The following is a 56408-nucleotide window of genomic DNA, read 5'->3' on the forward strand; positions in this document are numbered from 1 at the left end:
GATCAGCGAGGTCAAATCCGGGGTTTCACCCCAGCGCAGCCAGGCAATCAGCCCAGCAAACACAATCGCCAGGTAGGCGAAGGGGCCAATCAGCCCTGGTGGTGCCAGGCCATAGGCTTTGGACATGATGATCTGACTGGCGGTGGCCAGCAGGCCGATCACTAGGAGCAAGCCCAGCTCATGCTGGGTCATCGGTTGCCAGGCCCAGGACAGCGGGATGGCCGAGATCAGTGCACTGAACAGGGAAAAGTAGAAGACGATGCGAAATGCTGGCTCGGTGTCGCTCATTTCGCGGATCGAGACAAAGGCGAATGCAGCCAGCACACTGGCTGCGAGTCCGATCAGGGCCTGACTGTCGAGCAGTGCAGCCGAAGGTTTGGCCACCAACAGCACGCCAACCAGGCCGATGCCAGTGGTTAGCAACATGCGTTTACTGAGCGGCTCTTTCAGCCACCACCAGGCGATCAGCGGGGTGAATACCGGCGCCGAGTAGGTGAACAGCATCGCGTCGGCCAGTGGCAGGTGGGCAATGGCGTAGAAGAAGCAGTACATCGCCGCCAGGCCATAGGTGGTGCGCCACAGGTGAGACTTCAAGCGGGTGGTCTTGAGCGGGCCCACCCCCTTGAGCAAGACCAGCGGCATAAAGAACAACACGCCAACCAGGTTGCGAAAGAACACCACCGACTCGTTGTTGACGCTGACCGACACTTCGCGAATGCCCACACCCATCAGGGAAAACAGCAAAGCGGAAAGTGCCAGCAAGGCAGCGCCCTGCAGCGGCTTGACCGAGCGCGTGCTCATGCGCTCAAGACCGCAGCAGCGGGTAAAGTTCCTTGAGCAGCTTGCTACGACTGAACACCATCTGCCAGCGATGGCCGCCCAGTTGGCGCCACAGGCGCGCCGAGCGAATTCCGGCAAGCAGTAGCGCACGGATCTTCGCGGCATTGTTGGTCTGTTGCAGGTGGCGCATATCGCCTTGCACCTGAATGCGCTGGCGGAAGGTGCTGATGGTGTCCTGATACAGGCTGGCGCAGTTGGATATCACGTTTTCATGGGTCGGGCCGAAGTGCTCAACCTGCTGCTGTACTTGATCAAGGCGGCTGCCCATGACTTGCAGCATATCGCCGCGCTTATCCAGCTGACGCTCCAGGGCCAGCAGCGCCAAGGCATAACGCAGTGGATCACGTTGCAGGCTGGCCGGATCGCGCTCCAGGGCGCTGACCAGGGCGCGGTAACCATCACGCAGGTTGAGGTCATCGCCGCCATAAACGTCCAGCGTGTCTCTCGGGTCGCGTACCAACAAGCTGTTGATCATGCAGGCTACGGCGGGCTCGCCGATCTGGCCGGTACGCGCCAGCTTGTCGACCAATACGGCTGATTCGAATACCGCGCCGAGGGCGATCAGTTGCTCGCGGATTGGATTCACGCCGTTTGCTCCCGCGCAGTCCAGGGCTCGGCGGTTTCAATCACGCCGCCACCGAGGCAGATTTCACCGTCGTAAAACACCACGGATTGCCCCGGGGTCACGGCGCGCTGCGGCTCGTTGAAGACGGCGCGATAGCCGCTGGCGGTTTTCTCCAAGGTGCAGGCTTGATCGCTCTGGCGATAGCGCACCTTGGCCGTCAGCTCACGCGGTGAGCTCAGATCAATCGGGTTGACCCAGTAAATTTCCGAGGCGAGCAGGGCGCGGCTAAACAGCCAGGGGTGTTCATTACCCTGGCCAACCACCAGTACATTGCGTGTCAGGTCCTTGTGCAGGACGTACCAGGGCTCGTCACTGGCGTCTTTCAAACCGCCAATGCCCAGTCCCTGACGCTGACCAATGGTGTGGTACATCAGGCCGTGATGACGGCCAATGATTTCGCTTTCAGTGGTTTCGATATTGCCAGGCTGGGCTGGCAGGTACTGCTTAAGGAAGTCGCTGAAACGACGCTCGCCGATAAAGCAGATGCCGGTGGAATCCTTCTTCTTCGCAGTGGCCAGCGCGTATTTCTCGGCGATGGCACGTACCGCTGGCTTCTCCAGCTCGCCGACCGGGAATAGCGTTTTGGCGATCTGCTCACCGCCCACCGCATGTAGGAAGTAGCTCTGATCCTTATTCGGATCGAGGCCCTTGAGCAGCTCGGTGCGCCCATCGATATCACGGCGACGCACATAATGGCCGGTGGCGATCAGATCAGCACCGAGCATCAGGGCGTAGTCGAGGAAGGCTTTGAACTTGATCTCGCGGTTGCACAGGATGTCCGGGTTCGGCGTGCGCCCGGCCTTGTATTCGGCGAGGAAGTGCTCGAACACGTTGTCCCAGTATTCGGCGGCAAAGTTGGCGGTGTGCAGCTTGATGCCGATCTTGTCGCACACGGCCTGGGCGTCGGCCAGATCGTCCATGGCGGTGCAGTATTCGGTGCCGTCGTCTTCGTCCCAGTTCTTCATAAACAGGCCTTCGACCTGATACCCCTGCTCAAGCAGCAGCAGGGCGGAAACGGAGGAGTCGACGCCGCCGGACATACCGACGATTACGCGCTGAGTAGTTGGATCTGGCATGGGAATACTGGGCACGGGCTTAAAAAGAGGGCGATTCTAGCAGGCGTAGAGGTTTGGCCGTTAATCGCGGATCAGGCTGAGTGAAAAGCACTGGCCATTCAGGTAGTCATCAATGCAGCGCAGCACCAATTCGCTGCGCCAGCGCTCTGGTTGCGCAGCCAGCTCGTCACGGGTCAGCCAGAGGGGGCCGATAATGCCGTCATCCAGCGGGTAATTGGGCCGCTGCTGCAGCGGCTTGGCGGCAAAGCACACGCGCTGGTAGGTGATGCCGTTACTGGGTGCGGTATACAGGTAAATGCCGGTCACACCGGTCAGTTCGATATCCCAGCCGGTCTCTTCGAGGGTTTCGCGCAGGGCGGCCTGCAGCAGGCTTTCGTCGGCTTCCAGGTGGCCGGCAGGCTGGTTGAATACGGCGCGGCCTTCGGCCATTTCTTCGACTAACAGAAAACGGCCCTGGTCTTCGATGACCGTGGCCACGGTGATGTGTGGCTGCCACTGCATGAACGTGCTACCTGTTATGAGAAAAGGCGATCTTATCCTGATTCTCTCTGCCCTGAATGCGCAAACCCCGGCACGTGGCCGGGGTTTGCGGTATTGCAGCACCCAAAGGCGCAGGGCGTTATGCCTTAGTTCAGAGCAGCGAGCGCAGCATTGAAGGTCGCGCTTGGACGCATAACCTGGCTGGTCAGCTGCGGGTTGGAGCGGTAGTAGCCGCCAATGTCCACGGGCTTGCCCTGTACGGCGCTGAGTTCGGCAACGATAGTTGCTTCATTCTCGCTAAGGGTTTTGGCCAATGGCGCGAACTGCGCTTTCAACTCGGCATCATCGTTCTGCGCGGCCAGTTCCTGAGCCCAGTACAGCGCCAGGTAGAAATGGCTGCCACGGTTGTCCAGCTCGCCGGTTTTGCGCGATGGCGACTTGTTGTTGTCCAGCAGCTTGCCGGTGGCCGCGTCGAGGGTGGTGCCCAGCAGTTTGGCTTTCGGGTTGTTGGTCTTGATCCCGGTTTCTTCCAGGGAAACCGCCAGGGCCAGGAATTCGCCCAGCGAGTCCCAGCGCAGGTGGTTTTCTTCGATCAGCTGCTGCACATGCTTGGGAGCCGAGCCGCCAGCGCCGGTTTCGTACATGCCGCCGCCGGCCATCAGCGGCACGATGGAGAGCATCTTGGCCGAGGTACCCAGTTCCATGATCGGGAACAGGTCGGTCAGGTAGTCGCGCAGCACGTTGCCGGTCACCGAAATGGTGTCCTGCCCACGAATCAAGCGCTCCATGCTTACGCGGATGGCCTGGTTGTAGTCCATCAGGCGGATGTCCAAGCCATTCAGGTCGTGTTCCTGCAGATAGGCTTCGACCTTCTTCTGCAGTTCGCGGTCGTGGGCGCGCTCCGGGTCCAGCCAGAAGATTGCCGGGGTGTTGGACTGGCGAGCGCGGGTCACGGCCAGCTTGACCCAGTCGCGGATCGGCGCATCTTTGGTCTGGCAGGCACGCCAGATGTCGCCGGCTTCAACTTCATGCTGCATCAGCACAGTGCCGTCGGCTGCTACGACACGCATGATGCCGCCTTCGGTCAATTCGAAGGTCTTGTCATGGGAGCCATATTCTTCGGCCTTCTGCGCCATCAGGCCGACGTTTGGAACGCTGCCCATGGTGGCCGGGTCGAACGCGCCATTGGTTTTGCAGAAGTTGATCATTTCCTGGTAGATGCGGGCGTAGGTGCTTTCCGGCATCACCGCTTTGGTGTCTTTGAGCTTTCCGTCCTTGCCCCACATCTGCCCGGAGCTGCGAATCATCGCTGGCATCGAAGCGTCGACGATTACGTCGCTCGGGATGTGCAGGTTGGTGACGCCTTTGACTGAGTCGACCATGGCCATTTCCGGGCGATGGCTGTAGCAGGCGTGGATGTCGTCGAGAATTTCTTCTTGGCGCGAGGCGGGCAGGGATTTGATCTTGTCGTAGACGCTGCTGATGCCGTTGTTCGGGTTGACGCCCAGCTCTTTGAACAGCTCGCCGTATTTGTCGAATACATCTTTGTAGTAGACGCTGACGGCGTGGCCGAAGACGATCGGGTGGGAGACCTTCATCATGGTCGCTTTGACGTGCAGGGACCACATCACGCCGGTTTCCTTGCAGTCCTGCAGGGTCTTCTCGAAGAACTCACGCAGCTTGCGGCAGCTCATAAACATGCTGTCGAAGACTTCGCCTTCCTGCAGGGCGAGCTGCTTCTTGACCACGACCTGACCGTTCTTGCTGACAAACTCGATGCGTACATCACCCGCCTTGGCCATGGTGATCGACTGTTCGCTCGAGAAAAAATCGCCACCGCGCATGTAATCAGCATGGGATTGCGAGGCCATGCTCCACTTGCCCATGGAGTGTGGGTGCTTACGTACGAAGGCTTTGACTGCGGCAGGTGCGCGGCGGTCGGAGTTGCCTTCACGCAGCACGGGGTTTACCGCACTGCCAAGTACCTTGCTATAGCGGGCACTGGCGTCTTTCTCGGCGTCAGTTTGCGGGTCTTCCGGGAAGTTCGGGACGTTATAGCCCTGGGCTTGCAGCTCGGCGATTGCGCCTTTGAGCTGCGGCACCGAGGCGCTGATGTTCGGTAATTTGATGATGTTGGCATCTGGCGAGGTGGCCAGTACAGCCAGCTTGGCGAGGTCGTCGGCGATTTGCTTGTCAGCATCCAACTGGTCGGCAAAGCTTGCGAGGATACGCCCTGCAAGAGAGATGTCGCGTGTTTCGACGGCAATCTCAGCAGAGGCTGCGAAGGCTTCTACAATAGGCAGAAGCGAATAGGTCGCAAGGGCTGGGGCTTCGTCGGTGAAGGTGTAGATGATCTTCGAGGGGGTGGACATTCTGAGTGAACTCTCTTCTTTGCTGAGCGTGCAAAGCCACTCGATATGCGCAGGTAAGCGCTGAGACTCAAATGGATGAGCCAGAAGTCGAGGACTTGCCGCGGTGATGTTGGATGCACCAGTAGAGTGTTGAACGTTTCGAGCCGTTGAAGCGCTGTAGCAGTTCGACGGTTTCAAGAGGCGGACAACCTGTTTAAACGATCCGCGCCTTATGACCTGTGAGTCATCTGCGAAGTATACCACCGCGCTAACGCGTCGCAGAATGCCTTGGCGCATAAGACCAACGAACATATGGTTTCGCCCGATTCAAGTGGGTTACTCTGGGGCGATCTGACTGTTTTAACCACAAGACGGAGTCCAGCATGGGATACCAAAAGATCCAGGTGCCTGCCACCGGTGACAAAATCACCGTCAATGCCGATACATCCCTGAACGTACCGAACAATCCAATCATCCCTTTTATCGAAGGTGATGGTATCGGTGTCGATATCAGCCCGGTGATGATCAAAGTCGTTGATGCTGCCGTACAGAAAGCCTACGGCGGTGAACGCAAGATCTCCTGGATGGAAGTTTACGCAGGCGAGAAAGCCACTCAGGTTTACGACCAGGACACTTGGTTGCCTCAGGAAACCCTGGATGCAGTCAAAGACTACGTCGTCTCCATCAAGGGTCCGCTGACCACACCAGTCGGTGGCGGCATCCGCTCGCTCAACGTTGCGCTGCGTCAGCAGCTCGACCTTTACGTCTGCCTGCGCCCAGTACGCTGGTTCGAAGGCGTGCCAAGCCCGGTGAAGAAGCCTGGCGATGTCGACATGACGATCTTCCGCGAGAACTCGGAAGACATCTACGCGGGTATCGAGTGGAAAGCTGGCTCGCCAGAAGCGACTAAGGTGATCAAGTTCCTCAAAGAGGAAATGGGTGTAACCAAAATTCGCTTCGACCAGGACTGCGGTATCGGCGTTAAGCCGGTTTCCAAAGAAGGCACCAAGCGTCTGGCACGTAAAGCGCTGCAGTACGTAGTCGATAACGACCGCGACTCGCTGACCATCGTGCACAAAGGCAACATCATGAAGTTCACCGAAGGTGCCTTCAAAGAGTGGGCCTACGAAATTGCCGCTGAAGAATTCGGCGCAACCCTGCTCGATGGCGGACCTTGGATGCAGTTCAAGAACCCAAAAACCGGCAAGAACGTCATCGTTAAAGACGCCATCGCCGACGCCATGCTGCAACAGATCCTGCTGCGCCCGGCCGAGTACGATGTAATCGCCACCCTCAACCTTAACGGTGACTACCTGTCCGACGCGTTGGCGGCTGAAGTCGGTGGTATCGGTATCGCTCCAGGTGCCAACCTGTCCGACACCGTTGCGATGTTCGAAGCTACCCACGGTACTGCACCGAAGTACGCTGGCAAGGACCAGGTGAACCCAGGCTCACTGATCCTCTCAGCCGAAATGATGCTTCGCCACATGGGCTGGACCGAAGCTGCTGATCTGATCATCAAGGGTACAAATGGCGCCATCGGTGCCAAAACCGTGACCTACGACTTCGAGCGCCTGATGGACGGTGCCAAGCTGCTGTCCTGCTCGGCATTCGGTGATGCACTTATTTCGCACATGTAAGCAAATCAGTCACATAAAGAAAGGCCGGTCATATGACCGGCCTTTTTTGTGGGCGATTAACTGCCCAAATAACTCTAATCAGACTTCAACCGTTGAGCCCTGGTGTTGCTTGACAGCGACGGGCGCTTCACTGGCGGCAGTGGCCGCACTGATGTTTACGGCGTGGAGTCCTTTTGGACCTTGAATAATATCGAAGCTTACCGGCTGGCCAGCTTTCAGCGTTTTATAGCCGTCCATCTGGATTGCCGAGTAGTGGGCGAACAGGTCCTCATCTCGACCATCGGCCAGGATGAACCCATAGCCTTTGGCGTTGTTGAACCACTTGACCTTACCGCTAACCATGCTGATATCCCTCTGCAAAGGACTCCATCACTGGAGTATCATCCACTTCAATTTCACGCTTGGCCTGACGTAAGCCAGTAAAGCTGTGAAACCCCTTAATACCCACAGTGGGTATTCATTGTTTGTAACACCGTTTTGCCGATAGTCAAGGCAATGCTGTAACTGGCTGAGAAGCCGTTCAAACTCTGTCTAGCACAGACTATTCGCCCATCAACGAAGCTATTCAGCATGCATGCACGTAGCCAGATTCGACTAACATTCAATCAGGATCGCCCCGCAGAGCATGAGGACGATTCCTTCGGCTTAGCCGTTCAGGAATCCAAGCCCGCCCTGCAGGCGCCTCCTATGTATAAAGTGATTTTGTTTAACGACGACTACACGCCCATGGATTTCGTGGTCGAGATTCTCGAAGTGTTTTTCAACCTGAATCGAGAGATGGCGACCAAAATCATGCTGACCGTCCATACAGAGGGGCGGGCAGTGTGTGGAGTGTTTACCCGCGATATTGCTGAAACCAAAGCGACACAGGTGAATCAATATGCGAGAGAGAGCCAGCATCCGCTACTCTGTGAAATAGAGAAGGACGGTTAACGCCGGCCACTTGGGCATGAGGTGAAGCTATGTTAAATCGAGAGCTCGAAGTCACCCTCAATCTGGCTTTCAAGGAGGCTCGTACCAAGCGTCATGAATTTATGACGGTTGAGCACTTGCTGCTGGCCCTCCTGGATAACGAGGCCGCTGCCAGCGTGCTGCGCGCGTGTGGGGCCAACCTGGACAAGCTGCGGCATGATCTGCAGGAATTTATCGACTCCACCACGCCGCTAATCCCACAACACGATGAAGAGCGCGAAACGCAGCCTACGCTGGGTTTCCAGCGCGTTCTGCAGCGCGCGGTGTTCCACGTACAGAGTTCCGGCAAGCGTGAAGTGACCGGTGCCAATGTACTGGTAGCAATCTTCAGCGAGCAGGAAAGTCAGGCGGTATTTTTACTTAAGCAGCAGAGCGTCGCGCGTATCGATGTGGTCAATTTTATTGCCCATGGCATCTCCAAGGTACCAGGTCATGGTGGTCATTCGGAAACCGAACAGGAAATGCAGGACGACGAGGGCGGCGAGTCCTCCAGCTCGAGCAATCCGCTGGATGCTTATGCCAGTAACCTGAATGAACTCGCTCGCCAGGGTCGCATTGATCCGCTTGTCGGTCGCGAGTCAGAAGTCGAACGTGTGGCGCAGATTCTCGCGCGTCGGCGTAAGAACAATCCGCTATTGGTGGGTGAGGCTGGCGTGGGTAAAACTGCCATCGCCGAAGGCCTGGCCAAGCGCATTGTCGATAACCAGGTGCCTGATCTGCTAGCGGATAGCGTGGTCTACTCGCTGGACCTTGGTGCACTGCTGGCCGGCACCAAGTACCGTGGTGATTTTGAGAAGCGCCTTAAGGCGCTGCTGAATGAGCTGCGCAAGCGCCCACATGCCATTCTGTTTATTGATGAAATCCACACCATCATTGGTGCGGGCGCCGCTTCTGGCGGGGTAATGGATGCGTCCAACCTGCTCAAGCCTATGTTGTCCTCGGGTGAGATCCGCTGCATCGGCTCTACGACCTTCCAGGAGTTTCGTGGGATTTTCGAGAAAGATCGTGCCCTCGCCCGGCGCTTCCAGAAAGTCGACGTGGTTGAGCCTTCGGTGGAAGACACCATCGGCATCCTGCGTGGTCTGAAAGGTCGCTTCGAGCAGCATCACAGTATCGAGTACAGTGATGAAGCGCTGCGTGCCGCGGCTGAACTGGCCTCGCGCTATATCAATGACCGGCATATGCCGGACAAGGCGATTGATGTAATTGATGAGGCCGGCGCCTATCAGCGCTTGCAGCCGCTAGATAAACGCCTGACACGTATTGATGTGGCCCAGGTCGAAGACATCGTGGCGAAAATTGCCCGTATTCCGCCGAAGCATGTCAGCAGCTCGGACAAAGAACTGCTGCGCAACCTTGAGCGCGACCTGAAACTCACTGTGTTTGGTCAGGACGCTGCGATTGACTCGCTGTCGACCGCGATCAAGCTGTCGCGGGCAGGGCTCAAGGCGCCTGACAAGCCGGTAGGCTCCTTCCTGTTTGCTGGCCCTACTGGTGTTGGCAAAACCGAAGCCGCTCGCCAGCTGGCGAAGGCCATGGGCGTTGAGCTAGTTCGTTTCGACATGTCCGAGTATATGGAGCGTCATACGGTGTCGCGTCTGATCGGCGCACCGCCGGGCTATGTCGGCTTTGATCAGGGCGGTCTGCTCACTGAGGCCATTACCAAAACGCCGCACTGCGTATTGCTGCTCGATGAGATCGAAAAGGCTCACCCGGAAGTCTTTAACCTGCTGCTGCAGGTCATGGACCACGGCACCTTGACTGATAACAACGGCCGCAAGGCGGACTTCCGCAACGTGATCGTGATCATGACCACTAACGCCGGTGCCGAAACAGCGGCGCGAGCATCTATTGGCTTCACCCATCAGGACCACTCGTCTGATGCCATGGAAGTGATCAAGAAGAGCTTCACGCCAGAGTTCCGCAATCGTCTGGATACCATTATCCAGTTCGGCCGCTTGACTCACGAAGTAATCAAAAGCATCGTCGACAAGTTCCTTACCGAGCTGCAGGCGCAACTGGAGGACAAGCGCGTCACGCTGGAAGTCAGCGATGCCGCTCGTAGCTGGTTGGCAGAAAGTGGTTATGACGTGCAGATGGGCGCTCGGCCGATGGCGCGCCTGATCCAGGACAAGATCAAGCGTCCACTGGCGGAAGAGATCCTGTTTGGTGAGCTGGCAGAGCACGGTGGTGTGGTGCATATCGATATTGAAGGTGGTGAGCTGACCTTCGATTTCGAAACCACGGCGGAAATGGTCTAGGCACTAGACGTAGTTTTCTTACGCGCACAAAAACGCCCGGCTTTGCCGGGCGTTTTTACTGGAGCTTGGTGTAACAGATGCCGGAAAACTGAGTTTTCGCTGGCCTGTTAACGGGCGCGGTAAGTAATGCGGCCTTTGCTCAAGTCATAAGGCGTAAGTTCAACGCGAACTTTGTCGCCAGTCAGAATGCGGATGTAATTTTTGCGCATCTTTCCGGAGATGTGCGCAGTAACGACGTGCCCATTTTCCAACTCCACACGGAACATGGTGTTGGGCAGGGTGTCGACGACAGTGCCTTCCATTTCGAAGCTGTCTTCTTTCGACATGCAGTAAAGCCCTCGGTATCCAATGAATGGCCCGGTGCAACTGGCGCCAGGCAAAAGCGGCGTGCATTGTGCCCGAAATTTGGGGTTTGCGCCAAGGGCTTCAGTTAAGACTGACCCAGCGTTGATTGACGAACAGCTCAATCGGCCGGTATTGGGTCTTGTAACTCATCTTGCGGCAGTTCTTGATCCAGTAGCCCAGATTGACCGCATGCAGTCCCAAACGCGCCGCTTCGGCAATTTGCCAGAGGATGGCAAAGCGCCCGAGGCTGCGTCGTTCCTCGCCTGGCTCGTAAAAGGTATAAACCGCCGACAACCCATTGGGCAGTACATCGGTTACGGCAATTGCCAGTAGGCGGTTGTCATGGCGGAATTCATAGAAACGCGAAAAAGCCAGATCACGCACCAGAAAGGTCGAAAATTGCTCGCGGTTGGGCGGGTACATATCGCCATCGGCGTGCCGCTGCTCAATGTAGCGCACGTACAGCGCGTAATACTCTTCGGTAAATGCCGGGCGCACCAGGCGAACCTGAATGTCCTGATTACGCTTAAAAATGCGCCGTTGCTGGCGATTCGGGCTGAACTGCGCGGCAGGGATGCGCGCTGGGACGCAGGCGGTGCAGCGTTGGCAGTGCGGGCGATAGAGGTGGTCGCCGCTGCGACGAAAGCCCATTTCCGAAAGCTCAGCATAAACATCCGCATCCATGGGCTGGCTGGGGTCGAGGAACAGGGTTGTCGCCTGCTCATCGGGCAGATAGCTGCAGGGGTGCGGTTGAGTGGCATAAAACTTCAGGCGGGCCAGCTCAGTCATGATCGACTCTCGGGATCGGTCTTGAATTAAGTGTAAGCCAGGCTGGCAAACTCGCCTAGGCGACCCAGTCGGCCTGGCTGGATTGATCAAGATGGTCGCTCAGGTAGCCGGCAAACTCGGTACGGGAAATCGTCTGAGCGCCGAGACTGAGCAGATGCTCGGTTGGCATCTGGCAGTCGATCAGCACAAAGCCCCAGTTCTTCAAGTGTTCAACCAACGTGACGAAGCCCACTTTTGAAGCGTTGTCCGCGCGACTGAACATCGACTCGCCAAAGAACAGCTGGCCCATGGCCAGGCCATAGAGCCCGCCAACCAGCTCGTTATCGCGCCAGACCTCAACCGAATGAGCGATACCGCGCCTGTGCAGTTCCAGGTAGGCGTCCTGCATAGGGCTGGTGATCCAAGTTTCAGTCGCATAGCTGCGCGGTGCGGCGCAAGCGCGGATGACGGCGGCGAAAGCCTGATCGAAGGTCACCCGATAACGGCCCTGACGCAGCACCTTGGCGAGGCTGCGCGAGACATGCAGTTTGTCAGGCAGCAGCACGGTGCGCGGGTCGGGCGACCACCAGAGAATCGGTTGGCCATCCTGAAACCAAGGGAAGCAACCGTGGCGATAAGCCTGGATCAAACGCGCGGGGCGCAGATCGCCACCCGCCGCCAACAGCCCGTTGGGCTCGCGCAGGGCTTTATTGAGGGGCGGGAAATCCAGTGAGTCGCGTTGCAGCCACGTCAGCATGTGCAGGGCCGAAATTGGACAGAGGAGGGCAGGGCGGAGTGTGCGTCCGCCCTGAGTGGATCAATTGTCGTCGAGGAATTTCTCGACATCCAGCGCGGCCATGCAGCCAGCACCGGCAGAAGTAATGGCCTGGCGGTAAACGTGGTCAGCCACGTCGCCCGCCGCAAACACACCTTCAATGCTGGTAGCGGTGGCATTGCCTTCATTGCCACCCTTGATCAGCAGATAGCCGTCGCGCATTTCCAGCTGACCGTGGAACAGCTCGGTATTAGGCTTATGACCGATGGCGATAAACACGCCGGCTAGAGGCAAATCTTTGCTCACTCCGCTCTGCGTATCTTTCAGGCGGGCACCGGTAACGCCGGTGTTGTCGCCCAACACTTCTTCAAGAGAGTGATTCCAGTGCAGCACCACGTTGCCGTTGGCCGCTTTGTCGAACAGCTTGTCCTGAAGAATCTTCTCGGAACGCAGCTTGTCGCGGCGATGCACCAGGTGCACTTCCTTGGCGATATTCGACAGGTACAGCGCCTCTTCGACTGCGGTATTGCCGCCGCCTATCACCGCGACCACCTGATTGCGATAGAAGAAGCCATCGCAGGTCGCGCACGCCGATACGCCTTTGCCAGAAAACGCCTCTTCGGACGGCAGGCCCAAGTACTGAGCCGATGCCCCTGTGGCGATAATCAGTGCGTCACAGGTGTAGGTACCGCTGTCGCCTTTCAAGGTGAAAGGGCGCGATTGCAACTCAGCAGTGTGGATGTGGTCGTAGACGATCTCGGTTTCAAAGCGCTCGGCATGCTTTTGCATGCGCTCCATCAACGCTGGGCCGGTCAGGCCTTCAACATCACCAGGCCAGTTGTCCACTTCGGTAGTAGTGGTCAGCTGACCACCGGGCTGAATGCCAGTAATGATCACAGGCTTGAGGTTGGCGCGGGCAGCGTAAACGGCAGCGCTATAACCGGCAGGGCCGGAGCCCAGGATGATCAAGCGTGAATGCTTGACTTCGCTCATAAAAACACCTCATAAGCCTTTGTCACAAAAGAGAATGCATGCTCCAATTGAGCCGCACGGAAGATATTGGCAGATATGCTACACCGAAGCGGGCGAAGAGCGGGAGTCAACCGCCATAGCTGTTTATGCATACAGCTCGGTCTGGTATCGTGCGGTTAAACCCGTACAATCGCTTCATATATTGCCGTTAACCAATTATTCGGCGCCTCTGGCGCAGGAACAGATGCGTTTTGAAGAAATCTAGCCCAACCGCACAAGCCCCTCTCTGGCGTCAGCAGCTGCCTTATCGACTCAAAGAAGGCGCGCTGATTGGCCTGGGCGCACTTTGCCTTTATCTATGGATGGCTCTGCTGACGTACGATGCGGCCGATCCGGGCTGGACCCACACCAGCAATGTTGAGCAGGTACAGAACGCCGCCGGCCGCGCCGGTGCATGGTTTGCCGACATTCTGTTTATGGCGCTGGGCTATTTCGCCTATCTATTCCCGCTGCTGTTGGCAGTAAAAACCCTGCAGGTGTTCCGCGCCCGCCATCAGCCGTGGCAGTGGAGCGGCTGGCTTTTTTCCTGGCGGCTGATTGGCCTGGTTTTTCTGGTGTTGTCCGGTGCCGCGCTGGCGTATATCCATTTTCACGCTAGCTCAAGCATGCCGGCCTCCGCAGGTGGAGCGCTGGGTGAAAGCCTCGGAGCGCTGGCGATCAATGCGCTGAATGTGCAAGGCAGTACGCTGCTGCTGATTGCGCTGTTTCTGTTCGGTCTAACGGTGTTTACCGATCTGTCCTGGTTCAAAGTGATGGACCTGACCGGCAAGATCACCCTTGATCTGATCGAGCTGATCCAGAGTCTGGCCAACCGCTGGTGGAGTGCGCGGGTTGAGCGCAAGCAGCTGGTGGCGCAATTGCGTGAAGTCGACGAGCGCGTCAGTGAAGTCTCCGCGCCAATCGTGCTGGATCGCCGCGAACAGGCCAAGGTCAAAGAGCGCCTGATTGAGCGCGAAGAGTCGCTGAATAAGCACATGAGTGAACGGGTCAACCGCCCAGCACCGGTGATCACGCCGCCGGCCGCGCCGAAAGCGCCTGAGCCGAGCAAACGCGTGCTGAAAGAGAAGCAGGTCAACCTGTTTGAAGACAGCGCTCTGGCCGGCAGTCTGCCGCCGATTTCGATCCTCGATGTGGCCGAGAAAGTTCAGAAGAAATATTCTCCCGAATACCTGGAAGCCATGTCGCGCCTGCTTGAGATCAAGCTCAAGGAGTTTGGCGTCGAGGTTATCGTCGAGTCGGTGCATCCGGGTCCGGTGATTACCCGTTTTGAGATCCAGCCCGCAGCTGGGGTCAAGGTCAGCCGGATTTCCGGTTTGGCCAAGGATCTGGCGCGCTCGATGGCGATCATCAGCGTACGCGTGGTGGAAGTAATTCCGGGAAAGACCACCGTCGGTATCGAAATCCCCAACGAAGACCGGCAGATCGTGCGCTTCTCCGAAGTGCTGTCGTCGCCCGAGTACGACGAAGCTAAGTCGCCGGTTACCCTGGCTCTGGGCCATGACATCGGCGGCAAGCCAGTGATCACCGACCTGGCGAAGATGCCCCACCTGCTGGTGGCCGGTACCACCGGCTCGGGTAAATCGGTCGGGGTCAACGCAATGATTCTGTCGATTCTGTTCAAGTCCACGCCGGAAGAGGCGCGCTTAATCATGATCGACCCGAAAATGCTCGAACTGTCGATCTACGAAGGCATTCCGCACCTGCTGTGCCCGGTGGTGACCGACATGAAGGAAGCCGCCAACGCCCTGCGCTGGTCGGTGGCCGAGATGGAGCGTCGCTACAAGCTGATGTCGAAGATGGGCGTGCGCAACCTGGCCGGCTTCAACCGCAAGGTCAAAGACGCCGAAGAGGCGGGCGAGCCGCTGAGTGATCCGCTGTACAAGCGCGAAAGCATGCACGACGAAGCGCCGCTGCTGAAAACCTTGCCGACCATCGTGGTGGTGGTCGACGAGTTCGCCGACATGATGATGATCGTCGGCAAGAAGGTTGAAGAGCTGATCGCCCGTATCGCGCAGAAAGCCCGTGCCGCGGGGATTCACCTGATTCTCGCGACCCAGCGCCCCTCGGTGGATGTGATCACCGGTCTGATCAAGGCCAACATCCCGACCCGTATGGCGTTCCAGGTATCGAGCAAGATCGACTCGCGCACCATCCTCGACCAAGGCGGCGCCGAACAGCTACTGGGCCACGGTGACATGCTCTATATGCCGCCGGGCACCGGCTTACCGATTCGCGTGCACGGCGCTTTCGTCTCCGACGAGGAAGTACACCGCGTGGTTGAGGCTTGGAAGCAGCGCGGCACGCCTGACTATATCGATGACATCCTGGCCGGCGCTGAAGAGTCCGGTAGCGGCTTTGAGGGTGGCAGCGGCGAAGGCAGTGAAGGCAGCGAGTCCGATCCGCTTTACGACGAAGCAGTCAATTTCGTTTTGGAAAGCCGCCGTGCCTCTATTTCTGCGGTGCAGCGCAAGCTGAAGATCGGCTACAACCGAGCCGCACGGATGATCGAGGCCATGGAAATGGCCGGCGTCGTCACCTCAATGAACACCAATGGCTCTCGCGAGGTCATAGCACCAAGCCCCGTTCGCGATTAACGCCTAGCCCGATCTGATAAGGAGTCCCATGCGCCTAATTCGCATGTTGTTGCTGACCGTACTGAGTTTTACCAGCGTTGCCACCATGGCCGACGATGAAGTTGCAGTGCAGCGTTTGACCGAGCTGCTTAACCAGGCGCAGACCATCAACGCACGCTTTTCCCAGCTGACCCTAGACGGCAGTGGTACCCAGCTGCAGGAAACTGCTGGCCAGCTCGCGCTGAAACGTCCGGGCCTGTTCCGCTGGCACACCGATGCGCCGATGGAGCAGCTGCTGGTTTCCAACGGCGAGAAGGTCTGGCTGTATGACCCGGACCTGCAACAGGTGACCATTCAGACCCTCGATCAGCGCCTGACCCACACCCCGGCGCTGCTGCTGTCCGGCGATGTGTCGAAGATCCGTGAGAACTTCGAGATCAGCCACAAAGAAGGTGGCAACGTGGTCGACTTTATTCTCAAGCCAAAATCCAAGGACACCCTGTTCGACAGCCTGCGTCTGTCGTTCCGCAACAAGGTGCTCAACGATATGCAGCTGATCGACAGCATCGGCCAGCGCACCAACATTCTTTTCCTCAATGTGAAAATGAATGAGCCACAGGACGATGCGCAGTTCACCTTCGAGATTCCGGCCGGCGCGGACGTGATTCAAGAGTAGAAAGCTCAAAGCAGAGGCGTTAACCCGCAGTCATGGATCTGTTTCGCAAGGCTCCCGTTGCTCAACCCCTGGCTGCCCGTTTGCGTGCAGCCAGCCTGGATGAGTACGTCGGTCAGGAGCACTTGCTGGCTCGTGGCAAACCTTTGCGTGAAGCGCTGGAGCAGGGCGCGCTGCACTCGATGATCTTCTGGGGCCCGCCAGGCGTCGGCAAGACCACCCTGGCGCGGCTGCTGGCGCAGGTTTCCGATGCGCATTTCGAGACGATTTCTGCGGTACTTTCCGGGGTCAAGGAGATTCGTCAGGCAGTGGAAGTCGCGCAGCAGCATGCCGCGCAATATGGCCGTCAGACCATCCTGTTTGTCGATGAAGTGCACCGCTTCAACAAGTCGCAGCAGGATGCCTTCCTGCCTTACGTGGAAGACGGCACGCTGATCTTTATCGGCGCCACCACGGAAAACCCGTCATTCGAGTTGAACAACGCCTTGCTCTCACGCGCCCGCGTGTATGTGCTGAAAAGCCTGGATGAAAGCGCGCTGCGCAAACTGGTCGATCGCGCCTTGAGCGACCCAAAGGGCCTGGGCGAGCGCAAACTTAGCCTTCCAGAAGAAAGCTTCCAGATTCTCCAAGCCGCCGCCGATGGTGATGGCCGGCGCTTGCTCAATTTTCTGGAAAACGCTGCGGATCTGGCCGAAGACGGCAGCGAGATCAGCAGCGAGTTGCTGCTCAATCTGCTTGGCGATACCCGTCGGCGCTTCGACAAGGGCGGCGAAGCCTTCTACGACCAGATATCGGCGCTACACAAATCCGTGCGTGGCTCCAACCCCGACGGCGCGCTGTACTGGTTTGCGCGCATGCTCGATGGAGGCTGTGATCCGCTGTATATCGCCCGGCGCGTGGTGCGCATGGCCAGCGAAGACATCGGCAACGCCGACCCACGGGCGCTGACCCTGTGCCTAAACGCCTGGGATGTACAAGAGCGCCTGGGCAGTCCCGAGGGCGAGCTGGCAGTGGCTCAGGCGATTGTCTACCTCGCCTGCGCGCCGAAAAGTAATGCGGTCTACAACGCCTTCAACGCCGCCAAGCGTGACGCTGCCGAGCATGGCTCGCAGGAAGTCCCACTGCACCTGCGTAATACGCCGACCAAACTTATGAAAGAGTTGGGCTATGGCGACGAATACCGCTACGCCCACGATGAACCCGATGCCTATGCGGCAGGCGAGGATTACTTTCCGGAAACCTTCGAGCCACGCGAGTATTACCAGCCAGTGCCACGTGGTCTTGAGTTGAAGATTCGCGACAAGCTGCAGCATTTGAAAAGCCAGGACCGCAATAGCCCTCGGCAGCGGAGAAAACCATGATCGGTGTAGTGGTTGCCGTAGCCCTAGGCGGTATGTTCGGCACGCTGCTGCGCTTCGCCACGGCCAACTGGGTCAGCGCAAACTGGCCGCAGCACTTCTACGGCGCGACCCTGGCGGTGAATATTCTCGGTTGCCTGCTGATCGGCTACCTGTATGGCCTGTTCCTGCTGCGCCCTGAGCTGCCGCCTGAGTTGCGCGCGGGGCTGATTGTTGGCTTTCTCGGCGGCCTGACCACCTTTTCATCTTTTTCCCTCGACACCGTGCGCCTGCTGGAGAGCGGTCAGCTACCGTTGGCTCTGGGCTATGCGGCAGTCAGCGTGTTGGGTAGCCTGCTAGCGACCTGGGCGGGACTTAGCTTGGCGCGTCTGTGTCAGTAACGGCGTTGTCGATTGGCACTTCCCCCCGCTAAAGCCTTAAACTGCGCGGCATTGCGCGGCATTGCGCGTCATGGCCATAGCCATGCAAACCCTTGTGAAGTGTTGAGACCAGAACATGCTTGATTCCAAACTCGTTCGTACCCAGCTCCATGAAGTGGCCGAGCGCCTGGCTGCCCGTGGCTTTGTCCTTGATGTTGCGCGTTTTGAAGCGTTAGAAGCCCAGCGCAAGACTCTTCAGACCCGCACCGAGCAGCTGCAGGCCGAGCGCAACAGTCGCTCTAAATCCATTGGCCAGGCCAAGCAGCGCGGTGAAGACATCGCGCCGCTGCTGGCGGAAGTGGACCAGATGGGCAGCGATCTGGAGCAGGGTAAACGTGACCTCGACAGCATCCAGACCGAGCTCGACAACCTGCTGCTGAATATCCCCAATCTGCCGCATGAGTCGGTGCCGGTTGGTGCAGACGAAGAGGGTAACGTTGAAGTCTCCCGCTGGGGCACGCCGCGCAGCTTCGACTTCCCGATTCAGGATCACGTTGCCCTCGGCGAGCAGCACGGCTGGCTGGATTTCGAAACCGCTGCCAAGCTGTCCGGCGCGCGCTTTGCCGTGCTGCGTGGCCCCATCGCCCGTATGCACCGCGCCCTGGCACAGTTCATGATTAACCTGCACACCGGCGAGCACGGCTACGAAGAAGCCTACACGCCGTATTTGGTACAGGCGCCGGCGCTGCAAGGCACCGGCCAGCTGCCGAAGTTCGAGGAAGACCTGTTCAAGATCAGCCGCGAAGGCGAAGCCGATCTTTACCTGATCCCGACTGCTGAAGTGTCGCTGACCAATATCGTTGCTGGCGAGATCCTTGACCCTAAGCAGCTGCCACTCAAGCTTGTTGCGCACACCCCGTGCTTCCGTAGCGAAGCCGGCGCATCGGGTCGTGATACCCGCGGGATGATTCGTCAGCACCAGTTCGACAAGGTTGAGATGGTGCAGGTCGTCGAGCCGAGCAAATCTTTCGAAGCGCTGGAAAGTCTGACCGCCAACGCTGAGCGCGTGCTGCAGCTGCTTGAGCTGCCATACCGCAAATTGGCGTTGTGTACCGGTGACATGGGCTTCGGTGCGGTGAAAACCTATGACCTGGAAGTCTGGGTGCCGAGCCAGGATAAGTACCGCGAGATTTCCTCGTGCTCTAACTGCGGCGACTTCCAGGCGCGTCGCATGCAGGCACGCTACCGCAACCCAGAAACTGGAAAACCCGAGCTGGTGCACACCCTCAACGGCTCAGGCCTGGCAGTAGGTCGCACCCTGGTTGCCGTGCTGGAGAACTACCAGCAGGCCGACGGCAGCATCCGCGTGCCGGACGTGCTGAAGCCCTATATGGGCGGTATCGAAATCATCGGTTAATCCGAATTTCAGTTACCTGCGACGGGGCGGCCAGTGCCGCCCCGTTTTGTTTATCCGATCGAGAGTGTGCGTCATGGATTTTCTGCCCCTGTTCCACAAACTGCAGGATCGCCTGGTACTGGTGGTCGGTGGCGGCGAAGTTGCCGTTCGCAAGGCGCGCTTGCTCAGTGATGCAGGTGCAACCTTGCGTGTGGTTGCGCCGGAGATTCGCGATGAGCTGCGTGAGATGGCCAGCGCTCGGCAAGGCGAGGTGCTGCTGCGTGATTACCAGTCGGCGGATCTTCACGGTGTGGCGCTGATTATTGCGGCCACCGATGACGAACCGCTGAATGCGCAAATCTCGGCTGAGGCACAGGCCCTGGGCATTCCGGTCAATGTGGTGGATGCGCCGAAACTGTGCAGCGTGATTTTCCCCGCCATTGTTGATCGCTCACCTTTGATTGTGGCGATTACCAGTGGCGGCGATGCTCCTGTATTGGCGCGGCTGATTCGCGCCAAGATCGAGACGTGGATTCCCGCGACCTATGGCCAGCTGGCTGGTCTGGCCAAACGTTTTCGTGCCCAGGTCAAAGGGCTCTTCCCCGATGTGCAGCAGCGCCGGGTGTTCTGGGAGGATGTGTTCCAGGGCCAGGTGGCCGAAAGCGTATTCGCCGGTAAGCTGCAGGAAGGTCAGCGTCTGCTGGAAGAGAAAATTGCCGGCATTGCCCCGCGCACCTTGGGCGAGGTGTATCTGGTTGGCGCAGGGCCGGGTGATCCTGATTTGCTGACCTTCCGCGCCTTGCGCCTGATGCAGCAAGCCGATGTTGTGTTGTATGACCGCCTGGTGGCACCTGCGATTATCGAACTGTGCCGCCGTGATGCCGAGCGCATTTATGTCGGCAAACGGCGTGCCGAGCATGCCGTACCGCAGGAGCAGATCAACCAGCGCTTGGTCAATCTGGCCAAAGAAGGTAAGCGGGTGCTACGTCTTAAAGGCGGAGATCCGTTCATCTTTGGCCGCGGCGGAGAGGAAATTGAAGAGCTGGCCGCCCACGGCATCCCCTTTCAGGTTGTTCCTGGCATTACCGCAGCCTCTGGCTGCGCCGCTTATGCTGGGATTCCGCTGACCCACCGAGACCATGCGCAGTCGGTGCGTTTTGTTACCGGTCACCTGAAAGATGGCAGCAGTGATTTACCCTGGAATGAACTCACCGCCAGCAGTCAAACTCTTGTGTTTTATATGGGGCTGGTGGGTTTGCCGATCATCTGTCAGCAGCTGATTGCCCATGGCCGCGCCGCGACAACCCCGGCAGCATTGATCCAGCAGGGCACCACGCAGAACCAGCGGGTGTTTACTGGCACCCTGGCCAATCTGGCGGAGCTGGTGGCGGAGCATGAGGTGCATGCGCCGACGTTGGTCATAGTCGGCGAAGTGGTGCAGCTGCGGGAGAAACTGGCCTGGTTCGAAGGGTCTCAGGCCAGCGTCTGATTGCGCGCCGCCCACATCTGGGCGGCGCGCTCCAGGGCTTGTTCACGCGGTTCGCCGAGGGCGCGCAAGGCCAGAGCCATGGTGCTGATTACGGCAAGCTGGCCGTAATCATCGGCCACTTCACCACGCCAGAACGCGGCCAGGTGAGCAGGCTGCAATGATTCCGGTTTGACGTGGCGCAGCGCCGACAGCGCCGGCCATTCCTCATCCCAGTTGTCGCCATTAGCCGTGCCATACAGGTGGCTGGTGGCGTCCGGGTTGATCTCGATTTCGCCGCCTTCACCTTTGATAACTACAGCGCTATCGCCGAGCAACTGGCTGGCTTCACGGTGTACTGCCTGATAACCCGGATGAAAGATGCTCTGCAGGCCGCAACGCGCGCCCAGCGGGTTGAGAATGCGCGCCAGGGAATGAATCGGTGAGCGCAGGCCGAGGATATTGCGCAGGTCGATCATGCGTTGCAGTTGCGGCATCCAGTCGCCCAGCGGGATAAACGCCAGGTGCTGGTGTGCCAATGCCTGCTCGACGCTATCCCAGTTGCGGCACAGTGGAATGTGCAGGGTTTCGAGCAGCTGTTCGCTGTACATCCGCCCGGCTGTGTGTGGGCCGCCGCCATGCAGCAGGATGCGAATACCGCTATTGGCCAGTGCTTTGGCGGCTAGCAGGAACCACGGTAGGTGGCGCTTCTTCCCGGCATAGCTCGGCCAATCCAGGTCCACCTGAATCGCTGGCGCCTGCAGGCGCGCGCGCACGGCTTCGGCAAAGCCGGCCATTTCCTCGGCGCTTTCTTCCTTGTGCCGCAACAGCATCAAAAAGGCACCCAACTGGGTGTCTTCGACCTTCCCCTCAAGCAGCATGTCCATGGCATCTCGGGCTTCCTCGCGAGTCAGGTTACGTGCGCCACGCTTGCCCTTACCTAGAATGCGTACAAATTGAGCGAAAGGATGTTCCGGCGGAGTAACAAGGTTCATAGGCAATTGGTCGGTTTGGGCAGGCCCGCCAGCTTGGCGGCGAGTTTGGCGGGAGCGCCATTGAACAGGCGATTGAGGTTCAGGCTATTGCCTTTCTCGGCGCCGATTTTCACGGCTATAAATTTGATCAGCGGACGGTTGGCCGGGGACAACTGAAATTCGTCGTAAAAGCTGCGCACCAGCCAAAGGATTTCCCAGTGCTCGGCACTCAGGCTGATGCCTTCACGTTGCGCCAGGGCGTGCGCGGTAGTTTCGGACCAATCCGCCAGGTCGAGCAGATAGCCGTCTTTGTCCAGAGCCAGGCTGCGACCCTCAACATTCAGCGTGGTCATAGCCAGGTGTTTACCTTGTCGTATTGGCAGCTCAGCGCAACGAAGCCAGGGTAATCGACCAGTGTGAGGCGGGCTGGGAACACAAGGCCGCGAGCCTGCACGTCTTCATCCAACGCATACAGCGCAATGCTTTCAGGCATCAATTCAAGCGCCTGACGCTGCGCGCTGCCGTCCTGCAAGGCGTATACGGCATTACCGCAGAGCAGCAGGGCATCCTGGCTGCCGAGAATGAGCAGGCAACTGCTCAGGCGGCTATCGGTAAAGGGCGAGTGCGAAAGTACGTGCAAGGTAGCCATCAGAGCGTAATCACCTGGTCGTAACGTTCAATCAAGGCGCTTATTGAGGAATCATCGAGGCGCTCGACATCGAGGCTGCTGGGTTGATCCTGCAGGCCACGTTCGGCCAGGCTGCGCTGCGAAACATACAGCGCCTCGACACCAAACATCGGCAGGGCCTGCAGGTTGGCGCTGAGGTCTTTCTGCTGCAGGGTGGCCGGTTGCTGCGCGCTGCTCAGCTGGAATACACCGTCATCGAGAAATAGCATGCCAATCGGCAAATCGAAGGCGCCGCCGGCCAGCGCGATATCCAGCGCTTCCCGCGCACTGGGGCCGGACCAAGGCGCTTGGCGGCTGATGATCAACAGCGACTTGCTCATTTCAAGGCCCTCCAAAGCACACTAGGCGATCCGCCAGCTGCGCCGCTTCGTGCAACTGGCCCAGGCCGGAAAGCTCCCAAGGAGCATCTAGGTTGGCAGCCGTACGCGAGTAGCGCTGGGCTTCATCGTCATTCAACACGCCACGGCGTAAGGCGGCGGCGATACACACCACGCCATCCAGTTGCTGCGCTTGCACAAATTCTCGCCATTCGAGGGGTAGGTCCACCTCATCCTGCGCGCAAACCACATTGCTCGAGGCGCTGTGTACGCCGTCCTGATAAAAGAACAGCCGCACGATCTCATGCCCGCCCGCCAATGCAGCCTGCGCAAAACGCAGCGCACGGCGCGAGGAGGGCGCATGGGGAGGAGAGAACAGTGCGATGGCGAACTTCATAGCAAACCTGGCGAGCCAATTTGGCGGAATGATAAAGCTTGGGCCGCCAAGATGCGCGCGGCAGGCATAAAAAATGACAGGGAGTCATTTTTAACGTCGCTAGCGACGGCCCGGAGGGGGCGAGCCATGGATGGCAAGCATAAAAAAGCCCGCCGGAGCGGGCTTTTCACAGCAATTTAAATCAGTCGTCGCTGCCCATGATGCCGAAAATCTGCAGCAGGCTGACGAACAGGTTGTAGATCGATACATACAGGCTGATGGTCGCCATGATGTAGTTGCGCTCACCGCCATGGATGATTGCGCTGGTCTGGAACAGGATGCAGGCCGAGGAGAACAGCACGAAACCTGCGCTGATAGCCAGTTGCAGACCGCTAATCTCGAAGAAGAAGCCAGCAACCATCGCGCCCAGCAGGACAAAGAAACCCGCAGTGATGAAGCCACTGAGGAAGCTCATGTCTTTACGAGTGGTCAGCACGTAAGCCGACAGGCCGCAGAACACCAGGGCCGTCATGGCGAAGGCCGAGCTCACAACTTCAGCACCGTTGGCCATGCCCATGTAGCGATTAAGGATTGGGCCGAGCGTGTAGCCCATAAAGCCGGTCAGAGCGAGGGTCGAAACCAGGCCCCAAGCCGAATTACGTAGTTTGGCGGTGAGGAAGAACAGACCATAGAAGCCGATCAGCACCACAAAGATATTCGGGTAAGGCACATTGGCGCGCTGCGCGATGTACGCCACCAAGCCGCTGAAGGCCAGGGTGATGGCTAGCATGCCATATGTGTTGCGCAGGACGCGGCTGACTTCTTGCTGCTCAACCTGCGTATGGTCAAGTGCATAATTGTGTTCGTTCATGGCGACACTCCTGAAATGGCTGATGGTTCCGTGACCAAAGTCAGACCCGATCATAGCAGAGGCGAATAAAGAGCCAACACGCAGAGTTTGACAGCGTGTTGCGTTCGGGTAAGATTGCCGCCCGCAAACGCCGGAAGCGTGGCAGAGCGGTTGAATGCAACGGTCTTGAAAACCGTCGAAGGGGAAACTCTTCCGTGAGTTCGAATCTCACCGCTTCCGCCATATTTTCTCTGGCCGTCATTTAGCGCTCACTTATTGGCGCTTGCCTTTTGACGGTTATGCGCCAAGCTGGTGGCCACTGGCACCAGACTTTCAACCCAGCAACTGCTCAACGCAGTTGATGTCGACCGGGGTGACGCTTGATCAGAGTTCTCGTTGTTGATGACCACGACCTGGTACGTACCGGCATTACTCGTATGCTGGCCGATATCGACGGTTTACAGGTGGTCGGCCAAGCCGAATCAGGCGAAGAGTCACTGAAAAAAGCCCGCGAGCTGAAACCTGACGTTGTTCTGATGGACATCAAAATGCCGGGTATCGGTGGTCTTGAAGCCACCCGTAAGCTGATTCGCAGCCATCCTGATCTTAAAGTTGTTGCCGTAACCGTATGTGAGGAAGACCCTTTCCCCACGCGCCTCCTGCAAGCTGGTGCCGCTGGCTATCTCACTAAGGGCGCTGCGCTGGAAGAAATGGTTCAGGCGATTCGCATGGTATTCAGCGGGCAACGCTATATCAGTCCGCAGATTGCCCAGCAGCTGGCACTCAAGTCATTTCAGCCACAGAGCAGTAACTCACCGTTCGACTTACTGTCCGAGCGCGAAATTCAGATCGCACTGATGATTGCAGGCTGCCAAAAGGTTCAGGCCATTTCCGATAAGCTTTGCCTGTCGCCGAAAACCGTGAATACCTACCGCTATCGCATCTTTGAAAAGCTCTCGATTACCAGTGATGTCGAACTGGCCCTGCTAGCCGTACGCCACGGCATGATTGATGCCAACACTTGATAACAGTCCTGCCGCTTTCGACTCCAGCGCATTCCTCTCCACCTGCAGCGGTCGCCCTGGCGTGTACCGCATGTTCGATGTGGACACCAAACTGCTGTATGTCGGCAAAGCCAAAAACCTGAAAAAGCGCCTGGCCAGCTACTTCCGCCAGAGCGGCTTAGCGCCAAAGACGGCCGCACTGGTCGGCCGAATCGCCCAGATCGAAACAACCATCACCGCCAACGAAACCGAAGCCCTGCTGCTTGAGCAGACGCTGATCAAAGAATGGCGCCCGCCTTACAATATTCTGCTGCGCGATGATAAGTCCTATCCCTATGTGCTGCTTTCCGACGGCGACTTCCCACGCCTGAGTATTCACCGCGGCGCGAAAAAGCAGAAAGGCAGGTACTTCGGCCCGTATCCCAGCGCAGGTGCCATTCGCGAAAGCCTTAACCTGCTGCAAAAAACTTTTCTGGTGCGCCAGTGCGAGGACAGTTTCTACAAGAATCGCACAAGACCCTGCCTGCAGTACCAGATCAAACGCTGCAAAGGCCCCTGTGTCGGCCTGGTAGAGCCCGCTGAATATGCTGATGACGTACGCCATTCGGTGATGTTTCTTGAGGGGCGCAGCAATGCCCTGACCGATGAGCTGTCCAGCGGCATGCAGGCTGCCGCCATGGCCCTCGACTTTGAGCGGGCTGCCGGATTACGCGACCAGATATCGCTGCTGCGCCGGGTTCAAGACCAGCAGAGTATGGAAGGTGGAACCGGTGATGTGGACGTGGTCGCGGCCATGGTCAATCCCGGTGGCGCATGCGTACATTTGATCAGCGTGCGTGGTGGCCGAGTGCTCGGCAGTAAAAACTTTTTTCCGCAGGTGGCGATTGAGGAGGAGGGCAGTGACGTACTGCTGGCCTTCCTCGCGCAGTATTACTTGAGCAGTCAGGAACGCGATCTGCCGAGCGAGCTTATCGTCAATGCGCAGCACGAAGACCTCCCCACATTGATCGCCGCCATCGATGAGCTGCGCGGTCGCGAACTGAGCATCAGCTACCGCGTTCGCGGTACCCGCGCGCGCTGGCAGCAGTTGGCTGTGACCAATGCGGAGCAGGCGCTGGCGGCGCGCCTAGCCAATCGACAGCACGTTGCCGCGCGCTTTGACGCCCTGGCCGAAGCGCTGGATATGGATGAAGTGCCGCAGCGCCTGGAGTGCTTTGACATCAGTCATTCCAGCGGCGAGGCGACCGTGGCCTCCTGTGTGGTATTCGGCCCCGAGGGGCCGCTGAAATCCGATTACCGCCGCTACAACATTGAGGGTGTGACGCCGGGTGACGATTATGCAGCCATGCATCAAGCGCTCACTCGGCGCTTCAGTAAGATCAAGGATGGCGAAGGCAAGCTGCCGGACATCCTCTTGGTCGATGGTGGCAAAGGGCAGCTGGCCATGGCCCGTGAAGTGCTCGAAGAGCTGTCGGTGCCAGACCTGATTCTGCTCGGCGTCGCCAAAGGCACCACGCGCAAACCGGGTTTGGAAACCCTCTACCTGAATGACGCCGCACATGAGTTCACCTTGCCGGGGAATTCACCAGCGTTGCATCTGATACAGCAAATCCGCGATGAATCGCACCGGTTTGCTATCACCGGACATCGTGCCCGTCGCGGTAAAACCCGTCGCACCTCAACACTGGAGGACGTCGCGGGCGTAGGGCCTAAGCGCCGGCGTGAGCTGCTTAATCATTTTGGTGGGCTGCAAGAGTTATCACGTGCCAGCATCGAAGAAATTGCCAAAGCACCTGGAATCAGCAAAAAACTCGCTGAGTTGATTTATGCGGCCCTGCACAGTGAGTAGAATGCCGACTCTCTTTACCGCCAAGTTGTGTCGATGAATATCCCCAACCTGCTTACTGTGCTCCGCGTATTACTGATACCGGTGTTTATTCTGCTGTTTTACCTTCCCTTCAGTTGGAGCTACTGGGCGGCGAGTGCAGTGTTTTCAATCGCGGCTGCAACCGACTGGCTGGATGGTTATTTGGCCCGTCGCTGGGAGCAGAGCACACCTTTTGGCGCATTTCTTGATCCCGTTGCTGACAAACTCATGGTGGCGGTGGCCCTGGTATTACTGGTGGCCGAACACGCCAACCTCTGGTTGACCCTGTCAGCATCAATCATCATCGGCCGTGAAATTGTTGTGTCTGCACTGCGTGAGTGGATGGCCGAATTGGGCGCCAGAGCGCATGTCGCGGTTTCAAAGCTTGCCAAATGGAAAACAGCCGCTCAGATGGTCGCTTTGGTGATTTTGCTGGCTAATCCGCCAACGTTTACTGCCTGGGTTGTACTAGGTTACGTCCTGTTGATCATTGCTGCCGTACTCACCCTGTGGTCGATGGCGCAGTACCTGTTGGCTGCATGGCCACACCTGCGAATCACCTCGGAAAAGAAATAAGCTTTTTTGAATCAAGGGGTTGACGGGCCGTTCTGAAGCTATAGAATGGCGGCCGTCAGCACGACAAGCGGGAATAGCTCAGTTGGTAGAGCACGACCTTGCCAAGGTCGGGGTCGCGAGTTCGAGTCTCGTTTCCCGCTCCATTTTCAACGGGCCGTTTTACACGGTCCGTTTAGTTTCAAGGCTGAGTAGCAGAGTGGTTATGCACCGGATTGCAAATCCGTGAACGCCGGTTCGATTCCGACCTCAGCCTCCAATTAGAAAAGCCTCGTAGATCAATGATTTACGAGGCTTTTTCATTTTAGTTTGAAACCTTGCTAGGCATCGAAGGGCTGTATATAGTCCAAGCCTTACAACGTAGCGCTACCGCCCGAATGGCGAAATCGGTAGACGCAAGGGACTTAAAATCCCTCGAGGGTAACCTCGTGCCGGTTCGATTCCGGCTTCGGGCACCATGTACATGTTTTCAGATGTTCCTGTATGAACCTGAAATCCACTAGAACCGGCCTTCGTAGCCGGTTTTTTTGTGCCTGAAATTTGTGCGCACGGCTTATCAAGTGCTGTCACCCGAGTGTCGTACTTATGTCATACGCATGCCATCTGCTTTAGCTGCAATCGCGGTAACTCAGTGAGGAGTGCAGGCGATGCGGATTTGTGTGATTGGCGCAGGATACGTGGGGCTGGTATCGGCAGCCTGTTTTGCCGAAATGGGCAATCGGGTGATCTGCATTGAGCGCGATGCGCAACGTGTGGCTCGGCTTGCCCATGGCCAGTCGCCGATTTACGAGCCTGGGCTGGAGGCCATGCTGCAGACCCACCTGAGTAGCGGTCAGCTGAGTTTTAGTCAGCACCTCAATGAAGGCATCACGAAGGCTGAGATCATCTTTATCGCGGTAGGCACGCCGAGCGGGGAGGACGGCTCCGCAGACTTGTCCCATGTCCTGGCCGTTGCCGATGAGCTAGGCGATTTGCTTGAGCAGAACTGCGTGGTGGTGAATAAATCAACGGTGCCGGTGGGTACGGCAGAGCGTGTTGCCCAGCGCATCAACAATCGATTAAGCAAACGCGGCAAACGCTTTGCGGTGACGCTGGCAAGTAACCCGGAATTTCTCAAGGAAGGCTCGGCGATTGACGACTTTATGCGGCCGGATCGCGTGATTGTCGGCTGTGATGAACCGCAGGGCCATGCGCTGTTACGCCGTCTGTATGCGCCGTTTCTGCGCAATCACGAGCGTTTACTCTGCATGGGGCTGCGGGCGGCAGAGTTCAGCAAATATGCCGCCAACGCTTTTTTGGCCACCAAAATTTCCTTTATCAACGAAATGGCCAGCCTCTGCTCGCGCCTGGATGTCGACATCGAGGATGTGCGGCGTGGCATTGGCAGCGACAAACGCATTGGCACTCACTTTATTTACGCCGGTTGCGGCTATGGTGGTTCGTGCTTTCCCAAGGATGTGCGGGCGCTGATTCGCTGCGCAGAGCAGGAAGGCATTGAACCTGGCATCCTGCGCGCAGTCGAAGCTCGTAACGCGCTACAGAAGACGTTGCTGTTCCAGGCCCTGCGTGAGCATTTTTCCGGCTATTGGCAAGGGCGGGTGGTGGCGCTTTGGGGGCTGGCTTTTAAACCAGGTACTGATGATCTGCGTGAAGCCCCCAGTCTGGTTCTGCTGGACGCCTTGCTGGCAGCTGGCGTCAGCGTTCAGGCCTGTGATCCAGTCGCTACAACGGCTTTGGCAGAGCGCTACGGCCCGGCGATTTGTAACGGTCAACTGCGGTTGAGCACTTCGCCGTATAGCGTTGTTGAAGGTGCTGATGCGCTGGTACTAGTCACCGAGTGGAAGCAATTCCGTCAACCTGACTTTGTCCGGATTCGCGGCTTGATGCGCATGCCCGTGCTGTTTGACGGGCGCAATATCTACGATGCCGCGCAGTTGGCTGAGCTGGGGTTCCTTTACCGAGGCATTGGCCGGCCTGCGCTGGGGCATTGTAAGGCCAGTGCAGCCTGATAAACTGCGCACGCGATTTTCACCCCATCTACCCAAGGTTTCCCATGATCAAGAAATGCTTGTTCCCAGCAGCCGGTTACGGCACCCGCTTTCTGCCAGCCACCAAGGCCATGCCCAAGGAAATGCTGCCGATCGTGAACAAGCCGCTGATTCAGTACGGCGTCGAAGAAGCCCTTGAAGCCGGGTTGACGGAAATTGCCATGATCACTGGCCGCGGTAAGCGCGCGCTGGAAGACCACTTTGACATCAGCTACGAGCTTGAGCACCAGATTCGTGACACCGATAAGGAAAAGTACCTGGTCGGCATCCGTCGCCTGATCGAAGAGTGCACCTTCTCTTACACCCGTCAGGTTGAGATGAAGGGCCTGGGCCACGCGATTCTCTGTGGTCGCCCACTGATTGGTGATGAGCCTTTCGCCGTGGTTCTGGCCGATGACCTGTGCCTGAACCTGGACGGTGACGCGGTGCTGACCCAGATGGTCAAGCTGTATAACCAATTCCGCTGCTCGATCGTGGCTATCCAGGAAGTACCACCAGAAGAAACCCACAAATATGGCGTGATCTCCGGCGAGATGATTCGCGACGATATCTACCGGGTTAACAGCATGGTCGAGAAACCAAAGCCGGAAGATGCACCGTCGAATCTGGCGATCATCGGTCGCTACATTCTTACCCCGGATATCTTCGATCTGATTGAACAGACCGAGCCAGGTAAGGGCGGGGAAATTCAGATCACCGACGCGCTGATGAAGCAGGCGCAGAATGGTTGCGTGATGGCTTACAAGTTCAAAGGCAAACGCTTTGATTGCGGTGGTGCTGAAGGCTATATCGACGCCACCAACTTCTGCTTCGAAAACCTCTACAAAACCGGCAAGGCCTATTAATCAGGCGCCTGGCGCGATAATACACAGCCACCTTCGGGTGGCTGTGTGCATTCAGGGCAAGGGTATCTGCTCAGCACCAGGCCCTAGCGGCTGGCCGTAGCTGAACTCCACATAGTTGCCTGCGGGGTCACGTAGCCCACAGTAGTAGCCTACAGGAAAGGGTTCATCACGCGGCTCCCAGACCAGACAGCCTGCTACTCGCGCTCGGGCTGCGATGCTATCGACCTGTTCTCGACTTTCCAGGGCAAAGCCAAAGTGGCTGTAATCATCCACAGCCAATTGGCGATCCTGTCCGCCCGGCATGATCACAAAAATAAAGCGGTGTTCCTTACCCTGTTCGGCCATCCAGACAATTCGTGATCCTTTGCCCGCGCGCTGGTGAATCACCTGCATCGCGCAGAACTGCTCGTAAAAGCTCACACAGGCATCGAGATCAGGCACGTGCAAGGCCAGATGAGTAAGGGTAGGGCGCATAAATGCTCTCCTGTTCTGCATGCATCAAGTTTAGGCCCTGGCACGCCTTGGGGTATGCTGGTGGCCTGCTCTGGAGGCTGAAATGACCTACGACTTTGACCTGTTTGTGATTGGTGCCGGTTCTGGCGGTGTGCGGGCTGCGCGATTTGCCGCCGGCTATGGCGCACGCGTGGCGGTTGCTGAAAGCCGTTACCTGGGTGGCACCTGCGTCAACGTCGGCTGTGTACCGAAAAAGCTGCTGGTCTATGGAGCGCATTTCGCCGATGACTTCGAACAGGCTCAGGGGTTTGGCTGGGCGCTGGGCGAGGCTCGCTTCGACTGGTCGACCCTGATCAGCAACAAGAACCGTGAAATCGAACGACTCAATGGCATCTACCGCAACCTGCTGGTGAACAGCGGCGTGACCTTGCTGGAAGGCCACGCGCGGATTGTCGATGACCATACTGTCGAGCTGGGCGGTAAACGCTACAGCGCCAAACATATCCTGATTGCCACCGGCGGCTGGCCGCAAATTCCGGAAGTTCCGGGGCATGAACATGCCATCGGCTCGAATGAAGCTTTCTTTCTTGAGCAACTGCCCAAGCGGGTACTGGTCGTGGGCGGTGGTTATATCGCCGTAGAGTTTGCCTCGATCTTCAACGGCCTTGGCGCAAAAACCTCGTTGCTCTATCGCGGCGATCTGTTCCTGCGTGACTTCGATAAGGCCGTGCGTCTGCACCTGCAGGATGAGTTGAACAAGCGCGGTGTCGATCTGCAGTTCAACAGCGACATCGCCCGTATCGATAAACAAGCCGACGGCAGCCTGTTAGCCACGCTCAAGGACGGTAGAGCGCTGGAAGCCGACTGTATCTTTTACGCCACCGGCCGCCGACCCATGCTGGATAACCTGGGCCTGGAAAATACCCATGTGCAGCTGGATAAGCGTGGCTTTATCGAAGTGGACGAGCAATACCAGACCAGCACACCCTCGATTCTCGCCATCGGCGATGTGATCGGTCGTGTGCAGCTGACTCCGGTAGCGCTGGCCGAAGGCATGGCTGTCGCAAGACGCCTGTTCAAGCCAGAGGAATACCGCAAGGTCGACTACCGGATGATCCCGACGGCGGTATTCAGCCTACCCAATATAGGCACGGTCGGGCTTAGCGAAGAGCAGGCGAAGGAGGAGGGCTACAGCGTCCAGGTTTTCGAAAGCCGCTTCCGACCGATGAAACTGACCATGACTGAAAGCCAGGAACGCACCTTGATGAAACTGGTGGTGGACGCTGCCACAGACCGTGTGCTCGGTTGCCATATGGTCGGGCCGGACGCCGGCGAAATCGTTCAGGGCTTGGCGGTGGCACTCAAGGCCGGAGCCACCAAGCAATTGTTTGATGAAACCATTGGCGTACACCCAACGGCTGCCGAAGAGTTCGTCACCATGCGTACCCCCGTGTCGTCCTGAGGTCAGCATGGCTCAACTGTTCTATCTGGCTGATCTTTTCGGCGTGGCGGTATTCGCCATAACCGGCGCGCTGATGGCCGGGCGCAAGTCCATGGACCTGTTCGGCGTGCTGGTGATTGCCATCGTCACTGCACTGGGCGGCGGTACGCTGCGTGATGTGATTCTGGACAACCATCCAGTCAGCTGGATTCGCAATGACCTGTATATCGTTGTCGCATCACTGGCGGCCGTAGCTACGGTCGTCTGGGTACGCATGACTCAGCCGATTCACGAGAAAGGTCTGTTACTGGCGGATGCCTTCGGGCTGGCGGTGTTTACCGTGATCGGCACAGAGGTCGCTATGCAGCACAACGTTCCGCATAGCACTGCTGTAATCATGGGCGTGATGACCGGTGTCGCCGGCGGAGTGATGCGCGATGTGATCTGCAATGAGATCCCGCTGATCTTTCAGAAGGAAATCTACGCCACCGCCTGCATAGCCGGCGCAGTGGTGTTTATCGGCATGCGCGCCCTCGATACGCCACATTGGCTGGATACCGGTGTGGCCATGCTCACGGTGCTGCTGATTCGTCTGGCTGCCATTCGCTGGCATGTCGCGTTGCCCAGCTTCCACTTATTGGATCGCGATTAGTTGCCCAGCTCAGACTGCGTCATTTATGTTCGGCGCTTGAGGCGTTCGTAATAATCCAGCAACGGCTGGCTGGTTAGCCCGTGCAATACGATGCTCATGGCCACCACACTCAGCACCAGATCGCTGGCTGTTTGCGCCACTGTCGCTGGCAGCTCCGTATTGATCGAATAGCTCAGGTAATACAGGCTGCCAATGCCGCGAATGCCGAACCATCCAATCAACAGTCGATGCGACGGTGGCATTAGCCGACCTCCGATCAGCAGTAACACCATGCCCGGACGCGCCACGCAGAATAGTGCCAATCCCAGAGGCAGTGCGCGCCAGTCCCAGTGCTGATAGAGCAGGGCGCCGAGAATGGTCACCTTCAGCACTTCCAGGATACGCTCCAGCAAGCTGCCAAATGACAAGATGTCCATCATCAGGGCTCCAGCGGCCACCTTGGGATGCTCATCCTTGTCTTCGCCAAACTCGATATCTCCGTGCGTCTGGCCTTCTTCACGAGTCATTGAATTGCTCGTCCGCTTTTCTGCGGGCTGCTCATGTCCTTGGCTAGCAGTCACTTCGGCATGCCGTAGGCCCAGCCCAGCGGCAAAAGTCGCGAGAAAGCCCCAACCTCCGATGCTTTCTGCACCCACATAGGAAAGGGCGATCAAGGCCAGTGCGAGGAAATCATTGGCTGATATGGTTGTGTCGGTCTGGCGGGCACGTAGGTGAATGACCAGCCGGCCAACGTTACGTCCCAGCGTATAGCCCAGTAACAAGCTCACGGGAACGGCCCACACGACATAGATCAAAAACCAGTCGAACGCCTCACGCAGAGGGCTTAAGGGCGCCTGGGCACTAAACTGAAGAACTAATAACGCGGCGATTACAAAAGGAAAGGCAATGCCGTCGTTCAGTCCAGCTTCACCCGAGATGGCATAACGCACGCGATCCTCGTCCCCAGCGTGACTGACCTGCACCAGGCTGGCCAGCACCGGATCGGTAGGCGAGAGAATCGCCGCTATTAACAGTGATAGCCCCCAGCTCAGACCGAATAGATAGTGGGCAATTAACGTCACGCTGAGAATGGTGCCGAGGAGCACCGGACCTGCGAGCAACCAAGCGGCTTGCCATTCAGGGGCGCGAAACGGCAGACGCAGTTTTAGCCCGCCGATAAACAACGAAATCAGCACAGCGATTTCCGCCAGGTGTTCCAGCCAGGTGGAAATATCCAATAAATCCTGCTGCCAGATACCTAAGCCGAGCGGGCCTATCGCTAGGCCGAATGCCAGATAAAGCGTTTACGTTGTAACCGGCAAAAGCCGCACAAAGGTTGAGGCCAGTCCGAGAATCAATAACAGGGTGCCCATCACCAGCATCCACGTACTGAAGCTCATTGGCGCTTATCTACGTTATGTAAGTGTGCGGATGTGGGGATGCCACAAACAAAGCGACTCCTGATTAAACAGAGTCGTTTGGATTCGAAGCAGAAAGGTCGCGCAAAGTTCATCATTCCTGATGAGCGGGCGGACGTAGTAATAAGCTTGCGATTTCGTAACAGTGCGACGAAGTTAATTTGAAACTTTATTAAATAAATTAAAAAATTAAATTCACGATAACTTCTAGCTTTTTTTATTTCTGCTGACTATTAGTCGGCACTCCCCATATTTCCAAATATTCCTTCGTCCTCGATGATATGTTCCATAATTCCTAGGAATTTGAAACTTTCGCGCCAATCTGGAAATCTGAAACTCTGCAAGCCACTGATCTCTAGAGAATTTTAGCGCCAAAAAAACTATGAGACTAAGCAAATGCCAGCTTTCAGCACCGAGGAAGCAAAAGGTAGACCAGCAGGGGCTCCTGAATTTTTGGCATACAGTCCAAAAAGCTGTGCCCAAGTACGTCTTTACTGTCGGCCCAGTTTCTGGCGCTGGGCCGTAGCCGAGTTCAATCCCTACATCACAGATGTGCTTGTTAATCAGATCACGTTGAATTTGGATCGAGAAAGAGTATCAGTCGCCCTCCAGTACGAAAAGCAGGGCGGTTTAAATTTTGTATTTTCAAAGCGTGAAATTACTGGAAATGCTGAAATTGAGATAATGGAGTATTCCATAAGAAACGAGATTAAGAGTGAGTTCTTAGGAGCTAAATGCCTAAGAGAAGAGCAGGTGCACATTGAGAATTTACTTTGCATGCTATCCTACATTAATAAATTTAAAGAAATATATACCGAAAGGAATCTCGAGCTTGCATTTCATGTGATTGATAGGTGCGATGGAACAATAAGCGGAACAGTGCGCGAGCTGCAATACAAGTATCCGGAGGGCGCGGCGGCCCTGCTATTCGAGCTTGTGAGACGTGGAAGAGTAATAATATCTGATCTGCAACAAAAAAGGATTAGCGGACTAACTCGGGTTGATGTCTTTCGGGTGGGATATGGGTGAGTCGATTCGCTTCTCTCGTAAAGAATTCCTGGCTGCCGGGAACACTTGTGATGCTTGGAAGAGCGTTGATGTCGAACTTCTTTCTAAGGATGTGCGAGAGAGTACAGAGAAGAGAATTAAATCAATTCGAGCATTTCTAAAGGAAGGCGCAACCTTAGGTGAGATAGAGGACAAATACGGAATACCTCGGAGTACTCTATATCGAGTTATTAATAATTGTCTTGCGTTAGATGACGATGGAATGATTGTAGGATTCAAAGGAGCTATTCCCTATAGGCGCAATAATAAACAAAAATATAACAGGGCAAAGACTTTGGAGTGCTCCAGTGCTGACGGAGGCCAAGGAGACGCAGGGGCGTTTAGCAAGTTGATAACTGATTATCCTGAAATACAGACATGGCTGGACAGAACTGCTAGATCATATAAGCCAAGAAGTCAGGGTGGTGATGGCTTTGACGTTTTACATAATGAATTTTTAATTCACTGCAACTTACTAGCAATCAGCAAGGATCATTATCCATATAACCGAAAGACACTTGCGCGCTCTGCCTTGAGGGAACATCTGAAAGCTAAAAGTAGAGAGTTGAAGGCGCTAGGTGAGAAGCAAAGAAATACTTCCGATTCGAATGACAATGTTCCTCCTACCGATATTTTACAGCAGATAGAAACAGACGGTCACATGCTTGATATTCGATTGGTCATTGAGGAGACTGACAGCTATGGGCAGCCAATTAGGTACGAAATTTTAAGAGTCTGGTTGCTTTTGCTCATGGATCCTTTTTCACGCTGTGCGTTGGGATATTCCATTGCTCTGGGCCATACGTATGACCAAATCGACCTGTTGAAGGCAATATTTAACAGTTTGACGCCTCATCAACGGCCGCCTCAGCCCATTCCAAGTGTTCAATACGCGACAGCTGGTGGATTTCCAAGTGAGCACGGCCACGCATGGGAAACTTGGTCGACACTTAAACTTGATAATGCTTGGGCTCACAAAGCAACTAATGTTGTCCGGATTCTTCATGATCGAGTAGGGTGTGTTGCTGAGTTCGGTCGACCTCACACACCCAACGATAGAGCCATTATTGAGCGATTTTTCTTGTTCATTGTGCAGCATTATTCACATCGAATAATTGGCACTACCGGTAGCGATAGCCGCGACAAAATAATCGAGCGCTTATCTCCAAAATCGAAGAATCCTCTGAAGATGCTACTAACGTTAGATGAACTTAAAAGCACCATTGATATGGTAATTTCAGACTATAATGGTCGCCCCCACTCATCGTTGCAAGGACATTCACCGCTAGAGATATTCTGCCTGCGGCGAGATCAGAATTCTCTTCCTCCAAACGTATTACCAGAGGCCTTCAGAGATCCGGACCTATTCGTAATGGCTCGACAGTCAGTAATCGTGCGCACCTCTTCAAAATATGGCGGTGCATATATAAATTTTGCATACTTAAAGTACAAAAACCCTGATGTTCTAAGAAGTGACTCTGTGGGCAGAACTATGTTCATTGAGTATTCCCGAGAGGATGTTTCTTTTGTTAGGCTCTTGGATGAGGATGGCGCATTTGTTGGGATTTTAAGTCCTCCCCACCCGTGGTACCTACAGCCGCACAGTCTTAAAGTGCGGAGTGAGTTGTGGCTGGCGACGAAGGATGGTCAATTTCAATTTGCCCGTAACGAAATGCCCTTCGAGGCTTTCCGACGTCTCAAGTCGGGAGTAGGGGATATCTCGCGAAGTGTTGCCACCACCTTATATAAGGAGACAGGCCGAGTCAGTGATGACCCATCTTCAGCTAAAACTGTTGGCACTGAAGAGTCAGAGAGGGCCGTTCTAGAACGCGTAAAACTGACCAGAGTCTTCACTCTCTGAGAGGGGAAAAACATGGATATCAAGGATATGCGGCCTATCGGCATAGACGAACACCCAGTTAGCACTCGAACCTATTTAATGCCAACGCATTCCATCGGTGAAACCTATGCCATGGTTCTTAAGGTAATTAAGCGGCGTGATTCTGGCTTGGTTATTTATGGGCGAATTCGCTACGGCAAAACGAGCGCCATGCAGTACTGTAGGCAATGCTTGGATATTGACTTCCCCAAAATTCCAGTAGCAATATACAATGCAAAGCGCGATATTTCGCCTCGTAAGGGGAATTTTTATGGTTCCCTATTGGAAGTTGTTGGGCATGCCAAATGGGATGAGCACTGTAGCACTAGCGTGAAACACTCACGCTTGAAGAATTTCCTCATTGATGCGGCGTTCAATGACCCGCGGAAGATTTTTATCTTGCTCATTGATGAGGCGTCACGCCTACTGCCCATACACTATGACTGGATCAAAGACATATACAATGACCTAATGGATCGTGGCGTTACGCTTCTGCCTATCTTGGTTGGACAGCACCAATTGCAAAGTCAAAAGGAATCTTTATTAAAGGCCGGGGAAGAGGGAGAGGCTATAGTCAACCGTTTTATGCTTTACGAACACCCATTTCGTGGCATTCGCGATAAAGAGGACTTTACAGAATGCCTAAGTTATTATGATAGCGCTATTTATCCGCAAGGAACCAATTGGACATATACAAGATTTTTCTTGCCTGAGGCATTTGATGCTGGACTTCGGCTGCAGGACTATGGCGATATGCTCTGGAGTGCATTCCAGGATTCATACCATGACCTAGGCATTAAGGCTGACATGGAGATTCCAATGAAGTATTTCACGAAAACCATTGAGATGTTGCTGACGGAAAACTGTGAAAATGATGGTTCGAGTTTCTCGCTTTCTCGGGAAGCTTGCATGAGACTCATCAAAGAGTCTTGGTTTTTGGCAGCTACAGCTAACTCAAAAACAGCACGTGCGTTGCTCTAGAAGTGATTATTACCCTGCGTGAAGAACTGCTTCATCCTAACCCGAGGTACTGTGGGTTACGGCCAAGATATATTCCATATGAGTCAATTTATTCAATCCTTTGTAGGTTTGCGCTCTTCAATGTTATCACCGGCGGAGCGCTGGTTAAGACCATCAAACAGCATTGCGGCTCTCAGTCCGTTCGGAATAGACACTTCAAGAACCTATCTTATATTGAGTCTGTGGGGTCTGATGGCTTGCAAGAGTTGTTCGGTCTTAGTTCGCGGCAGGTTAAATCCTTATTTTTGACACCTGCCCATATTAGTTCAGATCGGCACGTGGCTTCTGAGTTCAGATATTGTCCGGTATGTCTGTCGCAAGGAAGGCATTACACACTGTTTCAGTATGCGCTTATTGAGTCCTGCCCGGTGCATGCAATTGGCTTGCTTGGCCAATGCCAGCACTGTGGTGCAAATATGAGTTACGAGCTTAAGGCTAGCTTGTTTAAGCAACCCTACGGCTGTTGGCGCTGTGGACGCCAGCTTGGCGAAGGGCGTGATCCTCAATCATTGCGTTTTATAAGTGCTCCTGGAATGGAGCGCTTGCGACAGATTCACTGGATGCTGGGTGTCGACCAGAAAAAGCACGTAGTCTTTGACATTACTGGCCCCGCAGAGCTTCAGTGCGACAACGTACTGCAGTTGTCTGAGTCAACTCAGTACTTTGCACGAGTAGAGGCTAATTTATTTCGCGACCTGCTGGTAATGGCTTGTGACCCTTTATTGCAGCCTGCGCCTCCTCAATATCCTACTTTTTCCTCCGCTATGAAGTCCAAAGAGGAAGAATTCGAAGTGGCTAGTGAGATCCTTGTGAATGAGTTGGTGAGTATCTCAAAGTCAATTTTCAGACATTTCAAAAAGCAGTATTTTTCTCACAACCCCTTAACTGATCGGTTACTAGAGATGTTATGGCGGGATATTCAAGGGGTCTCGCTGCCTGCTAAATATTACAGCACCCTTGCATACCTTGATTGGTTGTGTCATTGGCGCTATGCAAAAGTTCCACGCGAACTACTGAGCTCAGCTCAAGGTAGTAAGAAGAAAATAGTCGCATGGATAGCGGAGAAGAAACGACACAACATGTTCCAACGGATAATTACTCCCACAGCAGAGCGCTGGTTGCTTCGACAGATGTTGGGCTGTGAGATTGTTACGCTTCTCAAGCGGCAGATGGAGCAAGCGAAGGAGTTGACTAAAGGTCTCGACGCGCCGGGGCATGCCGATGTTCCCTATCGACGTTTTTTACATCCCGTTTGTTGGGCTGTAGTTTTTGCCGAGCAGAGTGCTGGACCTCCGAGGATGACTTTTATATCGGCGCATTCATGGAAAGCGGGCTGCGAGGAAAGCCTCTTAGGATTGACGTCGGCCGAGACAAAATCACTTCATCAGCAGGACTGGGTTAAGGTTTTTCGCTGAATCAAGGCTTGATGATCTCATCCCAATCAATTTGCTCGTCAGCCGTGACGGTCTTACCTTCTATCGAAGTGCACTGTAGCGATATTTTTCGAACGGCGGCATCCCAGTCATCGTGCTCGTGCTCCTCCTCAGTCCGGCGGTTAGCAGCAAATATGTTTTTTGTGTACATTTTCAGCATTTTGGTAAATGCCGCCTCCTCCTGAGGTAAGAGATCTGGTGTTGGGAGCCCGGTTGGGACGGAGTAATGCTCAAATCCATACAGAGCGCCCGCATACCGATAATGGTGTTCCAAGATCACTTCCACCTCGCCTTCTGATAAGGCGCGCCAGGTTGAGTCATCCTGTCGATTCAGTAGCAAGTGAAAGTGGCCCATTAGATCAAGGTTTTCACATAAGAGGATATAGATGCTGAGGGCCGTCAACTGATCCAGTTTTAATGGAGTGCCAGAGCAGAGGCACCCCCACTGTAGAGATCTTCTGTTTATCTCAAGGTCGTCAAAGGACAGCCGGGTTAGCTCTGACGGACTGCAGCCAAAACCCCATGTCAGCAGGATAATGACTAAATCGCGCGCGGATTGGGGGCCCGTTGCCAGATGGCGGCGGAACACATTCAGAACTCTCTTAGACTCAAGTGCTGATTTGTAGGTGAGCTCCTGATTACGCGTCATCTTCCTGAGCTGCCGGTAAAAAGGGATCAGCTCGTGCATTAGCTTGTGGATATCTATTTTTTTGTATCGGTGGTGTTGCCAGCGGAGAACCGACAGAACCATCGAGGCTACTTGCTGGCAACTGAGTTCGCCACCATCCAGTACCCCAGACCTAAGCAGTTCACGCTCCAAGTCTGCAGGCAGTAAGCGACCAGGCATCATCGCGCTTGGATAAAGTGTGATGTGACTGAGGAAGAAGTCCTTGTAGATATAGGCTAAAGGGATCGGTCCATCGATCGTCGATTTGTAGACGTCCCGCAGCCAGAGTTCAAAATGCTTTAAATCGCGTCGGACCTTTACCGACTTTTGGTATGGAAAGTCCAACGCGAAATGCTCCGCCTCGCTTGCCAGAGGTAGGTCTTCAGTTGGTTGAGTCATCGTGGGATCGCTTGTTATTAAGAAGGCGGCATGGCCCGGCGGCGTGCGCATGCTCGTAACTGAGATTAGCTGAGACTGTGTTGTTTGCCACTGCTGCTGGTCCAAAGCTGAACGGTTAAGCTTTAGACATTAACCACGGCCAGTATGCTCCCCTCACTTTTGTCGCTATCCGACGGCCTGGCTGATCTTTTCCGTTACTAACAATTGAGCGGCTATGCCTCTACGGTGCGTTGATTCAGATGGTAAGAACATCCAATCGTTCAAGATGAGCAGATTAGAGTGGGAAGCACTGCGGTTGGCAAATGCACCCCGTTGCCACCTGAACATGCCCTGCTACGGGCGCGGCGGAACTCGATTTTTTGCGCACAAAGTTAAAGGGCACGTGTACGTCGCTAATCGACGCTTCTGGTTTAGCAGTCTGAGGCTTTTACTTCCTGAGGGCATCGGATCATGAGCTTGGGGGTGGCACATATCCTAGCAACTTAGTAGCTTCGGATAGTCGCTCCTGCAGGCTTTGTGCTTGTAGTGTTTGTGCCGTGCAGACTTCATCGAACCGAGCTACTTCGCTCTGCAGGGTTTGACATTGCCGCTCAAGCGTTTCATTCGTACGCTCCACGCTGACTAGTGCGCTCTGGGCGCTATCCAAAGCCTGATCCCTTTGAGTGAGCAGTTGCTCTCGTGCGTGCTGATCTTTCAGATGCTGCCGCGACTCAGTAATTAGTCGTGCGTTGTCACGGTTCAGCTGAGTCAGCTCGTCCTGTTTGATCATCAGCGTTTGTTGCAGTTGGCGCATCTCGGCCTGAAGCTGGCTGGTCTGTGCTTCATGACGGCGCAGCTCCTGTTCCCTCTGCTCCTTGCTGGCTTGTCGGTAATGCTCAATGCCGTCGCGAGCATGCTGATGCATGTCTTCGAGTGATTGGATCCGTTCATCGCGCTCCCTTACTCGCACCTCCAGAGCCTGCATGGATTGAACCATCCGGGCGTTGTCGACTTCGACAGCTTGCCGCTGTTGCTGCTCTTGGAGAATCAAATCCTGAGCGGTTTGCAACTGTAGAGCCAGCCCCGAACTATGTGATTCGAGGTCCCGCATCCGGACCTCGAGTGCTGCCGAATGCTGCTGTACCGCTGAACGCTCGCGCAATAGCATTTCGTGGGCCTGTGCCACTGACTGCTGTGCTTCTTCCTTCAATTGATCCAGCAACTGCTCGATCAGGTTGGTCAGGGGCCCACTCAGTTCATCGCTGGGAATGACCTGCTCACGGGTTTCCAGCTCCTTCAAATAGCGGTGGATGGTGGTCTTGGAGCCCGTGTTGCCCAGCTCGATGCGGATCGCATCAATGCTGGGATGAACGCCGCGGGAGAGGAGGGCATTCCTCGCTTTCTGCACGACAGCTTTGTTGATTCCACCGCGGGCCATAAGTGGGACTCCTGACGATTTCGTTCTGTGGTACGTACTATGTAAATACATAGCACTTTATCAGATATTTCCTTTATTTTTCGCCAATACTATAAAATTGGGTAATTGAGGATTATCCCGTGTCATGATCATTTATTTTTTTTTCACGGCGATTTCAGTACACCTGCCTAGGCGCCCCCCATGAGTGATTCGACTAAGCTAGATCGCTACCTGCGCGCCGCCACTCGCGAAAACACACGACGGGCTTACCGGGCTGCACTTGAGCATTACGAGGTGAGCTGGGGCGGTTTCCTGCCGGCCACCAGCGATAGCGTGGTGCGCTACTTGGTCGAGCATGCCAGCGTCCTTTCGACTAATACCCTCAAGCTGCGCCTCTCTGCGTTGGCCCAGTGGCACAATAGCCAAGGCTTCCCCGATCCAACCAAGGCGCCGCTGGTACGCCAAGTTTTCCGTGGTATCCGCGCCCTGCATCCCGCCCAGGAGAAGCAGGCCGAGCCTCTGCAACTCACGCATTTGGAACAGTGCGTGCTGTGGCTGGAGCGGGAAGGGCTGCGCGCTCGCGAAGTTGAGGACTTCGGTCTTTTGTTGCGCTGCTGGCGAGACCGGGCGCTGATCTTGCTCGGTTTTTGGCGAGCCTTCCGCAGCGACGAACTGTGCCGTCTGCAGGTCGAGCATGTTAAAGCGAGAGCCGGGGAGGGCATGACGCTTTTCCTATCGAGGAGTAAGGGTGACCGCGACAATCTTGGCACGACCTATTCGGCGCCGGCCTTGCAACGCCTCTGTCCGGTGCAGGCTTATCTGGAGTGGATATCGGTGGCGGGAATTGAGCGCGGGCCGGTGTTTCGTGGGATCAACCGCTGGGGACAGTTAAAAGAAACCGCGCTGAATCACAACAGTGTGATTCCACTACTAAGGCAAACATTGCAGCGTGCAGGGCTAGACGGAGAGCTGTACAGCAGCCATTCATTGCGCCGTGGCTTTGCGACTTGGGCGACGCGCAACGGCTGGGATCAAAAGTCCCTGATGAGTTATGTCGGCTGGAAGGATGCCAAATCTGCTCTGCGTTATGTCGAGGCGGGCGTGTTCTTTGCCGGATCGCTGCAGGCATCAACAGGGCGAGAGGTTCCGGTTATGGCTTTAGAGATTCAATCTGACTGAGTCACTACCAAGGCCGTATTTAGCTCACGCCTTAGCGCCCGGAAGGTGTTTTAGGCTGGCGGCAGGATGCCGTCGAAGCTGTAAGTGCAGCATTTTGGCTTGTGACTCAAAATGCTGCGTGCCTAGAAAGTGTTTCGGTGAGCTTCTCGATTGCTTGGTGCCGTGATTTAAGAAATTGCATCGCTTTGATCAAAGCATTTTTGAGATGCTCAGTTAACTGCATCTTTTCAGTGTCTTTCCGGCTTTGAAACTTGGCAAATTTGCTGCTGCGATATTGAGCGTGGCACCTGTTTGCGGATTGCGTCCTTCGCGTGCAGCACGGGCCTTTACTGCGAAGGTACCAAAGCCAACAAGGCTGACGCTATCACCGACCTTCAGAGCAGAAGTTATGGTGTTGGTCATGGCATCTAGGGTACGAGCGGCAGTAGCCTTTGGCAGGTCAACGGCGGCCGCGATTGCTTCGATCAGTTCGGATTTATTCATCTAATGCTCCTTCAGTTTCACGAAAAACGACAAGTCATGCTGTCTGGTTTGGCCATTTCTGTCTATGTTGCGAGCTGATAAATAAAAAAGCCTGCCTTTTAACAGGCAAGCTTGGGGATGCCTGTATTTGGGCATCGGCGTCAGTGGTCTGATCACCGTGGCGAGGATCCCTTGAAGTAGCCTCGGTCAGCCACCACGGACAGCGTTTCTGCGCCGATAGCTTCACGAGCCTGCTTCGCCATTGAACTGAGTTGGTCACGGTCGGAACCGCTGTTGGTGACCTCATGAGCAACTATTAAATGGTGCTGCGTATCGACAGCCGTCTGCACGTTGTAGCCGACGATACCGCTGCCGCGCGTCATCATCGAACGGGCATCCGGGTCGGTCAGCGAAACCTGTTTATCAGGGGAATCGTTGAGCTGAGTTTCGATCCCTTGGAGCTCTTTCATCTGCGCTTTTAGCTTGGCAATTTTATCTTCCAGACTGGCAGTGTCTGGCGCGGAGGCGCTAGGAATCTGTCGATCAGCCGCATCGAGCGCAGCCAAATAACGGCTGATGCTCGCCTCGATTTCTTCCATGCGCCGCTTCAGTTTGGCGCTGGTGAAATTGCGGTCACGGTTGTTCACCGCCTTGAATTTGCTGCCGTCGATGGCAACCAAGTTTTCGCCAAACAACCCCAACTGCTGGCAGAGCAAAACGAACTGGCGGCAGACACCGCGTATGGCCTTGCTGTTGTCTTTTCGGAAGTTGGCGATGGTCTTGAAATCGGGCATCAAACGCCCGGTTAGCCACATGAGTTCGACGTTGCGCTGGGCTTCTCTCTCAAGACGTCGGCTCGATTGGGTGCGTTTTAGGTAGCCGTAGATATAGATCTTCAGCAAGATCTCAGGGTGGTAGGCCGGTCTGCCTGTTTCGGCTGGAATGACGCCATCAAAACCCATATAGTCGTCGAGGCTTTCGGGAAGCAAGGTGCTTTGACCTCGGTGTTCACCCTGGATAAACCGTTTCATGGGCTTCCCTTGCGATGAGATTCTCGGAAATCATAGCAAGGGTTTACCGGGACGTTTTTACACATTGCTGACCAGCAGGAAGAAGAGATAAGGGGTGCGTTGGAACAAATTCGGACTCGACTTGGGTAAGTTAGGAGTCGACTCGTGTAGCTACCGCTGCTTCAGCGAGATAGCAAAGAGGCCGGTCATGTGACCGGCATTTTTTGCATGAAGTGACCATAGGGCTTTCGACCCTATGGTCATCTCTGTAGTGCGCTTGTTGGAGAAGAGGCTCATCCTTATTGTTGGGTTGTGCAAAGAGGCTCTGTTAATGTCCACTCAGACACGCTAATGGCAACCGCTATGTATCGGCTTTCCTTGGTCCTTGTTTTGATCCTCAGCCTGATGCTGCCAGCTTTTGGCAGTATGCCGGTAGCTGAACCCTGCCTGATGCAAAGTGCCATGGCCGATATGGATCATGCCGGCAGTGAGGCCCCTTGCTGTGAGGACATGAGCGACACCTCTAGCTCAGGCAATAAATCTCCCTGTAAATCTGGTCAGGAATGCAATACCAGCGTTTTTCTCCAGTCTATGGCGATTAAACCTTTCGCTCCTTTGCGTACCCTCCCCGAAACAGCTCTGATACAGCCGCTCATGCAACGAGAACCTGCCGGCCTTTGGCGTCCGCCCCGCGTCTCCTGATGTTCTGATCTGAAATGCGCTCCGCTTAAAGAGCGCTCTGTATGCCGTCTGCATTTGGCGGCATTGATCAACGTCATTGGAGACGAAAGCATGTCTGCTTTCCTTATCGCACGCCGTGGCTGCTCAGGCGTGCTGGCTGCTGCGCTGTGGGTGAGTTATGTTCTCAACGTGCAGGCGGAGCCCCTCACGTTCGCCCGCGCTCAAACCCTGGCCGAACGTACGGCCCCTGAGAATATTGCCCGGCAGGCTCAAGTCGAGTCGGCACAACAGGCTGTGATGCCGTCGGGTGCTCTGCCTGATCCCAAGTTGATCCTGGGCGTGGATAACCTGCCTATTGAAGGCCCGGATCGCTACTCGCTTAATCGCGACTTTATGACCATGCGCCGCATTGGCCTGATGCAGGAAGTGCCTAACAGCCATAAGCGCCAGGCTCGCCGGCAACTGGCTGAAGCCACGGTTACTCGTGCCGAAGCAGAGCAACGCGCGATGGTCTTGGAGACCAAGCGGCAGACGGCGCTGAGCTGGCTCGATGTCTATTACGCAGAGCGTCGCGTTGAGCTTTTCTCTGAGTTGGATGAACAGATCACCCTGCTGCGCTCAGCTGTTCAGGCCTTGATCGCTGGCAGTTCCGCGCGATCCAGTGAACTTCTTCAGGCCGATCAGGAAGCATTAACGCTTGAGGACCGGCGTGATGAGCTGGATCGTGATGTTGCGATTGCACGCGCCACGTTACGTCGCTGGGTCGGCGATGATGCGAGTCAGCCACTGGCCGGCACTCCACCTGCGCTTAGCTTGGAAGTACCGCGCCTGCAGCATCGCCTGGGGGAACATCCAGATCTGCGGGCTGCAGCCGCCCGTGTGGGCGAAGCCAATGCTGAACTGGCCGAGGCAGTTTCTGAGAAGAAACCCGACTGGGGTGTGGAGTTCGCCTACAACAACCGTGATAACCAGTTCGGCGACATGCTGATGTTGCAGTTCACCTTTGACCTGCCCCTGTTCGTCGGCACCCGTCAGGGGCCCAAGATCAACGCCAAGCAACACAGCGTGGCCCAGGTGGAGGCGGAACAAGAGGTGCTGCTGCGCACTCACCAAGCCGAACTGGAAAGCGGCCTCGCCGAGCTGGAGCAACTGCGCAAGATGTTGATCCGTACCGAACAACACCTTATCCCTTTGTCGAGCAAGCGCGTGGATCTGGAGCTCGCCGCCTACAAAGCGGGCAACAGCCAATTGGCGGCTGTGATCAATGCCCGTCGTGACCTGATCGAGGCGCAACTGCGCAAAATCGACCAACAGCGCCAGCTCAGCCAGCTCTCCGCCAGTCTGTATTACGCCTATGTGGAGGGCCTGAAATGAAAGCGTCCGCTCTGAAGTATTGCCTAGTAGGCCTTGCTATTGCGGCGGCTGGAACCGCTGGTGGTTTCTGGCTGGGCAAGCAAAGCTCATCCCATAATCAGATGCCAGCAGCGGAGTCGGAGGATCGCCAGGTGCTCTACTGGTACGACCCAATGGTACCGACTCAGCGTTTCGAGCAGCCAGGCAAGTCTCCCTTTATGGATATGGAGCTGGTGCCGAAGTATGCCGGCACTGAGCAGGATACGAGCGCTCTCAGCGTGCCAGCGCAAGCAATCCAGAACCTAGGTATGCGCACTTTGACGGTCGTACGGGCAGTACTACCATCCGGTATCGATGCGGTAGGTTCACTGGCCTACAACCAGCGCGAAGTCGCTACGTTGCAGGCGCGCTCTGCCGGCTTTGTCGAGCGGGTATATGGCCGTGCCCCCGGAGATGTACTGCCTGCAGGAACGCCGTTGGCTGACCTGCTGATCCCCGAGTGGTCTGCTGCCCAGCTTGAGTTCATCGCGATATTGCAGAGCGGTGATGCTCGGCTGGTCGACGCCGCGCGTGAACGCCTGCGGCTGCTGGGTATGCCCAAAGGGTTGGTCGATCAGGTGCAACGTACCCGTAAACCGAAGGCATTGCAGACCTTGGTCACCCCCATTGGCGGTGAGTTGCTGTCCCTGGAGGTACGCGCTGGCATGGCGGTTTCGGCCGGCCAAGACCTGGCTCGCCTCAATGGGTTATCGAGCATCTGGCTTGATGCGGCCATTCCTGAGTCCCAGGCCTCAGCGGTTCAGCTTGGCGCGCAGATCAGTGCAAGCTTGACTGCTTTTCCAGGCCAAACGCTAAAAGGCCGAGTGATTGCACTATTGCCGAGTGCCGACGTGCAGACACGAACGCTGACGGTGCGCAGTGAACTGCCCAATCCAGAGCGCAAGTTGCGCCCTGGTATGTTTGCATCGGTGCGGCTCAATAGTGCAGACGAGCAACCGGTGCTGCTTATTCCTAGCGAGGCTGTGATTCGCACCGGTAAACGCGCTCTGGTCATGCTGGCTGAAGGCGAGGGACGCTACCGTCCCCATGAGATCCGGGTCGGGCGGGAAGCCGATGGCCGCTTCGAAGTGCTTGCAGGCCTCTCTGAGGGGCAGGCGGTGGTGACTTCAGGGCAGTTCCTGATTGATTCGGAAGCCAGTTTGCAGGGTGTGCTGGCACAGATCGATGAGCCCACGCCCGTGCAGGCCCCACTGCATGAGTCCCAGGGGGTGATCCGCGAACTTGATGAGCAAACGGTCACCCTGGAGCACGGCCCTTTCGAGAGTCTCGGCATGCCTGGCATGACCATGGCTTTTGATTTGGCCAAGCCAGAAGTCGCGGCTGGACTGAAGATAGGCGACGCCGTACGCATTGGTGTACGACAGAGTGATGCCGGATTGGTCGTTGAACAGCTCACTAAACAAGGAGCCAACCAATGATCGCGCGTCTGATTCATTGGTCGATTGGCAACCGCATTCTGGTCTTGCTGGCGACCCTGTTTATCACCGCCTGGGGCATCTGGTCGCTGCGCAGCACGCCACTGGATGCCTTACCGGATCTCTCCGACACCCAGGTGATCATCCGCACCAGCTTCCCCGGCCAGGCTCCGCAGATCATCGAGAACCAGGTGACCTACCCGTTGGCTAGCACCATGCTTTCTGTGCCTGGTGCGAAGACCGTGCGTGGTTATTCGTTCTTCGGCGACTCGTTTGTCTACGTGTTATTCGAGGACGGTACCGATCTCTACTGGGCACGTTCCCGCGTACTGGAGTACCTCAACCAGGCGCAGGATCGACTGCCGGATGGGGTCACCACCACCCTGGGTCCCGACGCCACGGGCGTGGGCTGGATCTACCAATACGCCCTGGTGGATCGCAGCGGCAAACATGACCTTGCGCAGTTGCGTTCAATCCAGGACTGGTTTCTTAAGTACGAGCTCATAAGCCTGCCCAACGTGGCGGAGGTCGCCACGCTAGGTGGCATGGTTAAGCAGTATCAGGTCGTGCTCGATCCGCAGAAGATGGTTGCCTACGGAGTAACGCAACGGGAGATTGAGGCGGCGTTACAGGGGGCGAACCAGGAAACCGGCGGTGCCGTCCTTGAGTTGGCCGAGCGTGAATACATGGTGCGTGCCTCTGGCTATCTGGAAAGCCTGGAGGACTTTCGCAATGTACCGTTGCGCACGTCACCGACCGGCATACCGATTTTGCTTGGCCAGGTAGCAAGCATTCAGCTCGGCCCGGAGATGCGCCGCGGTATAGCCGAGCTAAATGGTGAAGGCGAAGTGGTCGGTGGTGTGGTGATCATGCGCTCGGACAAGAACGCTCGCGAGGTGATCAGCGCAGTAAAAGAGAAGCTGGACAGCTTGCGCGCAAGCCTACCCGCGGGCGTCGAGTTGGTGACGACCTATGACCGCTCCAAGTTAATTGATCGGGCTATCGACAACCTCAGTTTCAAGCTGCTGGAAGAGTTTGTCGTCGTCGCCCTGGTCTGCCTGATCTTTCTCTGGCACCTGCGCTCCTCGCTGGTGGCGATCATTACCCTGCCGCTCGGCATCCTTATGGCGTTTATCGTCATGCGTCATCAGGGCATCAACGCCAACATCATGTCCTTAGGCGGCATCGCCATCGCCATTGGTGCCATGGTCGATGCGGCCGTGGTGATGATTGAGAACGCCCACAAGCACATCGAAACGTGGAAAGAGCAGCATCCGAACGAGCGCCTACAAGGCGACACGCATTGGCAGGTGATCGGCAAGGCGGCTGCCGAAGTCGGCCCTGCGCTGTTCTTCAGCTTGCTGATCATTACCCTGTCGTTTCTACCGGTGTTTACCCTCGAAGCCCAGGAGGGCCGACTGTTTGGTCCACTGGCCTTTACCAAAACCTATGCCATGGCTGCTGCTGCTGGGCTGTCAGTCACTCTGGTACCAGTGTTAATGGGCTACTGGATACGCGGGCATATCCCCAGCGAGCAGCAGAATCCACTGAATCGCTGGCTGATTGCGGCCTATCGGCCGGTGCTTGAAGCGGTGCTGGCATGGCCGAAGACCACTTTGGTATTGGCACTGCTGGTCTTCCTCTCCAGTCTCTGGCCGCTAAGTCGGCTTGGCGGTGAGTTTCTGCCACCGATGGACGAGGGCGACTTGCTGTACATGCCCTCGGCTTTACCCGGCCTGCCTGCGAGCAAGGCAACCCAGCTGCTGCAACAGACCAACCGCATGATCCTCAGCGTGCCGGAAGTGGCGCAGGTGTTCGGCAAAGCCGGCCGAGCGGAGACCGCCACCGACCCCGCCCCGCTGGAGATGTTCGAGACTACGGTGCAGTTCAAACCGCGCGATCAATGGCGCGATGGTATGACACCGGAGAAGCTGATCGATGAGCTTGATCAGGCGGTCAAAGTCCCTGGGCTGTCGAATATCTGGGTACCACCGATCCGCAACCGCATCGACATGCTCGCCACCGGCATCAAGAGCCCTATCGGGGTGAAGGTTGCCGGCACTTCGCTGGTCGACATCGAGCGCCTCACCCGTGAGATCGAAGGGGTCGCCAAGCAGGTGCCGGGGGTGAGCTCGGCGCTGGCTGAACGACTGACGGGCGGGCGTTACGTGGACATAAAAATCAAGCGCCTGGCCGCAGCGCGTTATGGCCTGAACGTCGATGACATCCAGGCGGTGGTGTCAGGGGCTATTGGTGGCAGCAACCTCGGTGAAACCGTAGAAGGGGTGGCGCGCTATCCGATCAATCTGCGTTACCCCCGCGAGTGGCGAGACAGCCCCGAGGCGCTGCAACGGTTGCCCATCCTTACGGCAGCAGGCCAGCAGATCACACTCGGTTCTGTGGCCGACATAAGCCTGAGCGAAGGACCGCCGATGCTGCGCAGCGAAAACGGGCGTCTTTCCGGTTGGGTCTATGTCGATGTCCGCGACCGTGACCTGGCGTCGACCGTACGTGAGCTCCAGCAACGGGTAGCTGAGTCTGTGAAGCCAGATGCGGGCATGACCATTTCCTACTCGGGGCAGTTCGAGTTCCTAGAACGCGCCAATGCGCGCCTGACCTGGGTGGTACCGGCGACACTGCTGATTATCTTCGTGCTGCTCTATCTCACCTTCAATCGTTTGAGCGAGGCCTTGCTGATTATGGCCACCTTACCGTTCGCCCTGACCGGCGGCGTCTGGCTGCTCTACTGGCTGGGTTTCAACCTTTCGGTGGCCACTGGCGTCGGCTTTATTGCGCTGGCAGGAGTGTCGGCAGAGTTCGGGGTGATCATGCTGATCTATCTGCAGAACGCCTGGCATTGCCGAGTTGAAGCGGGGCGCACAGATAGTCCTGCTTTGCTTGAGTCAATTCGAGAGGGGGCGGTACTGCGCGTGCGACCGAAGGTGATGACGGTCGCAGTGATCATTGCCGGTCTATTGCCGATCCTCTGGGGCGAGGGAGCGGGATCTGAAGTAATGAAGCGAATCGCCGCACCGATGGTCGGCGGGATGATCACCGCACCGTTGCTGTCGATGCTGGTGTTGCCTGCAGCTTACTGGTTAATGCGTAGACAGGGCACGCGAAAGAGTCATCAACATCGGTAACTATATCTCTGGAAGTTCAGGTGAACCCCTCCACCATCATGGCGGAGGGTGCTTTGTGACTTAGATAACTCGCTTGACGCTCAGGTACTCGCCCTTGGTCTTCAGTGTGATGGTCACGTTTTTGTTGCTTCGGTTGCGCCAGAACCAACCATGGGTGCCGTCGAAGATGGCAGTGAACTCGCCTTTATCCCCCGTGATCTGCTTGGCCTTGCTGTAGCTGTGGTAGTAGCCCTTGGGGCCGTTGTAGGGCTCGCCATGGGTGTCGTGGTTGACCGGTACGCCATCGGTTGTCCACTCGTAGCTGACGGTGGCCTTGTCCAGCATCTCCAGCTTGATTTCACTGGCCTCGCCCGGCTTCAGCGTGACGGTCACTTTATCCGACTTCACGGCTGGCTCAGGCTCAGCTACGGGTTCGGCCACAGGTGCTGCTGCAACAGGCTCTTGAACTACCGGCTGAGTAGGCGCGGGGGCTTGCACGACCGGAGCCGCAGCGGGCTGAACCGCTGCATCCGCTACCGCTTCTTCGGCCAGGGTTATCTTCATTTCGCCCATCTGGGTCAGGCCGAGTACGCGACCAACGCCCGTCGGGTCGATGGCGTACTCCGAAGGCATCACCACGGTGACCAGTAAGGCTGCGGCAACACCCACGGCGATCACAGTGGAGCGCAGCAGTTGGCGGCTGGTTGGCAATTCGCTTTGGGTCGGGAGCTTGGTATTGAACATGCTGAGAATTCCTTACTGCGAGACGATCAGGCCGGTGAGCTGGTAACCCATCAAGAGGAAACCGGCGCTCATCATGGCGACGTTGGCGGTATAGGCATGACGCCAGAAGCTGGCGGTGCGTCGCCAGTAGCCCATGACAATCAGGATGGCGCTCAGGGCCAGGAGCTGGCCGATTTCGACGCCGACGTTGAAAGCGATCAGGTTGGTGATCAGGCCGTCAGCCGAGATCTCGTATTCCTGAATCTTGGTCGCCAGACCGAAGCCATGCAGCAAGCCAAATATCAGCGTGGCCGCTTTGGTGTTCGGCTGGTGGCCGAACCAGCGCTGGAATGCGCCTAGGTTATCCAGCGCCTTGTACACCACCGAGAAACCGATGATGGCGTCGATCACATAGGAGCTGATGTTGATTTCCGCCAGTACGCCCAACAGCAGCGTCACGGTGTGACCCACGGCGAACAGCGTGACGTAGAGCCCCACGTCCTTCAGGCGGTATAGAAAGAAGATCACCCCGAAGAGGAACAGCAGGTGGTCGTAGCCGGTGATCATGTGCTTAGCGCCCATGTAGATGAACGGCAGCACCATCACCCCGGAGCTTTCCTGGATAAAGCCCTTGTCGCCCTCGGCAACAGCGTGGGCCAGTGCGTCAGGCATGCCGAGAAACAGCAATGCCGTGAACAGCAGCAGTAGCAACGAGCGATTCGGGCGCACGACAGATGCGTCCATTGCGTCCATTGCGCCCATAGATAGCGAATGCATGGTTGAGTCCTAAATTAAAGGGGTCTTGGGCCGCACAGCGGCCTGTGTCAGAGCACGAATGTGGCGCGTGGTGGCCGCTCGATCAGGAAGATCGGGCTTGGAGGAATGGAGTAGCGAGGGGCGAGTATCGGCTGCGCACGTTCTGGCAGCGTGCTGATGCCCAGCCGCGCGGTTAGATGCGGTGTTTCATGCAAATGGTCGGCGGTCAGCGGCGAGTGACAGTGATCCCCGTACGCAGCGCAGGCCAGCGTCTCGTCACCATGCGCATGCGAATGAGCACCGTCATTGCCACCCAAGGCTTGCTGGCTCGACCCCATAAACAGCGCAGAGGTATGCCCGGCCCAGGCCATCAATATGGCGAGAGCAAGGGCAAAAATTACCTTGGTGCTGATGGGATTGCTGAGCATGTTGTGGTTCTTTCGAAGCCTAAACGGGTGGCTTTTGTGGGGCGGTAGCCGGTTTGACCATATCCCCCCAGGGGGGATAGCATGCGAGCGTAATTCATCGACGCACGAGACTCAAGGCATGAGCGATCACGAACACGGCCACCAACACCAAAGTCATGGCGACATCATCAAAAGGTTGAAAAGAGCGGAGGGCCACCTGCGCAGCATCGTCACCATGATCGAAGACAGTCGGGCCTGCGTCGACATTGCTCAGCAGCTGCATGCCGTGGAAAAAGCCGTCTGCCAAGCCAAGCGTGTGCTTATCCAAGACCATATCGACCACTGCCTGGAGCATACGGTCGAAGCACTTGCGATAGGCGAGCGCGCATCACTCGAAGATTTCAAGCAAATAACCAAGTACCTCTAGGCCCCTTCCATGACGAGTTTCGCCGAACTGCTGCAGCAGGGAGTCTCGCAGGCCTGGCTGTACATCCCCAGCGCCATCTTGCTGGGTGCCTTGCACGGCCTGGAGCCTGGGCATTCGAAAACCATGATGGCGGCGTTTATCGTGGCCATTCGTGGCACGGTGAAGCAGGCCATTCTGCTGGGACTGGCCGCAACTCTTTCGCATACCGCCGTAGTCTGGCTGGTGGCCATGGGCGGCATGTACCTAGGGCAGAAATTAGACGCCGAAACTACCGAGCCTTATTTCCAGCTCGCGTCCGCAGCCATCATTATCACCATCGCCTTGTGGATGCTCTGGCGCAACTGGCGTGGCGAGCAGATGTGGCGTTTCGAGGAGGGCGATGAACATCAACATGAGCATCACCACCACGATGAAACCCACCGTATCGATACCGGTCACGGGCGTATCGAGCTGTCGATCTTCGAAGAAGGCATCCCTCCGCACTGGCGTCTGAAGACCTTGAGTGGCCATGTCTGGCCGGCTGCCGAAGTGAGCCTGCTGACGACTCGCCACGATGGGTTGGCCCAGTAGTTTCGCTTCGTCGACCGGGGTGACTACCTAGAGTCACTGGACGAGATTCCCGAGCCCCATGAGTTCACTGCGCGCCTGAGCCTCGGCCATGCTGATCACTCCCACGACTATGACCTGGAGTTCCGCGAGCACAGCCACGGTCATGAGCATGATCATTCCGAGTTGGAGGGACTGGAACTGTCGCTGGAGGGCTACCAGGATGCCCATGAACGGGCGCATGCCAACGACATCCGCAAGCGCTTCAGCAACCGCAATGTCACCACCGGCCAGATCATCCTGTTCGGTTTGACGGGCGGACTGATTCCCTGCCCGGCAGCGATCACCGTGCTGCTGCTCTGCCTACAAGTGAAGGAAGTCGCGCTGGGGGCCGTGCTGGTGTTGTGCTTCAGCATTGGTCTGGCCATAACTTTGGTCACCGTTGGCGCTGCCGCCGCTATCGGCGCTCGCCAGGCATCCAATCGCTGGCCCTGGATGGGCGCTGTCGCGCGTCGCGCCCCTTACCTGTCCAGCCTGCTGATCATTGGGGTGGGGATTTACATTGGCGCTCATGGTTGGTCGGTTTTATAGCTTCGAGCGCGACCTCTGGAATGGCTTCAGCCTTGTGGCCAGATTACTCTGGACAGAGTAATCGGAGATGACTACTGATGCAGGCGGGGCGCGCAGTCTTGGGGGTATAGCAGCGTGTGCTAGCTCGCAGGGTCCGGGATGTGCCTGGCGGACGACTGCAGTAGTGGCAAGAGACTGGTCACGTTGCCATTTGCCAGAAGAAGACCCTCATTCTCCAGCTTGGCTAATAGTGCCGTCCAATGAGGTAGTAGTTCGGTCTTGCCAACTGCCTGCAAGTTATTTTGCTCGAATCGATACAGATGAGTGTCGCCGAAGGCAAATTGCATGTGCAAATCCAGGCGTTGACTAATCGGTAGAATTGCTGGGTTTAGGTTGTCCAGCAGCAGGGGCTCGGCTGCAAGGTCCGGCCAAAAGCCCAGGATCATATGAGCCTGTTTGGCCGAGGAGACGGTCGTGTACACCAAGCGCAAGTTCTTCTCGGTAATGCCGAGTAAACGCAAGGTGAAGTACTTGGCGAGGGCAAAATCCTCGCAGTCGCCCGCTCCCTGAATAAGGGTCTCCTGCGGGGACGCCCAATAGTCTGCTTGCCCCCATACGTCCCGATCTTCGCCGTAGAGGATGTTGCTATTGAAGAACGCATTGACCTGTCGCAGCTTATCCTCATCACTTAAAGAAATGCTCTGCTCGACGAGCGCCTTCCAATCCTCCAGGCGTTGCTGGGCCTGTTCGTCAGTTTTTTTGGAGGGGGAATGGAGAGCAGTGGCATAAGCCGCTCCCGCGAGTATGCTGCTACCCAACAGAAGACCGGCAAATACTTGCTTATGCCGGCCTAAAAAAAATACAACGAGAATGTACAGCTTTACCAAGCCGTGCTCCTTCCTAACTCGTGTTGAGAGTGTGGGGTCAACTGATGTTTGCACCATATGCTTGAGCCTTTGCTGGAGCAAGGCGCATTCGTCGGTTCTGTGGCTTGCGGTTGCCGTGGACGGAGTGCTGTAACAAAGCAGCGGGTCAATCGTCTGAATGGTGTAAGACATCTTTGGAGGATGACATCATGAAATCGCTAGTAGGTATGACCGCGCTGACCGCGCTGCTGATTGGTACCAACGTAACTTCGGTTCAGGCTGAAGAAGTCAGTGCTCTGTGGTTCACCCAGGGGCCACAGTTACTCTTGGCTGAGGGTGGTAGCGAGCGGCTTATGCTCAATCAGCAACGCTTGCAGGCACTGGCTAACCAGCGCTCGGTTTCCGACGATGGTCAGCGGTTTGTTCAGTTGATCGAAGAGCAACCCACTGCGGCCGGAGATGCCGCAAGCAAGCAGCAGTTTGAGCGTAAGGCAGCGCCAAGCTTCAAATCACCGA

General features: G+C 56.4%; 51 protein-coding genes, 4 tRNA genes and 3 pseudogenes (2 of these 58 cut by a window edge). 32 read left to right on the plus strand and 26 right to left on the minus strand.

The window, feature by feature from the left end:
- From HBN63_RS14685 to HBN63_RS14705, 5 genes are all read right to left on the minus strand, one after another.
- A protein-coding gene (locus HBN63_RS14685; RefSeq protein ID WP_170049949.1) for a DMT family transporter crosses the window boundary here: on the minus strand, nt 1-801 show its 5' portion. It extends 60 nt beyond the left edge of the window; the window shows 801 of its 861 coding nt (coding positions 1-801); its start codon is at nt 799-801; its stop codon lies beyond the left edge, outside the window.
- Between the two features lie 4 nt (nt 802-805).
- Nucleotides 806-1426: a high frequency lysogenization protein HflD gene (hflD, locus tag HBN63_RS14690; RefSeq protein ID WP_170049950.1), complete on the minus strand. Its 621-nt coding sequence runs from the start codon at nt 1424-1426 to the stop codon at nt 806-808.
- Entirely contained in the window at nt 1423-2541 is a 1119-nt protein-coding gene (mnmA, locus tag HBN63_RS14695; protein WP_170049951.1) for a tRNA 2-thiouridine(34) synthase MnmA, read from the minus strand. The genes hflD and mnmA overlap by 4 nt, the downstream gene beginning before the upstream one ends.
- A 60-nt stretch (nt 2542-2601) precedes the next feature.
- A complete protein-coding gene (locus tag HBN63_RS14700; RefSeq protein ID WP_170049952.1) occupies nt 2602-3042 on the minus strand; it encodes an NUDIX hydrolase in 441 nt (146 codons plus the stop codon).
- A gap of 125 nt (nt 3043-3167) precedes the next feature.
- A complete protein-coding gene (locus HBN63_RS14705) occupies nt 3168-5393 on the minus strand; it encodes an NADP-dependent isocitrate dehydrogenase (protein WP_170049953.1) in 2226 nt (741 codons plus the stop codon).
- Between the two features lie 362 nt (nt 5394-5755).
- On the opposite strand from HBN63_RS14705, the gene icd reads away from it, so the two are divergent.
- On the plus strand, nt 5756-7012 hold the full coding sequence (icd, locus tag HBN63_RS14710; protein WP_090253672.1) for an NADP-dependent isocitrate dehydrogenase: 1257 nt from the start codon (nt 5756-5758) through the stop codon (nt 7010-7012).
- Between the two features lie 78 nt (nt 7013-7090).
- Here icd and cspD read toward each other — a convergent pair whose 3' ends face one another.
- A complete protein-coding gene (gene cspD / locus HBN63_RS14715) occupies nt 7091-7354 on the minus strand; it encodes a cold shock domain-containing protein CspD (RefSeq protein ID WP_090253674.1) in 264 nt (87 codons plus the stop codon).
- Between the two features lie 228 nt (nt 7355-7582).
- Between cspD and clpS the strand changes: the two genes are divergently transcribed.
- Together clpS and clpA are read left to right on the plus strand one after the other, a co-directional pair.
- On the plus strand, nt 7583-7945 hold the full coding sequence (clpS, locus tag HBN63_RS14720; RefSeq protein WP_090253676.1) for an ATP-dependent Clp protease adapter ClpS: 363 nt from the start codon (nt 7583-7585) through the stop codon (nt 7943-7945).
- A gap of 29 nt (nt 7946-7974) precedes the next feature.
- A complete protein-coding gene (clpA, locus tag HBN63_RS14725; RefSeq protein ID WP_170049954.1) occupies nt 7975-10245 on the plus strand; it encodes an ATP-dependent Clp protease ATP-binding subunit ClpA in 2271 nt (756 codons plus the stop codon).
- Nucleotides 10246-10352: 107 nt separating this feature from the next.
- Here the strand turns inward: clpA and infA are convergent, their stop codons facing one another.
- From infA to trxB, 4 genes are all read right to left on the minus strand, one after another.
- Nucleotides 10353-10571 carry a translation initiation factor IF-1 gene (gene infA / locus HBN63_RS14730; RefSeq protein WP_002553999.1) on the minus strand — a complete coding sequence of 73 codons (219 nt, stop codon included), beginning with the start codon at nt 10569-10571 and terminating at the stop codon, nt 10353-10355.
- Between the two features lie 100 nt (nt 10572-10671).
- Nucleotides 10672-11379: an arginyltransferase gene (locus HBN63_RS14735; protein WP_170049955.1), complete on the minus strand. Its 708-nt coding sequence runs from the start codon at nt 11377-11379 to the stop codon at nt 10672-10674.
- A gap of 55 nt (nt 11380-11434) precedes the next feature.
- A complete protein-coding gene (gene aat, locus HBN63_RS14740; protein WP_170049956.1) occupies nt 11435-12115 on the minus strand; it encodes a leucyl/phenylalanyl-tRNA--protein transferase in 681 nt (226 codons plus the stop codon).
- Nucleotides 12116-12175: 60 nt separating this feature from the next.
- Nucleotides 12176-13126 (minus strand): thioredoxin-disulfide reductase, encoded by a 951-nt coding sequence (gene trxB / locus HBN63_RS14745; RefSeq protein WP_170049957.1) that lies wholly within the window; start codon nt 13124-13126, stop codon nt 12176-12178.
- Between trxB and HBN63_RS14750 the strand changes: the two genes are divergently transcribed.
- From HBN63_RS14750 to cysG, 7 genes are all read left to right on the plus strand, one after another.
- A complete protein-coding gene (locus HBN63_RS14750) occupies nt 13095-13370 on the plus strand; it encodes a hypothetical protein (RefSeq protein ID WP_170049958.1) in 276 nt (91 codons plus the stop codon). The two genes, trxB and HBN63_RS14750, sit on opposite strands and share 32 nt — an antisense overlap.
- A complete protein-coding gene (gene ftsK / locus HBN63_RS14755) occupies nt 13357-15759 on the plus strand; it encodes a DNA translocase FtsK (RefSeq protein ID WP_090253686.1) in 2403 nt (800 codons plus the stop codon). Before HBN63_RS14750 ends, ftsK begins: the two co-directional genes overlap by 14 nt.
- 28 nt (nt 15760-15787) lie before the next feature.
- The gene (lolA, locus tag HBN63_RS14760; RefSeq protein ID WP_170049959.1) at nt 15788-16414 is read left to right on the plus strand and encodes an outer membrane lipoprotein chaperone LolA; all 627 of its coding nucleotides are present in this window, start codon (nt 15788-15790) and stop codon (nt 16412-16414) included.
- A 32-nt stretch (nt 16415-16446) separates the two neighbouring features.
- A complete protein-coding gene (locus tag HBN63_RS14765; RefSeq protein WP_170049960.1) occupies nt 16447-17772 on the plus strand; it encodes a replication-associated recombination protein A in 1326 nt (441 codons plus the stop codon).
- Complete coding sequence (gene crcB / locus HBN63_RS14770; RefSeq protein WP_170049961.1) at nt 17769-18149, plus strand: fluoride efflux transporter CrcB; 381 nt, start codon at nt 17769-17771, stop codon at nt 18147-18149. The genes HBN63_RS14765 and crcB overlap by 4 nt, the downstream gene beginning before the upstream one ends.
- A gap of 115 nt (nt 18150-18264) precedes the next feature.
- Nucleotides 18265-19545 (plus strand): serine--tRNA ligase, encoded by a 1281-nt coding sequence (serS, locus tag HBN63_RS14775; RefSeq protein ID WP_170049962.1) that lies wholly within the window; start codon nt 18265-18267, stop codon nt 19543-19545.
- A 73-nt stretch (nt 19546-19618) separates the two neighbouring features.
- Nucleotides 19619-21013: a siroheme synthase CysG gene (gene cysG, locus HBN63_RS14780; RefSeq protein WP_170049963.1), complete on the plus strand. Its 1395-nt coding sequence runs from the start codon at nt 19619-19621 to the stop codon at nt 21011-21013.
- Here cysG and HBN63_RS14785 read toward each other — a convergent pair.
- The 6 genes from HBN63_RS14785 to HBN63_RS14810 form a co-directional block, all read right to left on the minus strand.
- On the minus strand, nt 20998-21984 hold the full coding sequence (locus tag HBN63_RS14785) for a glycosyl transferase family protein (protein WP_170049964.1): 987 nt from the start codon (nt 21982-21984) through the stop codon (nt 20998-21000). The genes cysG and HBN63_RS14785 overlap by 16 nt on opposite strands.
- Nucleotides 21981-22316, minus strand: coding sequence for a TusE/DsrC/DsvC family sulfur relay protein (locus HBN63_RS14790; protein ID WP_170049965.1), 336 nt, complete (start codon nt 22314-22316; stop codon nt 21981-21983). The genes HBN63_RS14785 and HBN63_RS14790 overlap by 4 nt, the downstream gene beginning before the upstream one ends.
- Nucleotides 22313-22612 carry a sulfurtransferase complex subunit TusB gene (gene tusB, locus HBN63_RS14795; protein WP_170049966.1) on the minus strand — a complete coding sequence of 100 codons (300 nt, stop codon included), beginning with the start codon at nt 22610-22612 and terminating at the stop codon, nt 22313-22315. Before tusB ends, HBN63_RS14790 begins: the two co-directional genes overlap by 4 nt.
- Complete coding sequence (tusC, locus tag HBN63_RS14800; RefSeq protein WP_170049967.1) at nt 22612-22971, minus strand: sulfurtransferase complex subunit TusC; 360 nt, start codon at nt 22969-22971, stop codon at nt 22612-22614. Before tusC ends, tusB begins: the two co-directional genes overlap by 1 nt.
- Before the next feature lies 1 nt (nt 22972).
- Complete coding sequence (gene tusD / locus HBN63_RS14805) at nt 22973-23365, minus strand: sulfurtransferase complex subunit TusD (RefSeq protein ID WP_170049968.1); 393 nt, start codon at nt 23363-23365, stop codon at nt 22973-22975.
- Nucleotides 23366-23546: 181 nt separating this feature from the next.
- Nucleotides 23547-24215 (minus strand): Bax inhibitor-1/YccA family protein, encoded by a 669-nt coding sequence (locus HBN63_RS14810; RefSeq protein ID WP_170049969.1) that lies wholly within the window; start codon nt 24213-24215, stop codon nt 23547-23549.
- Between the two features lie 132 nt (nt 24216-24347).
- On the opposite strand from HBN63_RS14810, the gene HBN63_RS14815 reads away from it, so the two are divergent.
- From HBN63_RS14815 to galU, 9 genes are all read left to right on the plus strand, one after another.
- A tRNA-Ser gene (locus HBN63_RS14815) sits at nt 24348-24437 on the plus strand.
- Nucleotides 24438-24574: 137 nt separating this feature from the next.
- Nucleotides 24575-25219, plus strand: a complete 645-nt coding sequence (gene uvrY / locus HBN63_RS14820; protein ID WP_160086933.1) for a UvrY/SirA/GacA family response regulator transcription factor — start codon at nt 24575-24577, stop codon at nt 25217-25219.
- A complete protein-coding gene (uvrC, locus tag HBN63_RS14825) occupies nt 25206-27047 on the plus strand; it encodes an excinuclease ABC subunit UvrC (protein WP_170049970.1) in 1842 nt (613 codons plus the stop codon). The genes uvrY and uvrC overlap by 14 nt, the downstream gene beginning before the upstream one ends.
- 33 nt (nt 27048-27080) lie before the next feature.
- Nucleotides 27081-27641 (plus strand): CDP-diacylglycerol--glycerol-3-phosphate 3-phosphatidyltransferase, encoded by a 561-nt coding sequence (gene pgsA / locus HBN63_RS14830; RefSeq protein ID WP_170049971.1) that lies wholly within the window; start codon nt 27081-27083, stop codon nt 27639-27641.
- Nucleotides 27642-27708: 67 nt separating this feature from the next.
- Nucleotides 27709-27784, plus strand: a tRNA-Gly gene (locus HBN63_RS14835).
- Between the two features lie 39 nt (nt 27785-27823).
- Nucleotides 27824-27897, plus strand: a tRNA-Cys gene (locus HBN63_RS14840).
- A gap of 112 nt (nt 27898-28009) precedes the next feature.
- Nucleotides 28010-28096 (plus strand) — tRNA-Leu (locus HBN63_RS14845).
- 189 nt (nt 28097-28285) lie between these two features.
- On the plus strand, nt 28286-29647 hold the full coding sequence (locus HBN63_RS14850; RefSeq protein ID WP_170049972.1) for a UDP-glucose/GDP-mannose dehydrogenase family protein: 1362 nt from the start codon (nt 28286-28288) through the stop codon (nt 29645-29647).
- A gap of 44 nt (nt 29648-29691) precedes the next feature.
- Nucleotides 29692-30531: a UTP--glucose-1-phosphate uridylyltransferase GalU gene (gene galU / locus HBN63_RS14855; protein WP_170049973.1), complete on the plus strand. Its 840-nt coding sequence runs from the start codon at nt 29692-29694 to the stop codon at nt 30529-30531.
- A 51-nt stretch (nt 30532-30582) separates the two neighbouring features.
- Here the strand turns inward: galU and HBN63_RS14860 are convergent, their stop codons facing one another.
- Entirely contained in the window at nt 30583-31005 is a 423-nt protein-coding gene (locus HBN63_RS14860; protein ID WP_160086923.1) for a VOC family protein, read from the minus strand.
- 82 nt (nt 31006-31087) lie between these two features.
- Between HBN63_RS14860 and gorA the strand changes: the two genes are divergently transcribed.
- Both gorA and HBN63_RS14870 read left to right on the plus strand, forming a co-directional pair.
- Nucleotides 31088-32446: a glutathione-disulfide reductase gene (gorA, locus tag HBN63_RS14865; RefSeq protein WP_170049974.1), complete on the plus strand. Its 1359-nt coding sequence runs from the start codon at nt 31088-31090 to the stop codon at nt 32444-32446.
- A gap of 7 nt (nt 32447-32453) precedes the next feature.
- Complete coding sequence (locus tag HBN63_RS14870) at nt 32454-33077, plus strand: trimeric intracellular cation channel family protein (protein WP_090253798.1); 624 nt, start codon at nt 32454-32456, stop codon at nt 33075-33077.
- Between the two features lie 23 nt (nt 33078-33100).
- On the opposite strand, the pseudogene HBN63_RS14875 reads toward HBN63_RS14870, so the two are convergent.
- Nucleotides 33101-34456, minus strand: a pseudogene (locus tag HBN63_RS14875) (sodium:proton antiporter).
- Nucleotides 34457-34870: 414 nt separating this feature from the next.
- On the opposite strand from HBN63_RS14875, the gene HBN63_RS14880 reads away from it, so the two are divergent.
- From HBN63_RS14880 to HBN63_RS14895, 4 genes are all read left to right on the plus strand, one after another.
- Nucleotides 34871-35503 (plus strand): hypothetical protein, encoded by a 633-nt coding sequence (locus HBN63_RS14880; protein ID WP_134638031.1) that lies wholly within the window; start codon nt 34871-34873, stop codon nt 35501-35503.
- Complete coding sequence (locus HBN63_RS14885) at nt 35496-37382, plus strand: integrase (protein ID WP_170049975.1); 1887 nt, start codon at nt 35496-35498, stop codon at nt 37380-37382. The genes HBN63_RS14880 and HBN63_RS14885 overlap by 8 nt, the downstream gene beginning before the upstream one ends.
- A gap of 12 nt (nt 37383-37394) precedes the next feature.
- Nucleotides 37395-38381, plus strand: a complete 987-nt coding sequence (locus HBN63_RS14890) for an ATP-binding protein (RefSeq protein ID WP_134638029.1) — start codon at nt 37395-37397, stop codon at nt 38379-38381.
- A 455-nt stretch (nt 38382-38836) separates the two neighbouring features.
- Complete coding sequence (locus HBN63_RS14895) at nt 38837-39835, plus strand: hypothetical protein (protein WP_244260884.1); 999 nt, start codon at nt 38837-38839, stop codon at nt 39833-39835.
- A 1-nt stretch (nt 39836) separates the two neighbouring features.
- On the opposite strand, the gene HBN63_RS14900 is transcribed toward HBN63_RS14895, so the two are convergent.
- Together HBN63_RS14900 and HBN63_RS14905 are read right to left on the minus strand one after the other, a co-directional pair.
- Nucleotides 39837-40919, minus strand: coding sequence for a hypothetical protein (locus HBN63_RS14900; RefSeq protein WP_134638027.1), 1083 nt, complete (start codon nt 40917-40919; stop codon nt 39837-39839).
- Nucleotides 40920-41367: 448 nt separating this feature from the next.
- Nucleotides 41368-42336 (minus strand): DNA-binding protein, encoded by a 969-nt coding sequence (locus HBN63_RS14905; protein WP_170049976.1) that lies wholly within the window; start codon nt 42334-42336, stop codon nt 41368-41370.
- A 180-nt stretch (nt 42337-42516) separates the two neighbouring features.
- Here HBN63_RS14905 and HBN63_RS14910 point away from each other — a divergent pair, with 180 nt between their 5' ends.
- On the plus strand, nt 42517-43494 hold the full coding sequence (locus HBN63_RS14910; protein WP_134638025.1) for a tyrosine-type recombinase/integrase: 978 nt from the start codon (nt 42517-42519) through the stop codon (nt 43492-43494).
- A 213-nt stretch (nt 43495-43707) separates the two neighbouring features.
- On the opposite strand, the gene HBN63_RS14915 is transcribed toward HBN63_RS14910, so the two are convergent.
- Together HBN63_RS14915 and HBN63_RS14920 are read right to left on the minus strand one after the other, a co-directional pair.
- The gene (locus HBN63_RS14915) at nt 43708-43977 is read right to left on the minus strand and encodes an HU family DNA-binding protein (protein WP_134638024.1); all 270 of its coding nucleotides are present in this window, start codon (nt 43975-43977) and stop codon (nt 43708-43710) included.
- A gap of 167 nt (nt 43978-44144) precedes the next feature.
- A pseudogene (locus tag HBN63_RS14920) lies at nt 44145-44987 on the minus strand (transposase); the annotation flags it as partial.
- Between the two features lie 771 nt (nt 44988-45758).
- Here HBN63_RS14920 and HBN63_RS14925 point away from each other — a divergent pair.
- From HBN63_RS14925 to HBN63_RS14935, 3 genes are read left to right on the plus strand one after another with little or no spacing between them, the layout of a single operon-like run.
- Nucleotides 45759-47021: a TolC family protein gene (locus HBN63_RS14925; RefSeq protein WP_134638023.1), complete on the plus strand. Its 1263-nt coding sequence runs from the start codon at nt 45759-45761 to the stop codon at nt 47019-47021.
- Complete coding sequence (locus HBN63_RS14930) at nt 47018-48478, plus strand: efflux RND transporter periplasmic adaptor subunit (protein WP_134638022.1); 1461 nt, start codon at nt 47018-47020, stop codon at nt 48476-48478. The genes HBN63_RS14925 and HBN63_RS14930 overlap by 4 nt, the downstream gene beginning before the upstream one ends.
- Nucleotides 48475-51618 (plus strand): efflux RND transporter permease subunit, encoded by a 3144-nt coding sequence (locus HBN63_RS14935; protein ID WP_134638021.1) that lies wholly within the window; start codon nt 48475-48477, stop codon nt 51616-51618. The genes HBN63_RS14930 and HBN63_RS14935 overlap by 4 nt, the downstream gene beginning before the upstream one ends.
- 60 nt (nt 51619-51678) lie before the next feature.
- Here the strand turns inward: HBN63_RS14935 and HBN63_RS14940 are convergent, their stop codons facing one another.
- Genes HBN63_RS14940 through HBN63_RS14950 form a run of 3 tightly spaced genes read right to left on the minus strand, consistent with a single transcriptional unit; the run spans nt 51679 to nt 53504 of the window.
- Nucleotides 51679-52341, minus strand: a complete 663-nt coding sequence (locus HBN63_RS14940; RefSeq protein ID WP_134638020.1) for a transmembrane anchor protein — start codon at nt 52339-52341, stop codon at nt 51679-51681.
- Between the two features lie 12 nt (nt 52342-52353).
- Nucleotides 52354-53097, minus strand: coding sequence for a HupE/UreJ family protein (locus HBN63_RS14945; protein ID WP_134638019.1), 744 nt, complete (start codon nt 53095-53097; stop codon nt 52354-52356).
- Nucleotides 53098-53144: 47 nt separating this feature from the next.
- On the minus strand, nt 53145-53504 hold the full coding sequence (locus HBN63_RS14950; protein ID WP_134638018.1) for a hypothetical protein: 360 nt from the start codon (nt 53502-53504) through the stop codon (nt 53145-53147).
- A gap of 118 nt (nt 53505-53622) precedes the next feature.
- On the opposite strand from HBN63_RS14950, the gene mreA reads away from it, so the two are divergent.
- Together mreA and HBN63_RS14960 are read left to right on the plus strand one after the other, a co-directional pair.
- The gene (mreA, locus tag HBN63_RS14955) at nt 53623-53910 is read left to right on the plus strand and encodes a metal-sensing transcriptional repressor MreA (RefSeq protein ID WP_045733414.1); all 288 of its coding nucleotides are present in this window, start codon (nt 53623-53625) and stop codon (nt 53908-53910) included.
- A 9-nt stretch (nt 53911-53919) separates the two neighbouring features.
- A pseudogene (locus HBN63_RS14960) lies at nt 53920-55047 on the plus strand (nickel/cobalt efflux transporter).
- Between the two features lie 119 nt (nt 55048-55166).
- Here HBN63_RS14960 and HBN63_RS14965 read toward each other — a convergent pair.
- Nucleotides 55167-55913, minus strand: a complete 747-nt coding sequence (locus HBN63_RS14965; protein ID WP_170049977.1) for a transglutaminase-like cysteine peptidase — start codon at nt 55911-55913, stop codon at nt 55167-55169.
- Nucleotides 55914-56101: 188 nt separating this feature from the next.
- Here HBN63_RS14965 and HBN63_RS14970 point away from each other — a divergent pair, with 188 nt between their 5' ends.
- Nucleotides 56102-56408 carry the 5' portion of a hypothetical protein gene (locus tag HBN63_RS14970; protein WP_134638016.1) on the plus strand. The gene runs 38 nt beyond the window's last position, so only the first 307 of its 345 coding nucleotides appear in the window; its start codon is at nt 56102-56104; the stop codon falls past the right edge of the window.

The sequence above is a fragment of the Pseudomonas sp. WS 5011 genome (genome assembly GCF_012985775.1).
Lineage (GTDB): Bacteria > Pseudomonadota > Gammaproteobacteria > Pseudomonadales > Pseudomonadaceae > Aquipseudomonas > Aquipseudomonas peli.

What these genes read in the sequence shown, in the direction of transcription:
- mnmA (WP_170049951.1), bottom strand. Translation starts at nt 2,541, where the DNA reads ATGCCAGATCCAACTACTCAGCGCGTAATCGTCGGTATGTCCGGCGGC.
- HBN63_RS14700 (WP_170049952.1), bottom strand. Translation starts at nt 3,042, where the DNA reads ATGCAGTGGCAGCCACACATCACCGTGGCCACGGTCATCGAAGACCAG.
- HBN63_RS14705 (WP_170049953.1), bottom strand. Translation starts at nt 5,393, where the DNA reads ATGTCCACCCCCTCGAAGATCATCTACACCTTCACCGACGAAGCCCCA.
- icd (WP_090253672.1), top strand. Translation starts at nt 5,756, where the DNA reads ATGGGATACCAAAAGATCCAGGTGCCTGCCACCGGTGACAAAATCACC.
- cspD (WP_090253674.1), bottom strand. Translation starts at nt 7,354, where the DNA reads ATGGTTAGCGGTAAGGTCAAGTGGTTCAACAACGCCAAAGGCTATGGG.
- clpS (WP_090253676.1), top strand. Translation starts at nt 7,583, where the DNA reads ATGCATGCACGTAGCCAGATTCGACTAACATTCAATCAGGATCGCCCC.
- clpA (WP_170049954.1), top strand. Translation starts at nt 7,975, where the DNA reads ATGTTAAATCGAGAGCTCGAAGTCACCCTCAATCTGGCTTTCAAGGAG.
- infA (WP_002553999.1), bottom strand. Translation starts at nt 10,571, where the DNA reads ATGTCGAAAGAAGACAGCTTCGAAATGGAAGGCACTGTCGTCGACACC.
- HBN63_RS14735 (WP_170049955.1), bottom strand. Translation starts at nt 11,379, where the DNA reads ATGACTGAGCTGGCCCGCCTGAAGTTTTATGCCACTCAACCGCACCCC.
- aat (WP_170049956.1), bottom strand. Translation starts at nt 12,115, where the DNA reads ATGCTGACGTGGCTGCAACGCGACTCACTGGATTTCCCGCCCCTCAAT.
- HBN63_RS14750 (WP_170049958.1), top strand. Translation starts at nt 13,095, where the DNA reads ATGATCAAGCGTGAATGCTTGACTTCGCTCATAAAAACACCTCATAAG.
- trxB (WP_170049957.1), bottom strand. Translation starts at nt 13,126, where the DNA reads ATGAGCGAAGTCAAGCATTCACGCTTGATCATCCTGGGCTCCGGCCCT.
- lolA (WP_170049959.1), top strand. Translation starts at nt 15,788, where the DNA reads ATGCGCCTAATTCGCATGTTGTTGCTGACCGTACTGAGTTTTACCAGC.
- HBN63_RS14765 (WP_170049960.1), top strand. Translation starts at nt 16,447, where the DNA reads ATGGATCTGTTTCGCAAGGCTCCCGTTGCTCAACCCCTGGCTGCCCGT.
- crcB (WP_170049961.1), top strand. Translation starts at nt 17,769, where the DNA reads ATGATCGGTGTAGTGGTTGCCGTAGCCCTAGGCGGTATGTTCGGCACG.
- serS (WP_170049962.1), top strand. Translation starts at nt 18,265, where the DNA reads ATGCTTGATTCCAAACTCGTTCGTACCCAGCTCCATGAAGTGGCCGAG.
- cysG (WP_170049963.1), top strand. Translation starts at nt 19,619, where the DNA reads ATGGATTTTCTGCCCCTGTTCCACAAACTGCAGGATCGCCTGGTACTG.
- HBN63_RS14785 (WP_170049964.1), bottom strand. Translation starts at nt 21,984, where the DNA reads ATGAACCTTGTTACTCCGCCGGAACATCCTTTCGCTCAATTTGTACGC.
- HBN63_RS14790 (WP_170049965.1), bottom strand. Translation starts at nt 22,316, where the DNA reads ATGACCACGCTGAATGTTGAGGGTCGCAGCCTGGCTCTGGACAAAGAC.
- tusB (WP_170049966.1), bottom strand. Translation starts at nt 22,612, where the DNA reads ATGGCTACCTTGCACGTACTTTCGCACTCGCCCTTTACCGATAGCCGC.
- tusC (WP_170049967.1), bottom strand. Translation starts at nt 22,971, where the DNA reads ATGAGCAAGTCGCTGTTGATCATCAGCCGCCAAGCGCCTTGGTCCGGC.
- tusD (WP_170049968.1), bottom strand. Translation starts at nt 23,365, where the DNA reads ATGAAGTTCGCCATCGCACTGTTCTCTCCTCCCCATGCGCCCTCCTCG.
- HBN63_RS14810 (WP_170049969.1), bottom strand. Translation starts at nt 24,215, where the DNA reads ATGAACGAACACAATTATGCACTTGACCATACGCAGGTTGAGCAGCAA.
- uvrC (WP_170049970.1), top strand. Translation starts at nt 25,206, where the DNA reads ATGCCAACACTTGATAACAGTCCTGCCGCTTTCGACTCCAGCGCATTC.
- pgsA (WP_170049971.1), top strand. Translation starts at nt 27,081, where the DNA reads ATGAATATCCCCAACCTGCTTACTGTGCTCCGCGTATTACTGATACCG.
- HBN63_RS14850 (WP_170049972.1), top strand. Translation starts at nt 28,286, where the DNA reads ATGCGGATTTGTGTGATTGGCGCAGGATACGTGGGGCTGGTATCGGCA.
- galU (WP_170049973.1), top strand. Translation starts at nt 29,692, where the DNA reads ATGATCAAGAAATGCTTGTTCCCAGCAGCCGGTTACGGCACCCGCTTT.
- HBN63_RS14860 (WP_160086923.1), bottom strand. Translation starts at nt 31,005, where the DNA reads ATGCGCCCTACCCTTACTCATCTGGCCTTGCACGTGCCTGATCTCGAT.
- gorA (WP_170049974.1), top strand. Translation starts at nt 31,088, where the DNA reads ATGACCTACGACTTTGACCTGTTTGTGATTGGTGCCGGTTCTGGCGGT.
- HBN63_RS14870 (WP_090253798.1), top strand. Translation starts at nt 32,454, where the DNA reads ATGGCTCAACTGTTCTATCTGGCTGATCTTTTCGGCGTGGCGGTATTC.
- HBN63_RS14880 (WP_134638031.1), top strand. Translation starts at nt 34,871, where the DNA reads ATGCCAGCTTTCAGCACCGAGGAAGCAAAAGGTAGACCAGCAGGGGCT.
- HBN63_RS14885 (WP_170049975.1), top strand. Translation starts at nt 35,496, where the DNA reads ATGGGTGAGTCGATTCGCTTCTCTCGTAAAGAATTCCTGGCTGCCGGG.
- HBN63_RS14890 (WP_134638029.1), top strand. Translation starts at nt 37,395, where the DNA reads ATGGATATCAAGGATATGCGGCCTATCGGCATAGACGAACACCCAGTT.
- HBN63_RS14895 (WP_244260884.1), top strand. Translation starts at nt 38,837, where the DNA reads ATGAGTTACGAGCTTAAGGCTAGCTTGTTTAAGCAACCCTACGGCTGT.
- HBN63_RS14900 (WP_134638027.1), bottom strand. Translation starts at nt 40,919, where the DNA reads ATGACTCAACCAACTGAAGACCTACCTCTGGCAAGCGAGGCGGAGCAT.
- HBN63_RS14905 (WP_170049976.1), bottom strand. Translation starts at nt 42,336, where the DNA reads ATGGCCCGCGGTGGAATCAACAAAGCTGTCGTGCAGAAAGCGAGGAAT.
- HBN63_RS14910 (WP_134638025.1), top strand. Translation starts at nt 42,517, where the DNA reads ATGAGTGATTCGACTAAGCTAGATCGCTACCTGCGCGCCGCCACTCGC.
- HBN63_RS14915 (WP_134638024.1), bottom strand. Translation starts at nt 43,977, where the DNA reads ATGAATAAATCCGAACTGATCGAAGCAATCGCGGCCGCCGTTGACCTG.
- HBN63_RS14925 (WP_134638023.1), top strand. Translation starts at nt 45,759, where the DNA reads ATGTCTGCTTTCCTTATCGCACGCCGTGGCTGCTCAGGCGTGCTGGCT.
- HBN63_RS14930 (WP_134638022.1), top strand. Translation starts at nt 47,018, where the DNA reads ATGAAAGCGTCCGCTCTGAAGTATTGCCTAGTAGGCCTTGCTATTGCG.
- HBN63_RS14935 (WP_134638021.1), top strand. Translation starts at nt 48,475, where the DNA reads ATGATCGCGCGTCTGATTCATTGGTCGATTGGCAACCGCATTCTGGTC.
- HBN63_RS14940 (WP_134638020.1), bottom strand. Translation starts at nt 52,341, where the DNA reads ATGTTCAATACCAAGCTCCCGACCCAAAGCGAATTGCCAACCAGCCGC.
- HBN63_RS14945 (WP_134638019.1), bottom strand. Translation starts at nt 53,097, where the DNA reads ATGCATTCGCTATCTATGGGCGCAATGGACGCAATGGACGCATCTGTC.
- HBN63_RS14950 (WP_134638018.1), bottom strand. Translation starts at nt 53,504, where the DNA reads ATGCTCAGCAATCCCATCAGCACCAAGGTAATTTTTGCCCTTGCTCTC.
- mreA (WP_045733414.1), top strand. Translation starts at nt 53,623, where the DNA reads ATGAGCGATCACGAACACGGCCACCAACACCAAAGTCATGGCGACATC.